Origin of the sequence: Collinsella sp. SGI.184 (assembly GCF_050313415.1) — a bacterium.
Classification (GTDB): Bacteria; Actinomycetota; Coriobacteriia; order Coriobacteriales; family Coriobacteriaceae; genus Collinsella.
Genome location: NZ_JBNPLJ010000015.1, coordinates 1 through 51,335, shown reverse-complemented (window position 1 = coordinate 51,335; position 51,335 = coordinate 1). Strand labels below are relative to the sequence as shown.

50 protein-coding genes and 1 tRNA gene are annotated in these 51,335 nt (G+C 59.8%); 28 read left to right on the top strand and 23 right to left on the bottom strand.

What is annotated here, in order from left to right; all coding sequences use genetic code 11:
* Positions 1-26 precede the first annotated feature (26 nt).
* The 25 genes from ACQRAJ_RS06340 to ACQRAJ_RS06220 all read left to right on the top strand — a co-directional run bounded on the left by ACQRAJ_RS06340 (position 27) and on the right by ACQRAJ_RS06220 (position 22,400).
* On the top strand, positions 27-2,057 hold the full coding sequence (locus ACQRAJ_RS06340) for an ABC-F family ATP-binding cassette domain-containing protein (protein ID WP_427748059.1): 2,031 nt from the start codon (positions 27-29) through the stop codon (positions 2,055-2,057).
* Complete coding sequence (locus ACQRAJ_RS06335; protein WP_370450603.1) at positions 2,044-2,340, top strand: hypothetical protein; 297 nt, start codon at positions 2,044-2,046, stop codon at positions 2,338-2,340. The genes ACQRAJ_RS06340 and ACQRAJ_RS06335 overlap by 14 nt, the downstream gene beginning before the upstream one ends.
* A 9-nt stretch (positions 2,341-2,349) precedes the next feature.
* The gene (locus ACQRAJ_RS06330) at positions 2,350-3,033 is read left to right on the top strand and encodes a site-2 protease family protein (RefSeq protein WP_427748057.1); all 684 of its coding nucleotides are present in this window, start codon (positions 2,350-2,352) and stop codon (positions 3,031-3,033) included.
* 84 nt (positions 3,034-3,117) lie between these two features.
* The gene (locus tag ACQRAJ_RS06325) at positions 3,118-3,927 is read left to right on the top strand and encodes a segregation and condensation protein A (protein ID WP_427748056.1); all 810 of its coding nucleotides are present in this window, start codon (positions 3,118-3,120) and stop codon (positions 3,925-3,927) included.
* Positions 3,928-3,938: 11 nt separating this feature from the next.
* Positions 3,939-4,667: an SMC-Scp complex subunit ScpB gene (gene scpB, locus ACQRAJ_RS06320; protein WP_427748055.1), complete on the top strand. Its 729-nt coding sequence runs from the start codon at positions 3,939-3,941 to the stop codon at positions 4,665-4,667.
* The gene (locus tag ACQRAJ_RS06315; protein ID WP_427726738.1) at positions 4,654-5,607 is read left to right on the top strand and encodes a pseudouridine synthase; all 954 of its coding nucleotides are present in this window, start codon (positions 4,654-4,656) and stop codon (positions 5,605-5,607) included. The genes scpB and ACQRAJ_RS06315 overlap by 14 nt, the downstream gene beginning before the upstream one ends.
* A gap of 66 nt (positions 5,608-5,673) precedes the next feature.
* On the top strand, positions 5,674-6,360 hold the full coding sequence (cmk, locus tag ACQRAJ_RS06310; RefSeq protein ID WP_427748054.1) for a (d)CMP kinase: 687 nt from the start codon (positions 5,674-5,676) through the stop codon (positions 6,358-6,360).
* 3 nt (positions 6,361-6,363) lie between these two features.
* Positions 6,364-7,092 carry a lysophospholipid acyltransferase family protein gene (locus ACQRAJ_RS06305; RefSeq protein WP_427748053.1) on the top strand — a complete coding sequence of 243 codons (729 nt, stop codon included), beginning with the start codon at positions 6,364-6,366 and terminating at the stop codon, positions 7,090-7,092.
* A 2-nt stretch (positions 7,093-7,094) separates the two neighbouring features.
* Positions 7,095-7,991 (top strand): 4-hydroxy-3-methylbut-2-enyl diphosphate reductase, encoded by an 897-nt coding sequence (gene ispH / locus ACQRAJ_RS06300; protein ID WP_427748052.1) that lies wholly within the window; start codon positions 7,095-7,097, stop codon positions 7,989-7,991.
* 2 nt (positions 7,992-7,993) lie between these two features.
* Positions 7,994-9,436: a DUF512 domain-containing protein gene (locus ACQRAJ_RS06295; protein ID WP_427748051.1), complete on the top strand. Its 1,443-nt coding sequence runs from the start codon at positions 7,994-7,996 to the stop codon at positions 9,434-9,436.
* A 10-nt stretch (positions 9,437-9,446) separates the two neighbouring features.
* Positions 9,447-10,781: a ribosome biogenesis GTPase Der gene (gene der / locus ACQRAJ_RS06290; protein WP_427748050.1), complete on the top strand. Its 1,335-nt coding sequence runs from the start codon at positions 9,447-9,449 to the stop codon at positions 10,779-10,781.
* Entirely contained in the window at positions 10,774-11,457 is a 684-nt protein-coding gene (gene plsY, locus ACQRAJ_RS06285) for a glycerol-3-phosphate 1-O-acyltransferase PlsY (RefSeq protein ID WP_427748049.1), read from the top strand. The genes der and plsY overlap by 8 nt, the downstream gene beginning before the upstream one ends.
* 9 nt (positions 11,458-11,466) lie before the next feature.
* The gene (locus ACQRAJ_RS06280) at positions 11,467-12,474 is read left to right on the top strand and encodes an NAD(P)H-dependent glycerol-3-phosphate dehydrogenase (protein ID WP_427748048.1); all 1,008 of its coding nucleotides are present in this window, start codon (positions 11,467-11,469) and stop codon (positions 12,472-12,474) included.
* Between the two features lie 18 nt (positions 12,475-12,492).
* The gene (gene rpe / locus ACQRAJ_RS06275; protein WP_427748047.1) at positions 12,493-13,164 is read left to right on the top strand and encodes a ribulose-phosphate 3-epimerase; all 672 of its coding nucleotides are present in this window, start codon (positions 12,493-12,495) and stop codon (positions 13,162-13,164) included.
* Positions 13,165-13,170: 6 nt separating this feature from the next.
* Positions 13,171-14,349 (top strand): cysteine desulfurase family protein, encoded by a 1,179-nt coding sequence (locus tag ACQRAJ_RS06270; protein ID WP_427748046.1) that lies wholly within the window; start codon positions 13,171-13,173, stop codon positions 14,347-14,349.
* Complete coding sequence (locus tag ACQRAJ_RS06265; protein ID WP_427748045.1) at positions 14,346-15,155, top strand: Nif3-like dinuclear metal center hexameric protein; 810 nt, start codon at positions 14,346-14,348, stop codon at positions 15,153-15,155. Before ACQRAJ_RS06270 ends, ACQRAJ_RS06265 begins: the two co-directional genes overlap by 4 nt.
* The gene (locus tag ACQRAJ_RS06260) at positions 15,152-15,871 is read left to right on the top strand and encodes a zinc ribbon domain-containing protein (RefSeq protein WP_427748044.1); all 720 of its coding nucleotides are present in this window, start codon (positions 15,152-15,154) and stop codon (positions 15,869-15,871) included. The genes ACQRAJ_RS06265 and ACQRAJ_RS06260 overlap by 4 nt, the downstream gene beginning before the upstream one ends.
* A 2-nt stretch (positions 15,872-15,873) precedes the next feature.
* A complete protein-coding gene (gene coaBC / locus ACQRAJ_RS06255) occupies positions 15,874-17,088 on the top strand; it encodes a bifunctional phosphopantothenoylcysteine decarboxylase/phosphopantothenate--cysteine ligase CoaBC (protein ID WP_427748043.1) in 1,215 nt (404 codons plus the stop codon).
* An 80-nt stretch (positions 17,089-17,168) separates the two neighbouring features.
* Positions 17,169-17,245, top strand: a tRNA-Pro gene (locus tag ACQRAJ_RS06250).
* 294 nt (positions 17,246-17,539) lie between these two features.
* Positions 17,540-18,244: a CDP-alcohol phosphatidyltransferase family protein gene (locus ACQRAJ_RS06245; RefSeq protein ID WP_427748042.1), complete on the top strand. Its 705-nt coding sequence runs from the start codon at positions 17,540-17,542 to the stop codon at positions 18,242-18,244.
* A 66-nt stretch (positions 18,245-18,310) separates the two neighbouring features.
* Positions 18,311-18,745 carry an FHA domain-containing protein gene (locus tag ACQRAJ_RS06240; RefSeq protein WP_195838557.1) on the top strand — a complete coding sequence of 145 codons (435 nt, stop codon included), beginning with the start codon at positions 18,311-18,313 and terminating at the stop codon, positions 18,743-18,745.
* A 3-nt stretch (positions 18,746-18,748) separates the two neighbouring features.
* The gene (locus ACQRAJ_RS06235; protein WP_154516382.1) at positions 18,749-19,633 is read left to right on the top strand and encodes a MerR family transcriptional regulator; all 885 of its coding nucleotides are present in this window, start codon (positions 18,749-18,751) and stop codon (positions 19,631-19,633) included.
* A 38-nt stretch (positions 19,634-19,671) separates the two neighbouring features.
* Positions 19,672-20,202, top strand: a complete 531-nt coding sequence (locus ACQRAJ_RS06230) for an adenine phosphoribosyltransferase (RefSeq protein ID WP_427748040.1) — start codon at positions 19,672-19,674, stop codon at positions 20,200-20,202.
* 32 nt (positions 20,203-20,234) lie between these two features.
* Positions 20,235-21,356 (top strand): coiled-coil domain-containing protein, encoded by a 1,122-nt coding sequence (locus tag ACQRAJ_RS06225; protein WP_154516376.1) that lies wholly within the window; start codon positions 20,235-20,237, stop codon positions 21,354-21,356.
* 177 nt (positions 21,357-21,533) lie between these two features.
* A complete protein-coding gene (locus tag ACQRAJ_RS06220) occupies positions 21,534-22,400 on the top strand; it encodes a DegV family protein (protein WP_427748039.1) in 867 nt (288 codons plus the stop codon).
* A gap of 73 nt (positions 22,401-22,473) precedes the next feature.
* Here ACQRAJ_RS06220 and ACQRAJ_RS06215 read toward each other — a convergent pair whose 3' ends face one another.
* Both ACQRAJ_RS06215 and ACQRAJ_RS06210 read right to left on the bottom strand, forming a co-directional pair.
* Positions 22,474-23,085, bottom strand: a complete 612-nt coding sequence (locus ACQRAJ_RS06215) for a DUF1836 domain-containing protein (protein ID WP_427748038.1) — start codon at positions 23,083-23,085, stop codon at positions 22,474-22,476.
* 154 nt (positions 23,086-23,239) lie between these two features.
* Entirely contained in the window at positions 23,240-24,178 is a 939-nt protein-coding gene (locus tag ACQRAJ_RS06210) for an NAD(P)/FAD-dependent oxidoreductase (RefSeq protein WP_427748037.1), read from the bottom strand.
* A 186-nt stretch (positions 24,179-24,364) separates the two neighbouring features.
* On the opposite strand from ACQRAJ_RS06210, the gene ACQRAJ_RS06205 reads away from it, so the two are divergent.
* Positions 24,365-25,597, top strand: coding sequence for an MGDG synthase family glycosyltransferase (locus ACQRAJ_RS06205; RefSeq protein WP_427748036.1), 1,233 nt, complete (start codon positions 24,365-24,367; stop codon positions 25,595-25,597).
* 510 nt (positions 25,598-26,107) lie between these two features.
* Here the strand turns inward: ACQRAJ_RS06205 and dut are convergent.
* Genes dut through ACQRAJ_RS06190 form a run of 3 tightly spaced genes read right to left on the bottom strand, consistent with a single transcriptional unit; the run spans position 26,108 to position 27,500 of the window.
* Positions 26,108-26,551, bottom strand: coding sequence for a dUTP diphosphatase (gene dut / locus ACQRAJ_RS06200; RefSeq protein WP_427748035.1), 444 nt, complete (start codon positions 26,549-26,551; stop codon positions 26,108-26,110).
* Between the two features lie 4 nt (positions 26,552-26,555).
* Positions 26,556-26,999: a transcriptional regulator NrdR gene (gene nrdR / locus ACQRAJ_RS06195; RefSeq protein WP_427717459.1), complete on the bottom strand. Its 444-nt coding sequence runs from the start codon at positions 26,997-26,999 to the stop codon at positions 26,556-26,558.
* 51 nt (positions 27,000-27,050) lie between these two features.
* Positions 27,051-27,500, bottom strand: coding sequence for a LysM peptidoglycan-binding domain-containing protein (locus tag ACQRAJ_RS06190; protein WP_427717462.1), 450 nt, complete (start codon positions 27,498-27,500; stop codon positions 27,051-27,053).
* A gap of 162 nt (positions 27,501-27,662) precedes the next feature.
* Here ACQRAJ_RS06190 and lexA point away from each other — a divergent pair, with 162 nt between their 5' ends.
* Both lexA and ACQRAJ_RS06180 read left to right on the top strand, forming a co-directional pair.
* Entirely contained in the window at positions 27,663-28,307 is a 645-nt protein-coding gene (gene lexA / locus ACQRAJ_RS06185; protein WP_427717464.1) for a transcriptional repressor LexA, read from the top strand.
* A complete protein-coding gene (locus ACQRAJ_RS06180) occupies positions 28,307-29,011 on the top strand; it encodes a heparan-alpha-glucosaminide N-acetyltransferase (protein ID WP_427748033.1) in 705 nt (234 codons plus the stop codon). The genes lexA and ACQRAJ_RS06180 overlap by 1 nt, the downstream gene beginning before the upstream one ends.
* Here the strand turns inward: ACQRAJ_RS06180 and hflX are convergent.
* From hflX to recO, 18 genes are all read right to left on the bottom strand, one after another.
* A complete protein-coding gene (gene hflX, locus ACQRAJ_RS06175; RefSeq protein ID WP_427748031.1) occupies positions 28,996-30,285 on the bottom strand; it encodes a GTPase HflX in 1,290 nt (429 codons plus the stop codon). The genes ACQRAJ_RS06180 and hflX overlap by 16 nt on opposite strands.
* A complete protein-coding gene (gene miaA, locus ACQRAJ_RS06170) occupies positions 30,285-31,223 on the bottom strand; it encodes a tRNA (adenosine(37)-N6)-dimethylallyltransferase MiaA (RefSeq protein WP_427748030.1) in 939 nt (312 codons plus the stop codon). The genes hflX and miaA overlap by 1 nt, the downstream gene beginning before the upstream one ends.
* Positions 31,223-32,593, bottom strand: coding sequence for a tRNA (N6-isopentenyl adenosine(37)-C2)-methylthiotransferase MiaB (gene miaB / locus ACQRAJ_RS06165; protein ID WP_427748029.1), 1,371 nt, complete (start codon positions 32,591-32,593; stop codon positions 31,223-31,225). The genes miaA and miaB overlap by 1 nt, the downstream gene beginning before the upstream one ends.
* A gap of 64 nt (positions 32,594-32,657) precedes the next feature.
* Positions 32,658-32,975 (bottom strand): stage V sporulation protein S, encoded by a 318-nt coding sequence (locus ACQRAJ_RS06160; RefSeq protein ID WP_118079896.1) that lies wholly within the window; start codon positions 32,973-32,975, stop codon positions 32,658-32,660.
* Positions 32,976-33,049: 74 nt separating this feature from the next.
* Complete coding sequence (locus tag ACQRAJ_RS06155) at positions 33,050-34,135, bottom strand: ATP-binding protein (protein WP_427748028.1); 1,086 nt, start codon at positions 34,133-34,135, stop codon at positions 33,050-33,052.
* A 1-nt stretch (position 34,136) separates the two neighbouring features.
* On the bottom strand, positions 34,137-35,690 hold the full coding sequence (rny, locus tag ACQRAJ_RS06150; RefSeq protein ID WP_427726813.1) for a ribonuclease Y: 1,554 nt from the start codon (positions 35,688-35,690) through the stop codon (positions 34,137-34,139).
* Positions 35,691-35,947: 257 nt separating this feature from the next.
* On the bottom strand, positions 35,948-36,640 hold the full coding sequence (locus ACQRAJ_RS06145; RefSeq protein WP_427748027.1) for a regulatory protein RecX: 693 nt from the start codon (positions 36,638-36,640) through the stop codon (positions 35,948-35,950).
* 11 nt (positions 36,641-36,651) lie between these two features.
* Positions 36,652-37,800: a recombinase RecA gene (recA, locus tag ACQRAJ_RS06140; protein ID WP_154516331.1), complete on the bottom strand. Its 1,149-nt coding sequence runs from the start codon at positions 37,798-37,800 to the stop codon at positions 36,652-36,654.
* Positions 37,801-38,057: 257 nt separating this feature from the next.
* On the bottom strand, positions 38,058-38,573 hold the full coding sequence (locus ACQRAJ_RS06135; RefSeq protein WP_427748026.1) for a CinA family protein: 516 nt from the start codon (positions 38,571-38,573) through the stop codon (positions 38,058-38,060).
* 27 nt (positions 38,574-38,600) lie between these two features.
* Positions 38,601-39,149 (bottom strand): CDP-diacylglycerol--glycerol-3-phosphate 3-phosphatidyltransferase, encoded by a 549-nt coding sequence (pgsA, locus tag ACQRAJ_RS06130; RefSeq protein ID WP_229770672.1) that lies wholly within the window; start codon positions 39,147-39,149, stop codon positions 38,601-38,603.
* Between the two features lie 99 nt (positions 39,150-39,248).
* Positions 39,249-40,598, bottom strand: coding sequence for a 30S ribosomal protein S12 methylthiotransferase RimO (gene rimO, locus ACQRAJ_RS06125; protein WP_427748025.1), 1,350 nt, complete (start codon positions 40,596-40,598; stop codon positions 39,249-39,251).
* Positions 40,599-40,624: 26 nt separating this feature from the next.
* Positions 40,625-41,122 carry a YajQ family cyclic di-GMP-binding protein gene (locus tag ACQRAJ_RS06120; protein ID WP_118079877.1) on the bottom strand — a complete coding sequence of 166 codons (498 nt, stop codon included), beginning with the start codon at positions 41,120-41,122 and terminating at the stop codon, positions 40,625-40,627.
* Positions 41,123-41,148: 26 nt separating this feature from the next.
* Complete coding sequence (locus tag ACQRAJ_RS06115; RefSeq protein WP_427748024.1) at positions 41,149-42,639, bottom strand: RodZ domain-containing protein; 1,491 nt, start codon at positions 42,637-42,639, stop codon at positions 41,149-41,151.
* Positions 42,639-45,419, bottom strand: coding sequence for a DNA translocase FtsK 4TM domain-containing protein (locus ACQRAJ_RS06110; RefSeq protein ID WP_427748023.1), 2,781 nt, complete (start codon positions 45,417-45,419; stop codon positions 42,639-42,641). Before ACQRAJ_RS06110 ends, ACQRAJ_RS06115 begins: the two co-directional genes overlap by 1 nt.
* Position 45,420: 1 nt before the next feature.
* Positions 45,421-47,091 (bottom strand): ribonuclease J, encoded by a 1,671-nt coding sequence (locus tag ACQRAJ_RS06105; protein WP_117654800.1) that lies wholly within the window; start codon positions 47,089-47,091, stop codon positions 45,421-45,423.
* Between the two features lie 652 nt (positions 47,092-47,743).
* On the bottom strand, positions 47,744-49,990 hold the full coding sequence (locus ACQRAJ_RS06100; RefSeq protein WP_427748021.1) for a polyribonucleotide nucleotidyltransferase: 2,247 nt from the start codon (positions 49,988-49,990) through the stop codon (positions 47,744-47,746).
* 150 nt (positions 49,991-50,140) lie between these two features.
* Positions 50,141-50,419, bottom strand: coding sequence for a 30S ribosomal protein S15 (gene rpsO, locus ACQRAJ_RS06095; protein ID WP_154516313.1), 279 nt, complete (start codon positions 50,417-50,419; stop codon positions 50,141-50,143).
* A 138-nt stretch (positions 50,420-50,557) separates the two neighbouring features.
* A complete protein-coding gene (gene recO, locus ACQRAJ_RS06090; protein WP_427748019.1) occupies positions 50,558-51,307 on the bottom strand; it encodes a DNA repair protein RecO in 750 nt (249 codons plus the stop codon).
* Between the last annotated feature and the right edge of the window lie 28 nt (positions 51,308-51,335).

The following is a 51,335-nucleotide window of genomic DNA, read 5'->3' as shown; positions in this document are numbered from 1 at the left end:
AGGCACACAAGGTCAAAGGCGGCACCATGATCCTCCTGGTCGACAAGATCGAAAAAAGTTTCGGCGCGCGCGTCCTCTTTAGCGGCGCGTCCTTTCAGATCAACCCCGGCGAACGCTTTGCGCTCGTGGGACCCAACGGCGCCGGCAAAACCACCATGCTCAAAATCATCATGGGTATCGACAGCCCCGACGCCGGCCAGGTCCAGTACTCCAAGGACTGTCAGGTGGGCTACCTCGAGCAGGAAACCAACCTGGAGCACAAGGACACGACCATCCTCGCCGAGGTCATGGCCGCCGCCAAGGAAATCCGCCGCATGGGCGAGCGCGCCAACGAGCTGCAGGCCCAGATCACCGAGCTCTCTGAGCAGGGCAAGGACGTCGACGCGCTCCTTAACGAGTACGGCCAGGTCCAGGACCGCTTTGAGCACTTGGGCGGCTACGAGCTCGAAAGCAACGCCCGCAAGATCCTGTCCGGTCTGGGCTTTAAGGTCACCGACTTTGAGCGCCCGTGTTCCGAGTTCTCGGGCGGCTGGCAGATGCGCATCGCGCTGGCCAAGCTCTTCCTGCGTCATCCCGACCTGCTACTTCTGGACGAGCCCACCAACCACCTGGACCTCGAAAGCGTCCAGTGGTTGCGCGGCTTTATCGCCAACTACGACGGCGCCGTGCTCATCGTCAGCCACGACCGCGCCTTTATGGACGCCTGCGTCGACCACGTCGCCGCGCTCGAGAACCGCCGCGTGACCACCTACACCGGCAACTACAGCAGCTACCTCAAGCAGCGCGAGGACAACCTGGAGCAGATGCGCGCCAAGCGTGCCGCCCAGGAGCGCGACATCGCCCACATGCAGGTCTTCGTCGACAAGTTCCGCTACAAGCCCACCAAAGCCGCCCAGGCGCAGGAGCGCATCCGCAAGATCGAGCAGATTAAAAAGGAGCTCGTCATCCTGCCCGAAGGCCATAAGCACATCGACTTTAAGTTCCCCGACCCGCCGCGCTCGGGCGACATGGTCGTGGGCCTGGAGGGCGTGTCCAAGTCCTACGGCAACAAGCACATCTATAGCGATATCGACCTCAAACTCTACCGCGGCGAGCACGTGGCGCTCGTCGGCCCCAACGGCGCCGGCAAGTCCACGCTCATGAAGATCATCGCCGGCCTGGAGCCGCCCACTGCCGGCACGCGCGAACTGGGTACCAACGTGGGCGTGGCCTATTACGCCCAGCACGCGCTCGAGGGCATGACCGAGTCCAACACCGTCCTGCAAGAAATCGACACCGTCACGCCCAAGTGGACCGTGCCGCAGCAGCGCAGCCTACTGGGCGCCTTCCTGTTTAGCGACAACGATTCTATCGAAAAGCAGGTTCGCGTTCTTTCCGGCGGCGAAAAGGCGCGTCTGGCTCTGGCTAAGATGCTCGTGGCCCCCGAGGCACTTCTGTGCCTGGACGAGCCCACTAACCACCTGGACATCGACTCGGTGGACATGCTCGAGAACGCCCTACAAAACTTCCCCGGCACCATTGTTCTGATCAGTCACGACGAGCACCTGGTGCGAGCCGTGGCCAACCGCGTGATCGACATCCGCGATGGCAAGGTCACGGTCTATGACGGCGACTACGACTACTACCTCTACAAGCGCGAGGACCTCGCAGCCCGCGCCGCCGAGGCGGCAGGGGAAAGCACACCGGCCACGACCAAGCCCACCAAAGCCAGCGCCGCCCAGGCCGATACCCCCGCTGCGGCCCCCAAGCCGGCCGAGGGCAAAAAGACCAAGGAGCAAAAGCGTGCCGAGGCCCAGGCCCGCGCTGCGCTCAACAAAAAGCTCAAGGGCGTGCGCAACCAGCTCAAGAAGATCGAGGCCGAGCTGGACAAGAAGCGCGCCCGCTATGACGAGCTTATGGAATTGATGGCAAGCGAAGAGCTTTATGCCGATCAGGATAAGTTCAACGCCGCCCTGGGGGAATATAACGGGCTTAAGCAAGAGCTGCCCAAGCTCGAGGACGAATGGCTCGAGCTTTCCACCCAGATCGAAGAGGAGACCGCACGTGAACTCTCGTAAGGCCGCTGCCGTGGCGATGAGCATCATAGCCATCGCGTGCCGCATCTGCGGCATCTTTATGAGCGCGATGACCGTGCTGCTGTGCTTTAGCGGCCTTACCGCCAAGCTGCAGATCGTGGGCTTTGTCGTTGAGCTTTCGCGCGCGCTGCCGACCGCCATCGCCGGCTATGGCGTCATCACATCGCCCTTTGGCGGCGTGTTCCGCCTGGATTACGCCATCGTGGCCGTCATCCTGTTTGTGGCCGACTACCTGCTCACGCGCGCCTCGCGCCGCGTCCGCTAGGGGAGCGCCATGTCCAGCAGCTACTTCATGAACCTGCTCGCGAGCGCCGTCGCCGTCATCGTGGGCATCGTGATCCACGAGAGCGCACACGCCGCCGCGGCCTGGGCGCTCGGCGACAAAACGGCCCGTTCGCGCGGCCGCGTCTCGCTCAACCCGCTCAACCATATTGACCCGTTTGGCACCATCATCCTACCGCTGCTCATGCTCGCCGCCGGCGGCCCGGTGTTCGCCTTCGCCAAGCCCGTGCCGGTCTACCTCAACAACCTCAAGCACCCCAAGCGCGACGAGGTCTTGGTGAGCGCGGCAGGCCCCGCATCGAACATCGCACTGGCGTGCCTTGCGGCCGCCATCATGCACGCAGCATACGGCAACCTCTACACCAGCATGTCCTTTGCCGTAGCGTCCCAAATCATGAACTTCGGCGCCACCTTTATCGTGGTCAACCTGTCGCTTGCGTTCTTTAACCTCATCCCGATTCCGCCGCTTGACGGCTCGTCTATCATCGTGCCGTTTCTCAAAGGCAAGGCACTCGCCAACTACTACCAACTGCAGCAATACGCCATGCCCATACTTATCATCGTGCTGTATCTGCTGCCCATGTGGACCGGCATCGACGTGATCGGCCGGTATTTCGACGTTACCGTGTATCCGCTCGCTGGGCAGCTGCTTAACTTCGCAATCACCGGCATCTAAGGTAAACTTACAGGTCGGCCGTGCAAAACGGTCGCAACATGCACCCAAACCGCGCCGCGAAGGCGCCGTCAAAGGAGGTCGAAGATGTCGTATCGCGTGTCGACGCAGGTCTACAGCGGACCGTTCGACCTGCTGCTGCAGCTGGTAACCCGCCAAAAAGTTGATATCGGCGCCATCTCTATCAGCGAGGTGGCCGAGCAGTACCTGGCCGAGGTCGAGCGTATTGAGGCGCTGGACCTGGACGTGGCGAGCGACTTTTTACTGGTCGCGGCAACCCTTTTGGACATCAAGGCCGCCTCGCTGGTGCCCCAGGAGGCCCCGCGCAAAGCCGACGACGATGACGAGATTGACGAAGACCTCGAAGAGCTCAGCGCACTCGACGGCGACGCCCTGCGCGAGGTCCTGATCCAGCGCCTGATCGCCTACAAGCAGTTTAAGGGCGCGGCGGCGGCCCTTGGCGCGCGCATGCAGGCCGAAAGCCGCATGCATCCGCGCGTGGCCGGCCCCGACCCCGAGTTTTTGGGCCTTATGCCCGACTACCTGGCCGGTATCACGCTGCGCGGCCTCGCCGTCATCTGCGCCGACCTGGACGGCAAGCGCCAGACCTTCCTGCTGGAGGCCGAGCACGTGGCGCCGCATCGCGTACCGCTCGACCTGACGGTGGCCTCGGTCGACCGCTTTACCATGGCGCACCAAACCTGCACCTTCCGCGAGCTGCTGGACGGCGACGCCACCACCGAGCAGCTCGTCGTCACCTTCCTGGCCATGCTGGAACTCGCCAAGCGCGGCTCGCTCACCCTGAGCCAGGACGAGATCTTTGGAACCATCCGCATCAACCGCGTCGAGGGCGCCGAGGCCTACGTGCCCGGCGAGGGCCCCGAGCTCACCGAATAGGAGCGGCAACCATGTCAACCCTTTCCACGCTAGAGGCAAACAGCCTCAAAGGCGCCCTCGAGGCGCTCCTGCTGGTTTCGAGCGATCCGGTGAGCGCGCCCGCGCTGGCAGATGCGCTGGATATCGCCCCGGGCGAGTGTGCGTCGCTTTTGGCCGAGCTCAAAGTTGAGTACGAGGAGGCCAATCGCGGCTTTCAGCTGCGCGAGGTTGCCGGCGGCTGGCGCCTGTTTACGCATCCCGCCTACCATGACGTGGTCGAAGCTTATGTGCTGAGCTGGGATACGCAAAAACTGTCGCAGGCGGCACTCGAGACTCTTGCTGTGATCGCCTACCACCAGCCCGTCACGCGCGAGGTGGTCAAGGGCATCCGCGGCGTCAACTCCGACGGCGTCATCGCGTCGCTCGTTGACAAGGGTCTAGTGCGCGAGCTCGGTCGCGACCCCCAGCGCGGTCAGGCCATCATTTACGGCACGACCAACGCCTTTTTGGAGAAGTTCGGTCTGCGCTCCACCCGCGACCTGCCCGATCTGGAGCAGTTTGCCCCCGACGAGCAGTCGCGCCAGTTTATCCGCGAGCGCCTGAGCGGCCGCAGCATTCAGTCTACGCTCGAGGAGCAGGTCGAGGACCTGGACGAAGAGCGCGAGCTGCTGGATACCGATGTTGAGGATGTCGAGGCAGTCGGTGGCGAGGAAACACTTGCCACCGACGACGCTGCGGAGGATACGCATGACGAGGACTAACGAGGCAGGGGAGACGCGCGTCGCCGGTGCCACGGGCGCACCCGCGACCGATGCCCAGCCCGTCTACCCGCACACCATGCGCCTGCAGCGCTTTTTGGCGCGCGCGGGCGTGGCGAGCCGCCGCGGCTCGGAGGACCTGATGACCGCCGGCCGCGTGACCGTCAACGGCCAGGTCGCGACCGAACTGGGCACCAAGGTCGATGTGGACCGCGACCATATCGAGGTTGACGGCATGCCCGTCAAGCTCAACCAGGGCGCCGTGTACCTGATGCTCTACAAGCCGACCGGCTATCTCACCACCATGAGCGATCCGCAGGAGCGCCCCTGCGTGGCCGACCTGGTCCCGCGCGACCGCTTTCCGGGCCTGTTCCCGGTGGGTCGCCTGGACCGCGACACCACGGGCCTTTTGCTCTTTACCACCGACGGCGACCTGTCGCAGGACCTGCTGCACCCCAGCAAGCACGTCTACAAGACCTATCAGGCGCTGGTGGACGGCCACCTGACCGATCGCGACTTGGAACCGCTGCGCCGCGGCATCGAGCTCGACGACGGCCTGTGCCAGCCGGCGATCTGCCGCGTCATTACCGCGCGCGAGGCCGAGGCGGTGGCCCCGCAGGGTGTGAAGCCCGGTACAACCGCCGTGGAGGTCATCATCCGCGAGGGGCGCAAGAACCAGGTCAAGCGCATGCTGAGCAAGATCCACCACCCGGTGATCCGCCTGCACCGCTGCAACTTTGCCGGCCTGGAGCTCAAGGACGTGGCCAAGGGCTCGTGGCGCGAGCTCACCGACCGCGAGGTGCAGATCCTCAAGGCCGGCGGCATCCCGCCCAAGCAGGCCGGCGCCAAGCGCGGCGCTGCGCCGGCGACCCGCACGCGCCACCACGGCAGCCACGGCTCCGCGCCCAAGCGCAACACCTACCGCGAGCGCTACACGGGCTAGCCAGTCCGCCAGCAAGCAGCGCCCGCGTCCCATACCAGCACGTCAACCACCGAAAGGAAGCATTGCATGATCGTCGCCATCGACGGCCCCGCCGGTTCCGGCAAGTCCACCATCGCCAAGGAGATCGCCCGCCAGCTGGGCTTTAACAAGCTCGACACGGGCGCCATGTATCGCGCCGTCACCTTCGCCGCGCTCGACCGCGGCATCGATCTGGACGACGAGGCTGCCATCGACGCCCTCGCCGAGCAGATCGAGATCCGCTTTACCAACGGCACCGGCGAGGACACGCGCCTGACCATCGACGGCGCGGATGCCTCGGCTGCCATTCGCACCCCGCAGGTCGACGCTAACGTGTCCAAGGTCTCGGCCTACCCGGGCGTACGCGCGGCCATGCTCATCCATCAGCGTCGCGCCGCCGAGGACCGCGACATCGTGGCCGAGGGTCGCGACATCGGCACCGTCGTGTTCCCCAACGCGCAGGTCAAGGTCTTTCTGACCGCCGACCCGCGCGAGCGCGCCCGTCGCCGCGTGCTGCAGCGCCACCAAAACGATGCCCAGCCGCCCACCGAAGATCAGCTCGAGGCCGAGGTCGACGAGACCCTCGACGCCCTCAAGCAGCGCGACAAGCTCGACAGCAGCCGCGAGGTCGCGCCGCTCGTGCCCGCCGAGGACGCCGTGCACGTCGACTCCACCGCACATACCATCGACGAGGTCGTCTCGATAATCGAGGACCTCATCAACCAAAGGAGGTAGCTCATGCGCCTGTTTAAGCAGACGCCCGAGGATTACTACAACGCGCCTTATGCCGAGTTCCCCGTGCTCATCCGTGGCACCGTCTTTGTGGTCATGGGCATCCTGTGGGTCTTCTCCAAGCTCATGTGGCGCTGGAAGGTAGAGGACAGCGACCTGCTGTTTGAGCGCCAGGAAGGCCGCGGCAGCGTGGTCATCTGCAACCACACCTCGATGGCCGAGCTCCTGGCCGTGGAGACGGCGCTGTTTTTTGGCGGCCGCCGCGTTCGCCCCATCTTTAAGTCCGAGTTTGCCAAGAGCAAGATTGTGCGCTGGGCCTTTAGCCGCGTGGGCGGTATTCCCGTCGAGCGCGGTACTGCCGATATGAAGTGCCTGCGCGCCGCCCAGCATGCACTGCAGCGCGGCGAGGACGTCCTGATCTTCCCCGAGGGCACGCGCATCCGCTCGCGCGAGATCAAGCCCGAGGTCCACGGCGGCTTTGCGCTCATTGCCCAGATGGGCAAGGCACCCGTCAACCCGCTCGCCATCTGCGGCTGGTCCGATATCACGCCTGCGGGCAAAAAGCTCATGCGCCCCAAAAAGTGCTGGATCCGTGCCGGCAAGGCCATCTCGCTTTCCGACGCACCGGCCGAGCTCAAGCGCAAGGAGCGCCTGGCATGGTTTGAGTCCGAGGCCATGAGCCGCGTCTACGCCATGCGCGACGACCTGTGCGCCGAGCACCCCGGCAGGTTCTAGCCATGGGCGAGAACGTCATGAATACCGCCGCGACCGCCGCTGAGGAGGTCCTCCCCACCATCGAAATCGCAGCGCATGCCGGTACCTGCTACGGCGTACAGCGCGCGCTCGACATGGCGCTGGCCGCCGCGCCGCAGGCAGGGGAGAGCGCTCAGGTCCACACGCTGGGTCCGCTCATCCATAACCCCATCGTGGTGCGCGAGCTCGCCGAGGCAGGCGTCGGTCTGGCAGACACCTTGGACGACGCCGCATCGGGCACTGTGGTCATTCGCGCGCACGGCGTGGTGCCGAAGGTAATCGACGCCGCTTGCGAGCGCGGCCTTACCGTGGTCGATGCCACCTGCCCCTACGTGAAGAAGGTCCATGTGGCGGCCGAGCGCCTGGTGCGCGAGGGCTACCGTGTGATCGTCGTGGGCGAGCCGGGCCACCCCGAGGTCGAGGGCATCCTGGGCCACGCCGGCGATGACGCGCAGGTCGTGAGTTGCGCCGCCGATGCGGACGCGCTGCCGCTCAAGGGCAAGGTGGGCCTGGTTGTGCAGACCACCCAAACCGCGCAGAACCTGGCCGAGGTAGTGGCCTCCATCACCCCGCGCGTGCAGGAGCTGCGTGTGATCAACACCATCTGCGCTGCCACGAGCGAGCGCCAGCAGGCGGCCGCTGCACTTGCCAACCGCTGCGACTGCATGGTCGTCGTGGGCGGCAAAAATTCGGGCAATACGCGCCGCCTGGCACAGATTTGTGCCGATGTCTGCGAGCACACCCATCACATCGAGGAAGCATCCGAGCTTGAGGCCGCATGGTTTGCCAACGCGCGCCGCATCGGCATCACCGCCGGAGCCTCAACTCCGCAAGAACACATCGAACGCGCCGTTGCGCGCATCAAGGAGCTTTGTCGCTAATCATGGACCAGACCGTACCCGCATACGCCGCCGAGGTGGCCGATTACGGGCGCAGCCGCGACCCCGAGCCGGGTGAGGGCGCGCTCGTAAAGAACGTGCGTCCCGAATCGCCCGCATGGGATGTGGGTATCGAGCCGGGCATGCGCGTGCTCACGGTCAACGGCGAGCAGCTGACCGATATGATCGTGTGGCTCTGGGAGGCCGACGAGGACACCGTCGACCTAGAGGTTCTCGACCCGCGCGACGGCACCGTCACCCCCGTGGAGCTCGACCGTTTTCCCGGCGAGGACTGGGGCCTTGAGTTCGACGGCCCCATCTTCGACGGCATGCGTACCTGTGTGAACGCCTGCGTGTTCTGCTTTATGACCATGCTGCCCAAGGGCGGCCGCTCAACGCTCTACATTCGTGACGACGACTACCGCCTGAGCTTTTTACAGGGCAACTTTGTCACGCTCACGAACCTTTCCGACGAGGACGTGCAAAACGTTATCGACCGCAATATGAGTCCCATGAACGTGTCGGTCCATGCCGTAAGCCCCGACGTCCGCCGCCGCATGATGGGCCGTAACGCCCAGCGCGGCATGGACGTGCTCGAGACCATCATGGCCGCCGGCATCGAGATTCACGCGCAGATTGTGCTGTGTCCCGGCATGAACGACGGCGAGGAGCTGCAAAAGACCCTACGCTTTTGCGAGGAGCACGAACAGATCACGAGCCTGGGCATTGTGCCACTGGGCTTCACCAAGCATCAAAACCGCTTTACGTGGTCCTACAGCGACAAACCTGAGCTCGCGCGCGAGACCATTGCCATGATCCGTCCCTTCCAGGATCGTGCCTACAAGCGCTTTGGCCGCCACACCTTCCAGATGAGCGACGAGTTCTATCTGGACGCCGGCATCGAGCCACCCCAGGCCGATTTTTACGACGGCTACCCGCAGTATTACGACGGCATCGGTATGATTCGCTCGTATCTGGACGAGACCGACGACGTGCTTGCCGCCGACGCCGAGCGTCTGGCCCGCGTCCGCGCTGGCATCGCCGGGCGCAACCAGCGCCTCCTGTGCCTCTCCGGCGCCAGCGCGCGCGATACGGTGGCCCGCTTTGTGGAGTCGCCACGGGGCCTTGCCGGCACCGTCACCGCTATCGAAAACCGTTACTTTGGCGGCAACGTGGACGTGACCGGCCTCATCGTCGCCTGCGACATTCTGGAGCAGCTGCCGCAGGACCTCTCGGGGGTTATGCTCTTTGTGCCTAAACTCATGTTCAACGCTGACGGCATGACCCTTGACGAGTATCATCGTGACGATTTACTCGCAAGCCTTGAAGCTCGCGGCGCCGAGGTTCATGTGGTGTCGACCATGCCGCATGAGCTGCTCGATACCCTGGAGCACATCCTTGGCATTGTGCCTGCCGACTCAACTAATTCCACTGACCCTACCCATTAAAGGAGTGCAGATGAAACCTATCGTCGCCGTCGTCGGACGCCCCAACGTGGGCAAGTCCACGCTCGTTAACCGCCTGGCCCAGACCTCGGACGCCATCGTCCATGAGTCCCGCGGCGTAACGCGCGACCGCTCCTACCACACGGCCGATTGGAACGGCCGCGAGTTCACCATCGTCGACACGGGTGGCATCGAGCCGCTCAAGAGCGATGACGTCTTTGCCACGTCCATCCGCGACCAGGCCCTCGCCGCCGCCGAGGAAGCCGCCGTCATCCTATTTGTGGTCGACGGCCGCACCGGCGTCACCGAGGAGGACGAGTCGGTCGCCCGCATGCTCAAGCGCTGCGACAAGCCGGTCTTTCTGCTGGTGAACAAGCTCGACAACCCCGATCGCGAAAACGACAGCATCTGGGAGTTTTATTCGCTCGGCATCGGCGAGCCAACGCCGCTCTCGGCCCTACACGGCCACGGCACGGGCGACCTGCTCGACGACATCGTGGCCCTGCTCCCCGAGGAAGAGGACGAGGTCGCCGACGAGTTCCCCGACGCGCTGAACGTCGCCATCATCGGCCGCCCCAATGCCGGTAAGTCCTCGCTGTTCAACCGTATCCTGGGCGCCGACCGCTCTATCGTGTCAAACATTGCCGGCACGACGCGCGACGCCATCGACACCGTCGTGGAGCGCAACGGCAAGCACTACCGCATGGTCGACACCGCGGGTATTCGCAAGAAGAGCACCGTGTACGAGAACATCGAGTACTACTCCATGGTCCGCGGCCTGCGCGCCATCGACCGTGCTGACGTGGCACTGCTCGTCGTCGACGCCTCCGTGGGCGTTACCGAGCAGGACCAGAAGGTCATGGGCTTGGCCATCGAACGCGGCTGCGCCATCGTCGTTCTACTCAACAAGTGGGATCTGCTCGACGACGACCGCAAGCGCGAGGCCTGCATGGAGACCGTCGACCGCCGTCTGGGCGTCATGGCTCCCTGGGCCCAGTACCTGCGCATCTCTGCCCTGACCGGCCGCAGCGTCGAGAAGATCTGGGCGATGGTCGACGCCGCCGAGAAGACGCGCTCGCAAAAGATCACCACCTCGCGCCTCAACACCTTCCTCACCGACCTGCGCGAGTTTGGCCACACCGTGGTGGACGGCAAGCGTCGCCTGCGCATGCACTACGTGACCCAAACGGGCGTCAACCCGCCGACGTTTACGTTCTTCGTCAACCACAGCGACCTGGTCAACGACACCTACCAGCGCTATGTGGAGAACCGTATGCGCTCTACCTTCGATTTTTCCGGCACGCCCATTCGACTCTTCTTTAGGAAGAAGGAGCAAAAGGATGCATAATCCGATTCTGCTGACCGCCATCTGCGCCGTGGTCTCGTTCTTTATCGGAGCGATTCCGTTTGGCCTGATCCTGGGCCGCGTGTTCAACCACACGGATATTCGCAAGGCGGGCTCCGGCAACATCGGCACCACCAACGCCCTGCGCGTAGCCGGTCCCAAGGTCGCCGCGCTCACGCTGCTGCTCGACTGCTTGAAGGGCGCCATCTGCGTCCTTATCGCGCGTCCGCTCATCGCGAGCGTGGGCTATGGCTTCCCGGTGAGCATCATGGCTCCCGGTGCCGCCGGCGACTGGATGCTCGGCGTCATTTGCCTGGCTGCCGTGTGGGGCCACATATTCTCGCCCTACCTCAACTTCCGTGGCGGCAAGGGCATTGCCGTGGGGCTGGGCGTCATACTCGCCTGGTACTGGCCCATCGGACTTTCGCTGCTGGGCATGTTTATCGTGGCCGTCGCCATCACCAAGTATGTGTCGGTGGGCTCGCTTGCCGCGGCCATCGGTCTTCCCATTGCCGCCTGCGCGGTCTTTCCGTACAGCAGCCTGGGCCTCAAGTTTTGTATGGCAATGATCGGCATCACCGTGGTGTGGGCCCATCGCGCGAACATCAAAAAGCTCATGACGGGTAAGGAATCCAAGCTCTCGTTTACCAAGCGCGTCACCGAGCCCGACGATAAGTAGGAGAGAGTCATGAATGTTGCGCTGATTGGCTCCGGCTCCTGGGGAACCGCCGTCGCCGGCCTTGTCGCCGCGCGAGCCGAGCGCGTGACCATGTGGGCCCACAGCGAGCAGACGGCCGCCGGCATTAACGGCGAGCACCGCAACCCGCGCTATCTGGTGGACTACGTGCTGCCGGAAAACGTTGTCGCCACGACGGACCTGGCCCAGGCGCTCGACGGTGCCGATGCGATCATCTTTGCCGTGCCCTCCATGCACCTGCGCGACGTGTGCCATCGGGCAGCGCCGTTTATCGATACCGACACCCCCGTCCTGTGCCTTACCAAGGGCATCGAGCCCGAGTCCGGCATGCTCATGAGCGAGGTCATCGCCAGCGAGATCGGCAACGAGGCGCGTGTGGCGGCGCTCTCGGGCCCCAACCATGCCGAGGAGATATGCCGCGGCGGACTTTCCGCCGCCGTCATCGCCAGCAAAGACTCGCAGGTAGGGGAGACCTTTAAGGACCTGCTCCTATCCACGGCCTTCCGCATCTACCTGTCGCAGGACATGACCGGCGTTGAGGTTTGCGGCGCCATGAAAAACGTCATCGCCATCGTGTGCGGCATCTCCGCCGGTACCGGCGCGGGCGACAACACGCTCGCCCTTATCATGACGCGCGGCCTGGCCGAGATCAGCCGACTGGTACACGCCCGCGGCGGCCAGGCCATGACCTGTATGGGTCTTGCCGGCATGGGCGACCTTATTGCCACCTGCACCTCCGAGCATTCGCGCAACCGCACCTTCGGCTACGAGTTTGCCCACGGCGTATCGCTCGACGAGTACCAGGCGCGCACGCATATGGTGGTCGAGGGCGCCGTCGCCGCCCGCAGCGTGAGCGAGCTCGCCCGTTCGCTGGGCGTAGACATTCCGCTCACCTTTGCCGTGGAGCAAACGCTCTACAACGGTGTTACTTTGGATAGGGCGCTCGAGATCCTTACCGACCGCGTCCCCTCTCAAGAGTTCTACGGACTCACCGACTAGCGCAGAAAGGCTACTACCATGGGTTCCATCAAAATCGCTCCGTCCGTCCTCTCAGCCGACATGGCCAACCTCAAGGGCGAGCTCGACAAGATCGCCGGCGCCGACTATGTGCACTTCGACGTCATGGACGGTCACTTTACCGGCAACCTCACCTTTGGCGTCGAAATCCTCAAGGCCGTCAAGCGCTCCACCAAGGTGCCGGTCGACGCGCACCTGATGGTGTCGAACCCCGACGAGACCGTCGATTGGTATGCCGACGCCGGCGCCGATATGATCACCGTTCACTACGAGGCCTCCACGCACCTGCACCGCACGCTCACGCACCTACAGCAGCGCGGTGTCAAGGCAGGCGTGGTGCTCAACCCCGCCACTCCCGTCTGCGTGCTCGAGAGCATCATCGAGGTCGTCGACATCGTGCTGCTCATGAGCGTGAACCCCGGCTTTGGCGGCCAGAGCTTTATCCCGGGCACGCTGCATAAGCTCCACGAGCTCAAGGCCATGTGCGAGCGCCACGGTGTGTCGCCCATGATCGAGGTCGACGGCGGCATCTCTTCCAAAAACATTGCCGAGGTCGTCAAGGCCGGTGCCGATGTCCTGGTGGCCGGCTCCGCCGTATTTAAGTCCGAAGATCCCGCCGCCGAGGTTGCGCTGCTGCAGAAGCTGGGCAACGAGGCCGCACAGGAGGCATAAACCCTTATGACCGCAGGTCAAAACCGCATACCCGTGAATCTTGACTATGCCGCCTCGACGCCCATGCGCGCCGAGGCGCTCCTTGCGCAGCGCGAATATGACGACAGCGAGCTCGCCGGCGTCAACCCCAACTCGCTGCACTCGCTCGGCCGCAAGGCTGCCGCACGTCTGGAGGTTGCACGCCGCGAGATCGCCCGCAGCTTTGGCGCGCGCGTTCGCCCGTCCGAGATTGTCCTAACCAACGGCGGTACCGAGGCCAACCAGCTGGCGCTCCTCGGGCTTGCCGAGGGTGCTCGTCAGCGCGATCGTAAGCGCGATCGTGTAATCGTTTCGGCCATCGAGCACGATTCGATTCTGGACAACCTGCCGCTACTGCGTGCCGCCGGCTTTACCGTCGACCTGGTGCAGCCCTGCCGTGCGGGTTACATCGAGCCTGCCGCGCTGAGCGACTTGTTGGGCGACGACGTCGCGCTCGTGAGCATCATGGCCGCCAACAACGAGACCGGTGTGGTACAGCCTATCCGCGAACTTGCCGCGGCTGCGCACACCGCGGGCGCCCTGTTCCACACCGATGCCATCCAGGGCTATCTGCATATTCCGCTCGATGTGACCGAACTGGGCGTCGATGCTATGACCGTTGCAGCACACAAGATTGGCGGCCCCGTAGCCTCCGGCGCGTTATACCTAAAAAGCCGCACGCCGCTGCGCCCCCGCATCTTTGGCGGAGGACAGGAAGCCGGACGTCGTGCCGGCACTCAGGACCTGCGCACGCAGCTGGCCTTTGCCGCTGCCGCCTCGTCTCTGGCGCCCCATGTGGCTCAGGAGCGCGAGAAGCTGCAAGCCCTTTCCGACAAGCTCTACGCCACGCTCACGGCCCATCCGCGCATTCACGCCACCATGGGCGACTACACGCAGGCCGACCGTCTGCCCGGCATGGTTTCGATCTATATTGACGGCATGGACTCCGAGGAACTCATCATCAAGCTTGACGCCGCTGGTTTTGAGGTTTCGGCCGGATCGGCTTGCTCGAGCGGCAGCATGGACCCGAGCCACGTGCTCAGCGCCATGGGCATTGGTCGCGAGCAGGCGCTGGGCGCACTGCGCATCTCCTTCGATGACCGCGTGAATCCGACCGATCTGGACGACTTTGCCCAGACGCTGCTCTCGATCGTAGGTGCCGCATGATCGTCGCCGAGCTCGAGCGTGCCCTGCTGGCACGCTATCCCAAGACGGACGCCGAGCCCTGGGACCACGTAGGCTTATCCGTTGGCGACCCCGACGACGAGATCCGCGGCGTTGCCTGCGCGCTTGACGCTACCAGGGACAACGTGCAGCGCGCCTTGAAAGCCGGAGCCAACGTGTTGCTCACGCATCATCCCGTCTACATCAAGGCGCCCGAGTCGTTTTGCCCGCCCAGCGCAACGCGCCCCCAATGCAGCGCGGCGCTCTACGAGGCGGCCCGCTGCGGGGTGAGCATTATCTCGCTCCACACCAACCTGGACCGCTCGCACGAGGCACGCATCTGCCTAAGTAAGCTGTTGGACGCGGCGCCTGCAAGCTCGTTGGAGCACGTGGACGACCCCGAGGCCTGCGGCCTGGGAGTTTTTGCGACACTCAACGACCCGTGCACGCTGCGCGATCTTGCCGCCCGTGCTGCCACGGCCTTTGGCAGCGATCCACGCGTATGGGGCGATGCCGAGCGCCCGTGCCGCACCGTCGCCATTCTGGGCGGCTCCCTCGGCGACTTTGGCGAGCTTGCCATCGCTGCCGGTGCGGATGTCATCGTGACGGGCGAGGCGGGCTATCACGTGGCACAAGACCTTGCCTTGCGCGGGCTGAGCGTGATCTTGCTCGGCCACGACCGCTCCGAGGAGCCGTTCGTGGATATCTTGATGAACTCTGCGGTTGACGCCGGGGTCGACCCCCGTCATGCGATTAAAATACTGAACCCTTGCCAATGGTGGACTGTGACAAAAGGAGAGAACTTATGAGCGCCGGCGCTACGCTACTCAAGCTGCAACAGATCGATTTGGAGCTCGCCCGCAACAAGAGCGAACTTGCCAATATGCCGGAGCTCAAGGAGCTCGCCTCAAAGCGCAAAACCTATGTAAAGCTTAAGTCCGAAATGACCAAGCTCTATGCTCAGCGCAAGGACCTCGACATTGAGCTGGACGATCTCAACACCACCGAGATCCAGACCAACAACGCCATCGAGGCCGCCAAGAAACGCCACGTCGACGGCTCTGACTACCGCGAGGTCCAGGATCTGGAAAACGAGCTCGCCACCCTGGCCAAGCGACTGGACAAGATTGAGCACACCCGCAAGGATGTCGTTGTCGCCCACAAGGAGGCGCTCGACCGTGAGGCTCGCGCGCAGGCCATCATCGCCAAATTCGAGGAGGGCGTAAAGGCCGACACCAAGGCTGCCCGTGCCAAGGCCGCCGACCTCCAGGCCCAGATTGATGCCGCCACCAAGGAGCGCACCGCGCTTGCCGCCACGCTGCCGACAGACGTGCTCACCGACTACGAGCGTCTACTCAAGCAGTTCCGTGGCCTGGCCGTCGAGACCATCAAGGGCAACATCCCCACGGTCTGCCACACCGCGCTGCAGGCGTCGTCCATGAGCGACCTCAACCACGACGGTAGTGAGATCACGCACTGCCCGTACTGCCACCGCCTGCTCGTGCTCCCCAACAAGGAAGCCTAACAATGACGACGGCACCCGACAATTCAATGCAACTTGAGGGAAAAACGATCCTGCTGGGCATTACCGGCGGGATCGCCGCCTATAAGTCGTGCAATATCGTGCGCCTGCTGCAAAAACGCGGCGCACGCGTCAAGGTCGTTATGAGCGAGCATGCCACGGAGTTTGTGGGTCCGCTCACCTTTCGCGCGCTCACGGGCGAGCCGGTCGCCGTGGGTCTGTTCGACGACCCCTCCGACCCCATCCACCATATCTCGCTGGCGCAGGAGCCCGACTTGGTGGTCGTGGCGCCCGCGACGGCCAATATCATCGCCAAGATGGCCAACGGCATCGCCGATGACCTCATCTCCACTACGCTGCTTGCCACGCCGCGTCCTATCGTGGTCGCGCCGGCCATGAACAATGGCATGTGGAAGGCGCCGGCCACGCAGGCCAACATGACCACGCTGCGCGAGCGCGGTGTCCACGTTGTGGGTCCGGGTAGCGGCTACCTTGCCTGCGGCGATGTGGACACGGGACGCATGAGCGAGCCCGAGGACATCGTCGAGGCCGTCTGCAAGCTGCTCGACCTCGCTCCTCAGGACCTTGTGGGCAAGCGCATCGTGATCACCGCCGGCCCCACGCACGAACCGATCGACCCCGTGCGCTTCATTGGCAACCGTTCATCGGGCAAGATGGGCATCGCCCTGGCGGGGGAGGCCGCGCGCCGCGGTGCCGCCGTCACGCTCGTGCTGGGACCGACATCGCTCGACGTTCCCCGCGGTGTAGCGTGCGTGCGCGTACAAACCGCCGCGGAAATGCTCCAGGCTGCGCTGAGCGCCTTCCAGACGGCCGACGCGGCCATTTGTGCCGCCGCCGTCGCCGACTACACGCCTGCGGCCCCGGCGGACCATAAACTCAAAAAGGCCAACGAGCGCCTGGATCGAATTGAGCTCGTCGAGACCGTTGACATCCTGGCCGAGCTCTCACGCCAAAAGGGCGATCGCCGTGTGATCGGCTTTGCGGCCGAGACCGATAACGTCGTGGAGTACGCGCAGCGCAAACTCGTGCGCAAGGGTTGCGATGCCATTATCGCCAACGATGTCTCGCGCGCCGATTCGGGCTTTGGGACCGATACCAACAAGGCCTGGATAGTAAGTACAGCGGGCACGCAAGAACTTCCCGTACTAACAAAACACCAGCTCGCAGATACAATTTTAGACTTGCTTCAAAATTTGTAAAAAAGTTCTTGCACAAGGACAAAGTTTCGGGTTATTATACTCCCTGTTGCGAGCGAGAGCAGAGCAACAAACAAAAGCTTCGGGACGTGGCGCAGCTTGGTAGCGCACTTGACTGGGGGTCAAGGGGTCGCTGGTTCGAATCCAGTCGTCCCGACCAGAAGTTTACAGGTCAGGCACCTAGTGCCTGACCTTTTTTGTTTTAAGCAATTGCTTATAGCAACGAAGAGTCAACGACTTTCCCGTTCAATACGTCTGCGCAACAAAAACCTGTACATCAGCCTCCAAAAACAACATTTTTCGACATATCTGGAGGCTGATGTACACAAAAGCGATAAACATCCCGGCCGATACCGTCCTCCACATGTCTGGACTCTCTATGCTCGCGCTGGATAGACATCGCCAGAACGGGTATAGTATCGAGAGTTTTGTCGTTTACCAGCGGGGGAGTCCTGTGGGCATCAAAAAGAAGATCAAAAAGGAGCTTATCGGCACCTCCGATTACCCGTCGAATAAGATTTTCACGATCTCCAATTTCATTACCTTCACGCGCCTGGTCCTCACGCTGGTCTTCCTGTACCTGTTTGTGACGGACAACAACCGTGTCGTCGCCATTGTCATCTATGCCATCGCGGCTTCCACCGACTGGATGGACGGTCAGATTGCCCGCATGACTAAAACGGTCTCGTGGCTCGGCAAGGTTATGGATCCCATCTGCGACCGTGCGCTGCTATTTACAGGAGTTTTAGGTCTCGTGGTTCGCGGCGAGCTTCCCATCTGGGTCTGCGTGCTCATCATTGGGCGCGATATCTACCTGGGCATCGGCACGCTCATCGTGCGCCACTACCACCGCCGCCCCATCGACGTAGTGTTTCCCGGCAAGATTGCCACGGCGCTGCTCATGACCGGCTTCTCGCTCATGCTGCTTGGCTTTCCCGTCGTGGACGGCTGGCATCTGCTGCCCGCCACGTTCACGGCCTTCCCGGGCCTCAACGGCAGCTCGGTACCGCTCGGCATCTTCTTTGTGTATGGCGGCGTCATCTTCTCCATGGTCACCGCTGTCATCTATTCCATTAAGGGTGGAGCGGCCATTAAACAGGCTGTTGCGCATCCAGAGGACGAAGACGTCGACTTTCTTAACCCCGAAATCGAAGACTAAGCCATTGGGGTATTATTACGTACAGTTCATTCTTTGCGGCATGTCCGCGTTAAGTTAGGGGTTGTCATGGACAACATGGTTAACAATATGCCTCAAAACGATAAGACTGCCGACGCAACCTGCGTCTTCCGTGTGCCTTCGAGCGACGTTACCGTTCCCGATCTTATGGCGAACGTTCGCATCACTGCCCCCGTTCTGTCTATTGTCAAGGGGCCGCAGACCGGTGCTGCCTTTGAACTCGAGGATGATGTGACCACCATTGGCCGCGATCCGGCAAACGGCATTTTCCTCAATGACATGACCGTATCGCGTAGCCACGCACGCATTATTCGCGAGGGTCTGGCTGCTCGCATCGAGGACTTAGGCTCGCTCAACGGCACGTGGGTTGATGGCGCCATCGTCAATGCCGCCCCGCTGCACGACGGATCTTCCGTCCAGATCGGTACGTTTACGCTCATCTACCACGAGAGCACGCCGGAGCGCATCGAAACCGGTGAGTAGGGCATGGCCGAACGCAACTATCTGAGTATCGGCCAGGTCGTCAATTTACTTCGAGGCGCATACCCCGATCTTTCGAACTCAAAAATTAGATTTCTAGAAGATGAGGGGCTCATCACCCCTCATCGTACGCCTAAGGGGTATCGCCAATACTCCAAGGAGGACGTTGACCGTCTAGAGGTCATTCTGCACCTGCAGAAGACGCGCTACATGCCGCTCAACGTGATCAAGCAACGCCTGGAAAACGCTACAGATCTCTCCACGCTTGCCTACGAGGTGGGCCTGCTGTCCGATGTTCCGCTCAAGACGGAGCCCAAGGAAACCAAGCAAAAGCTGCACCCCATCGAGACCATTCCGGATATGTTGGGCGTCGAGATCTCGTTTATTCGCTCCTTGGCCGAAAACGACCTTATTCGCATTATCAAGAGTCCGCAGAACCGCGAGCTCGTCGACGGGCGCGATTTTCCGATTATCCGCTACTGTTCCGAGCTGTCACGCTTTCATATCGAGCCGCGAAACCTTCGTCAGTACGTATCATCCGCCAACCGCGAGTCTTCGATGTTCGAGCAAGTGCTCGTGAGTATGCTTGGCATGGACACCTCCGATGACGAACGCGATGCCAAGCTCGAACGCGCGTTTAAGAAGTTGCATGACCTCACCGAGGGCGTGCATACTGCGCTGCTCAAGAACCGCGTATTTGAGTCACTCAACGCCGTAGTCGAGGACGCCGATATCGATGCCCTCGATGAGGAGATCGCACGCTCCGAATCAACCAAGGCCAAAAGCGAAGAGGCATCTGCCTCCGCGGTCCCCGTGCGCGAGGAATCCCTCGTGCAGCCGCTTAAGGTTGTCGCCCCCTCGCACACCGGCACCGCCAGCGCGGACAAATAAACGCTTCTACAAACCAGCCTCCCATGAAAGGTCACACCATGTACGACTTCGAATCTCACATCGTCGACATCCCCGACTATCCCGAGCCCGGAGTCGTCTTTAAGGACATCACGCCGCTCTTTAGCAATCCCGAAGCGCTTAAAGCCATGGTCGACGCGCTAACGGAGCATTTCTCCGGTATGGGCATCACTAAGGTTGTAGGACCCGAGGCTCGCGGTTTTATGGTAGGCGTGCCTGTTGCCGTGGCACTCGGCGCGGGCTTTGTTCCTGCACGTAAACCGGGAAAACTGCCACGTAAGACCGTTAGCCAGGAATACGAGCTCGAGTATGGAACCGATTCGATTGAGATTCACGTCGATGCCATCAGCTCTAAAGATACCGTGTTGATTCTGGACGACTTGGTCGCGACAGGCGGAACCGTTGAGGCAACAGGTAAACTAGTGCGAGATATGGGCGCAAAGCTCGTAGGTTATGGTTGTATCCTTGAGCTTGCGTTTCTTAATCCGCGCAAGAAGCTCACGCCTTCTAACGAGGACGTTGAGCTCTTTAGCCTGGTAACGGTGGACTAGCCGCTACCCTTAGATACTGGAAAGGAAGCTCCATGCGCACAGCAAACACGCACAAAAACATGGCACGCTGCGCAGCTACGGCAACCCTCGCTTGTGTTTTGGGCTTGGGCCTCGCGGCTCCTGCCTATGCCGATACCGCGTCCGATCTTGCCGCCGCTCGTACCAAACTCGAGCAGATCGGTACGCAAACCCAGCAAATTCATGAAGAACTCTCCGCTCAGACGCAGGAGCTTGATCAGACTGCAGGCGAGATCACGCAAAAGCAGCAAGAGATTGCCGAGGGCCAGGCAAAGCTTTCGAGCTACGTTGCCGGTGAGTACAAGACCGGCGGTCTGAGTCTCCTTCAGGTTCTGACGGGCGTCGACGATCTGGGCGATATGCTCAACCGTTTGTTCTACTACGGCAAGGTTTCCGACAAGCAGGCCCAGACCATTCAGGAGGTCAAGGACCTTAAGCAGCAGCTCACCGATAAGCAGGCCGAGCAGGAGAAGAACGTCGCCGCGACGCAGAAGAAGGTCGACGAACTCAACGCCCAGCAGGCTGAGGCCCAGAGTGTCGTGAACTCCCTGGATTCACAGCTGCAGGCCGAGCTTGCTGCCGAGGCCGAGGCGAACGCCGCGCTGCAGGCTGGCATAAATGCCAGCACCGCCGAAAAGGCCACGGTGAGCAACGACACCGCCGGTACGACCGAGAACACCAACAATGGTGGCGGTACGACCAACAATGGCGGCGGTAACACGCCTGCGCCCGCGCCCGCTCCTGCTCCCACGCCGCAGCCCTCGACGCCCGCCCCGGCACCGGCCCCTTCCGCGCCGAGCCAGTCCGTTGACGGCGGCAGCGTTGTCTCTCGCGCTTATAGCAAGCTTGGTTGCGCTTATTCCTGGGGCGGTATTGGCCCGAACAGCTTTGACTGCTCCGGCTTTGTAAGCTACTGCCTCACCGGTCGCTACTGTCGCCTGGGCACTACCGGCACCTTCATGGGTTGGCCCCGTGTTTCTGATCCTCAGCCGGGCGACGTCGTTGTTAACTCTTACCACACCGGCATCTACATTGGTAACGGCCAGATGATCCATGCTTCCGACTACAGCACGGGCGTTATCATCAGCTCCGTTGCCGCTGGCATGAACAACAATTATATTTTCGTTCGCTATTAAGTGTTTTAACTCAGCTAACGAAAGTGGACCTCGTATCCTTTGGGAGCGAGGTCCATTGTTTTATCTCGACCGCCCATTTTGTGTGTAAACTACAATCTAGTTTTGAATACTAGATATGCGCAGCATCTGTCCAAAAGATAGCTATAATTGTTGAGGAACAACTAGAAAGGACCCTCAATGAGCTGGGCACTCATCTCAGATTCGAGCTGCAATCTTCGCGATTGGCAACCAACCGCACCTCATACCACCTTTGCATTTGCACCCCTTAAGATCCGAGTGGGGGAGCGTGAATTTGTCGACGATCTCTCGCTCGATGTTCACGAGCTTAATGTTGCCATTCAATCGGAATCCAGCGCATCATCGAGCTCCTGCCCAAGCGTAGGGGAGTGGGCTGAGCTCTTTAAGCTCGCCGACAAGACGATCTGCATGCCCATCTCCGAGGGCGTCTCGGGAAGCTACAATGCCGCGGCCACTGCGCGTGACATGGTGCTTGCCGAAGAGCCCAATCGTAAGATTCACCTGGTTAATTCGCGCGCAGCAGGCGGCAAGATGGACCTGATCTTCTTACTGTTTGATCGCTATCTTGCAAGTAAACCGGATGCCTCCTTTGAGGAAGCCTGCGCCTACTTCGATAGCTTGGAGCAGAACAGCAAAATCCTCTTTAGTTTATGCAATTACGAAAACCTTGCGAAGGCCGGACGTATCCCCAAGGCGGCCGGTGTTATTGCCAACAAGCTCAACATCCGCATTTTGGGCACGGCGAGCGAAGCGGGCGAAATTGAACTCGTTGGGCATACGCGAGGCGAAAAGAAGATGCTCACCAAGATTGTCGACACCATGGCGGCCGAGGGTTTCACGGGCGGCGAGGTCATCATCGATCACGTTGAGAACGAAGCTGGAGCCCAGGCGCTTGCCGACCGCATTGTGGAGCACTGGCCAGGCTCCAAGACTATCATCATGCCCTGCAACGGCCTAGATTCCTATTACGCCGAGATGCATGGTCTCATCATCGGCTACGGCATGGGCATGGCTTCGGGCCAATAAAGCTCAACCAAGCAAAAACGCGGACGGGACAAAGTGACTGATGGCTCTTTATCCCGCCCGCGTTATACGTCGCCTAGCTATTAAACCCATTGAACTTGAGGTAGCTCATCAGGTACGCCTTCGATACAAAAGACGATACCGCACTGCGTACGAGCAGCGATTCGCGCGTAACCTGATGTGCGGTATCGGGCACGGGAGTCTGCTCAAGAGAAAAAGCCGCACGAATCGATGCCTCAAGTTGATCGACTACATAATCGAAAGCCGTCGGAGCGTCGTAGCTCAAGCGCTGAATATTAAAGAGCGCCTGAACCGCAGCGATGGGTAGCACCTGCTTAAAGATACAAATGGCGATGAGACGCGCAATCTGCTCACGGCCATACTGCTTTTTAACCGGAGCAGGAACGAGGCCGACCTTTACGTAGTTATTGATCATCGAAGGCGTGATAACGGGCTGCTCTACGCAAATCGAAAGCGGCTCCATCCACAGCGCAACATATTCAATGACCTGATCGCGATAGAGCGTTACGTTGGGCAGCTGGTCATAGCGTGGCAGGCTCAACGCATTGAGTTTATCCACCATATCGGACTGAATAAATGCATCCGGCAGCACCGTCGGCTGAATATCCTCCGGCTTAATGCTGACCGATGTATCGGACATCGGGATAACATGTTTGACGTGGTTCATAAGAGACCTCCGTTCGTTTTCTATATTCTATTCTAGATTATCTAGTTTTGCATACCACATAGCCGCTAAGTAAAAGTGGTTGGACAGCACATTGTCGCACCGTCCAACCACTTTGTATAAAGATAGCAACCTTACATAAGATATATTATCGTACTTATCCTCGTAAGAAGGCGTATGCGCTGGTAGCCGCTATGGCTCCGTCCGAAACGGCGGTCACAACCTGGCGTAAACGCTTGGAACGGATATCGCCGGCAGCAAACAAACCCGGCGTGCACGTGGCCATCGAGTCGTCGGTAACGATACCGCCGTCAGGCGCCAGATCCACCAGATGCTGTACAAGCTCAGTATGGGGCTGTGTTCCGGCAAAGACAAAGATGCCAAACGAGCCAGGATCAAAGGACTCGGAATAGGTATCACCGGTGGCGTTGTCCTTAAACGTGATAGTTGTAGGCATGACCTCGCCCGATAGCTCCACAATACTAGTTTGGTACCTAACAGAAATATTATCTTTAGCGAGCACCTTTTGAACCACGCCATCGGGAGCACGGAACTGATCGCGGCGCAAGACGATGGTCACGCTGCTGGCAATTTCTGATAAGAACAGGGCTTCCTCGCAGGCAGCATTACCGCCGCCAATGACAAAGACCTGTTTGCCACGAAAGAACATGCCGTCGCACGTCGCACAATACGAAACGCCGCGACCGCGATACGTATCCTCGCCGATAAAGCCAGCAGAGCGCGGCGTGGCGCCCATGCAAGCGATAACACTCGAGGCCAGCGTATCGCCCGTATCGTGATGCACCGTAAACAGCGACGCATCCGCATCGTAATCGATACCCGTAACCATGCTCCATACGACCTGCGCACCCAGGCCCTCTGCATGTTGCTGAAAACGCTCGCCGAGTTCGGCGCCGCTCAAGAGCGGAATGCCCGGATAGTTTTCGACCTCATTGGTTGTGGCGATCTGTCCTCCCGACATGCCTTGCTCAATCACAGTCGTCGTTAGATTGGATCGCGACGCATAAATGGCTGCAGCATAGCCCGCTGGGCCGCCGCCGATAATCGCAACATCGATCGGCTGATTGGTAGTCATGGAGTGTCCTCTCATCGAAACATTGGCGTTCTTTGCGCTCATACCCAAATTTGGGAGAACATGACAGTCATGCACTACAATGATTCTTTGCGAAACAACGATGAAGGGGAGTTATCGATGGATCAAACGCAGATGGGCAATGACGCTCCCCTACCCACGCAAAGCGCCCCTCAATCGGAGCAATTGATGCCGTCACCTGGACAAAAGCCCTTAGTGACCATTGTCCACGCATCGGTTGGTTCGGGACACAAAGCGGCAGCCAACGCTATCGCACAAGCATTCGAGCTTATACGCGGTACCAAGGGCATACCGCAGGATGTCGAGATTGAGGTCTTGGATATCCTCGATTTTGGACGCATAAAATTCGACGGCAACAAAACGGCCGCATCGTTTACCGGCGCCACACGCCCAATTTATGACTTGACCTGGCGATATACCCTTACCGGACACCTGCTTTGGGGCGGCGGCACGGCATGGTCACGCATTATGTTCCCCGCATTTAACGAATACGTTCGCACTCGTAGGCCTATTGCCGTGGTCGCCACACATATCACGGCAGCCAACGTTGCGGTTGGTGCGCGCGTCATTACGGGCATCGACTATCCCGTCATTTGCGTGCCGACCGATTACGAGGTCGAGGGCTGGTGGCCCCATAAGGACACCGACTTATTCTGCGTGGCAAACGAGTTTATGGCCGAGACGCTCCGCCCACGCAAGGTTCCTGAGGCAAAGATACGCATTACGGGCATCCCTATTCGCGCTGGATTTGACACGGATTACAATCGTGAGGAAGAACTCGAGAAGTTCAATCTCCCTATCGACAAGACCATTGTGCTGGTAATGGCCGGCGCTAGTTTGCCTCAACCGTACGTTCGCTTTCGCGCGGCGATGGACCACACCCTCCCCTTCCTCCGTAGCTTCGAGGATATGCACTTTGTCTTTTTGCCGGGCAAGGACACGGAATACGCCACGCGCCTGAAAACGCTCTTCGAAGCCATGAAACTCGAAAACGTCACGGTTCTTGACTATGTCGATGACATGGCAGCGCTCATGCACGGCTGCGATCTGGCAATTCTCAAATCGGGCGGACTCACTGTTACCGAATGCCTGTGTGCACACCTGCCGATGATTCTGCTGGGCAAGTCCTATGGCCAGGAAAAGGCCAACACCACCATGCTCACCGACTTGGGCGCCAGTATGCATGTCACCACCGCACGCGAGCTCATTGTGACGCTGCGCCATCTCCACGATCATCCCGAGTCGCTCAAGGCACTGCTCATCAATGGCGAAGTGCTACGCCGTCCACACGCGGCCGAGGACATCGCCATCGCAACCATGGAACTTACAGGCAAGCCCCAAAAGCGCAAACGAGCCTTCTGCCGCTTCTACTGGGGCGGAAAACCCGCGCATATCCGCTAGGCGAAAGTCCGCTGCTCGGCGGGAGCCGCCCATATATCATTCCATGCTCAAACATTCTCGCTGCGCGCTCGTATCCCTCCCGCCCGCTTCTCACACATATCATTCCATGCTCAAACATTCTCGCTTCGCAGGGCGCACTAATCCCACCCGTCCGGGACTCACCCATATCATTCCATGCTCAAACATTCTCGCTTCGCTGCGCTCGCTGCGAAACTGCGCGTGGAACGATATGGGTGAGTCCCGGACGAGAGGTTTCCTGCTTGAAAACAAATTGCAATCCGACTAGAAAGCCGGTGCGACAAAGGAGAAACTCCCTTGTCGCACCGGCTTACAAATTGATTAATGCTATCAGCTTCCAGCGAAGAGGCACGGTAGTTACAAGCATACAAACGTAGCTCACCCGTGGGAGGGCCCTATATATCGTCCCACGCGCAGTTTCGCAGCGCAGCGAGAATGTTTGAGCATGGGATGATATATAGGGCCCTCCCACGGGTGAGCGGACGGAAGCAACTAGGCGACGCCGCTGGAGCCGAAGCCTCCGTTGCCTCGGTCCGTTTCGTCTAGTTCGTCTACCTCCACGAGATTGACCGTGGGAACTTCTTGGATGACGAGTTGAGCGATTCGGTCACCCTTGTTGATCTGGATTTCATTGGATGGATCCAGGTTGATAAGGATGACTTTGAGTTCTCCTCGGTAGTGGGCGTCGATGAGGCCAGGCGTGTTGACTATAGACAGACCCTGCTTAATAGCCAGGCCACTGCGAGGCTGAACGAAGCCAGCGTATCCATCGGGCAGCGCGATCGCAAGGCCAGTAGAGACCAAGCGTCGCTCGAAGGGCTTAAGGGTACAGTCCTCATTGGCACGGAGGTCCAAACCGGCATCTGAGGGATGGGCGTATTTGGGAAGGTCGATCGTAGGGTCGAGACGCTTAATGTTGACCGTAATGTTGGACATAAAATCACCTTAGCTTGTCGAGCTCTTGCAAAAACTCATCGATGTCTTTGAAATCGCGATAGACCGAGGCAAAGCGAATGTAGGCCACCTTGTCGATCTTGGCCAGGCGCTTAAGCACCATGTCGCCCAGGTCGTGGGACGTAACAGCCGTCAGCGTACGTGAACGCAGCTCCACCTCGATGTCATCGATGAGCTCATTGAGCTTTTTCGTGTCGATGTCGCGCTTAATCGTAGCGCGCATTAAGCCGACCAGCAGCTTATTGCGATCGAACCGCTGCCTTGACCCATCAGATTTGATGACCTCGATGGGGTCTTCGCATCGCTCGAATGTTGTGAAGCGATAGTTGCACGAACAACATTCACGACGGCGTTTAATGGTGTTATTAGATTCCTGCATACGGGAATCGACAACACGGGTATGTGCATTGCCGCATCTGGGACAGCGCATGGTACCTCCTCCAAAACGATAACAAGGGTACCATGTGCCGGAGCTTAAATCTTACGAACGCGCAGGAACTTTAAGAACGTCACCCGCATCGAGTGACCCATGCTCCAGATGATTGACACTGCGAATTATGTCAGAAGTCTCCTGCGTAGAAAGACCGTCAACGGAATGCTCCTGAGCAAGCGACCACAAGGAATCTCCGGACTGAACACGGACGGTCTCATAGGTAACGTTAGATGCCGACTCGGCATATGCGGCGTGACGAGCGCTGAAGATCGAGGTAGCAAGTACAAAGAAGAGCGTGAGCGCAACGGCCAGGGCGACAATCGTCGAGGCCTTCAGAGCAACGGGGGCCGAAGTCGTGGCGACGCACTGGCTGCGGACGGGCTTGCCAGGCAGTGTTTGAAAACCAGATCGGCCGCCTTTGACAACCGTGAAAGCCGGCGCCGCAGGCGTCTCGAGCTTAAGGGCGAGGTTTCCCTGGACCATATCCGTTGCATTCATCATGTTCTCCTCTCGCGTTTTTGACGAGAACTGTTTTATCAAGCCGCGAGGACAAAAAAGTCTAGCGCGGGAACGAGTGTTCGGTTATTATTATCTTCGAACAGTTGTTCCTGTCAAGCAAACATAGAACATTTGTTTGGGTTAGGTAGAGAGGAATCCCTGATGGCTCGCAAAATTACCAAGCGACAGCAGCAGATTTACGACTTCATCAAGGAGTATCAGCAGGAAAAGGGCTATCCGCCCAGCGTGCGTGAGATGGCTTCGGCTGTGGGTCTTTCCTCCCCTAGCACCGTACATGCACATCTCTCCGCACTGGAAGCACGCGGCCTGCTCAAACGTGACGCCACCAAGCCTCGTGCCCTAGAGCTCTTTGACGAGGACGGAGCCTCCGTCTCCATCTCAAAGTCCGATGAGCCCACGGCACCCCGCGGAACCGTATCGCTACCCCTCGTGGGCCGTGTCGCCGCAGGGATCCCCATCCTTGCCGAGCAGAATATCGAGGACACCTTTACCATCCCGACCGAGATCGCAACGGACCAGGGGTCTTTTATCCTCGAGGTCCACGGCAATTCGATGATTAACGTCGGTATCCTTAACGGCGACTATATCATCGTTCGCGAACAGAAGAGTGCCATGAATGGCGAGATCGTTGTGGCCATGATCGATGGCTCCGCAACGGTCAAAACGTTCTACAAGGAGCAGGGACGAGTTCGCTTGCAGCCCGAAAACGACACCATGGAGCCCATCTATGCGACAAATCCGACGATCCTGGGCAAGGTTGTTGGATTGATGCGCCGGTTCTCGTAATGCAAAACCGCATCACGGTCTTTGATACCATTCGCGGATTTACCATGCTGTCGATGGCAGGATTTCATGCTTGCTACGATCTTGCCTATCTTTATGGTTGGGATATGCCCTGGTTTACTCAGACCATCTTCCAAGACATCTGGCGTGCCAGCATCAGTTGGGTATTTTTGTTTATTGCCGGCTGGATGTGCACCCTCTCGCGCAACAACATCAAGCGTGCCGTCAAATATGCCGCTGCCGCTTTTGTTGTATGGGTCGCGACGACGCTCGTCTCAGTCGATGACTCGGTGAACTTCGGCATCATGTTCTGCATGGCGGCCTGCACCGCCATTGTCGCGCTCGCGCGTCCGGTGATCGTTAAAGTGCCGTCGGTATGGGGTATAGCAATTTGCCTCACACTTTTTACCCTTACCTGGAGCATTCCTAAAACGGTTTATCCTATCCCCTATTTAGCTTGGCTGGGTTTCCCAAGCCCAGACTTTGTCTCTGGTGATTACTATCCAGTCATACCATTCTTATTTATGTACCTTGCAGGCTTCTTTGCCGCCCACACGACTCAGGAAGCAAACTATGAGGCGCCGGGATGGGCCTATGCGAATCCCATCCCGGCGCTCGCAAGTCTCGGGCGCCATGCGCTGCCGTTCTACCTGCTTCATCAACCGGTTATCTTGGGTGTACTGGAGCTGATTTACTCTGTTCGATAACGCTCGAGACGCGGTGCGATACGGGCTGGAAGCTTTGCCACAATACGAACGCCGTCCTCGAGGTATTCCTCGTGCAGAAGGGTTCCCTGTTCGTGCACGAGCGTGATTAACGCACCCTCTCGATACGGGATATCGGCCGAGAGCAACACGTCCGTAGCGGCCGCCTCACGAGCGATGCGGTCGACTAAGTCATCAAGGCCCTCACCCGTCTGAGCCGAGAACAATACCGCCTCGGGATAGCGCCGGCGAAAGCTCAAGCGGTCGACGCTATCGAGCAGATCGATTTTATTGAACACGGTAAGCGTCAGGCGCTCACCGGCACCAATCTCGTCAAGGACACGATCAACCGCCTCAAGCTGACGCTCGTAATCCTCATCGGAAGCATCCACAACTTTAAGAACCAAATCGGCACCGAGCACCTCGGAAAGCGTAGATTTAAACGCATCGACCAGGCCATGGGGCAGCTTTTGAATAAAGCCAACGGTATCAGTGATCGTCATGCCACGGCCACCGGGTAAACGATACGAACGCGTCGTAGGATCGAGCGTGGCAAACAGCTTATCCTGCGAAAGTACCGTGGATCCCGTCAATCGATTAAGCAACGTCGACTTACCGGCATTGGTGTAGCCAGCCAACGCTACGCGAAACGCCGGCGATTCAATACGGCTTTTCGATTGCACATCACGACGTTGTTCAACCTGTTTCAATTCGCGTCGAAGCGCAGCGATCTTATCGCGAATCAGGCGACGGTCGACCTCGAGCTGGCTTTCGCCCTGGCCAAAACGCGATCCAATGCCGCCACGCGTCTGTTCCTTAGCAAGGTGGCTCCACATACCTCGCAGACGGGGCAGCAGATACTGCAACTGAGCCAGCTGCACCTGTAAGCGACCCTCACGCGTCTGAGCATGCAGGCCAAAGATATCCAAAATCAACGCCGTACGGTCAATAATCTTGACCGGTTCGCCCACGGCTTTCTCAAGATAGGACTGCTGTGAAGGAGTCAAGTCGTCGTCGAAGATTACAACATCCGCATCCATACGATGCACCAAACCGCATAGCTCCTCGACCTTACCGGAGCCGATAAACGATTTGGGATAGGGTTTGACCAGACGCTGAGACAAGCGTGCCACGCATTGGGCTCCAGCAGTGTGAGCCAAGCGCTCGAGCTCGTCGAGCGAACGGTCGAGCGGCCAGGCGTTATCGCGCCACTCAACACCAACCAAGACGGCACGCTCAGGTTCAGGCGCCGTGGGAACCAAGGGAAAACGTGCCATTAGGCAGCCTCGATACGACGGTAGATATCATCGACGACCTCATCGATTGTAAACTCATCCATATCGAACCACACGATGCGATCGTCACGCTTAAACCAGGAAAGTTGGCGCTTGGCATAGCGACGTGAGCGCATCTTAATAAGCTCGCGGGCCTCGTCCATGGTAATAACGCCTCGCAAGGCATCAATAATCTCTTTGTAACCGATTGCCTGCATCGACGTGAGTGCATCACCCAGGCCCTGGTCCATAAGGCCACGGACCTCATCAACCAGCCCCTGCTCAAACATAAGGTCGACACGCAGGTTAATGCGCTCATACAGCACTTCACGGCTACGCGTCAGACCAAACCACAAGGCATGATAGCGCTCATGCGGAACGCTGAATTTCGACTTCTGCTGGGCATACGACACACCGTCATCGTGCATCTCGAGCGCACGGATCACGCGGCGCACGTTATGAGGATGAATCACGGCAGCCGATTCCGGATCACGCTCGGCAAGCAGGGCATGCAAAGCTTTCTCGCCAATACGCTCGGCAAGCTCCTGATAACCCGTGCGACGTTCGTCCTCGAGCTCTCCCGAAGGAAAATCCATTTCATCGAGTGCAGCCTTAAGATACAAGCCCGTGCCGCCGCAAAAGACCGGAAGCCGTTGCTCACCAAGCAAGCGCTCGATATGCGCCCGGGCGTCAGACTGATAGAGTGCAGCAGAATACGCGACGCCCGGGTCCACGATATCGACAAGGCGCAGGGGCACCGAGCACTCCTCGGGCATCATCTTGGCCGTACCGATATCCATACCGCGATAGATTTGCATCGCGTCACACGATAACACTTCAGACGACAGACGAGAGGCCAGGCGGTCGGCAACATCACTCTTGCCGACCGCCGTCGGACCGACGATCGCTACGGCAGAAAGGTTTGTGCCGGGGGAAACCATTAGCGAGGCTCACCCACAACGGAGCCAGACAGATACCACGTCTTGGCGACATCCACATCGACGTCGACGATTTTGCCGATAAGCTGATCGATGTTATAGCCAGCGGGAATCGGCGCATGCACTGTCTGGTTCTTAGGACTTTTACCAAGAAGGACAGCGTCGTTTTTCTTGCTCGTGCCCTCAATAAGCGCAGGCACCACGGTGTGAAGCTCGCCCTGGTTATACTCGTATGCCGTCGTCTCGATAACCTTGACCAGACGGTTAAAGCGCTCAAGGATAACCTCATGCGGGGTGGGATCATAAATCTCAGCTGCCGGGGTACCGGCGCGCTTGGAGTAAATAAACGTGTAGGCCTGGGCATAGCGAACCGTCTCGGCAAGCGAGAGCGTCTGCTCAAAGTCTTCCTCGGTCTCGCCCGGGAAGCCCACGATGATGTCGGTCGAAAGCGCAATTTCGGGCATACGGTTACGAATGCGATCGACCAGGCCCAGATAATCCTCGCGCGTGTACCGACGATTCATCTCTTTAAGGATACGCGTGGAACCCGACTGAACGGCTAGGTGAAGCTGCGGCATAACGGCAGGTGTCTCGGCCATAGCATCGATGGTCTCGGGAAGCAAATCCTTGGGGTGCGAAGAAGTAAAGAAGATACGCTCGACGCCCGTATCACCCACGGCGCGCAGCAGGTCGGCAAAGCGCGGCTTGCCAAAGAGATCGCGACCGTAGGAGTTAACGTTTTGTCCCAGCAGCGTAATCTCGCGCACACCCTGACGCACCAGACCCGTCACCTCGTCGACAATCTCCTCGAAGGGGCGGCTCTTCTCGCGACCACGGACGTACGGCACGATGCAGTACGTGCAGAAGTTGTTGCAGCCCGTCATGATGGGCACCCATGCATGATACTGCGTCTCGCGATGCCACGGCATACTCATGGCGTCCGTATCTTCATGCTCATTCGTGCGGATATGGCGCTTGCCATCCATAAACGCCTCGGCGATAAGCTCCGCCACGTGCGCAATCGAATGCGTACCAAAAATAACGTTGACGTTATCGACGTTGGTGAGCAAGCCCTCGCCATCGCGCTGAGCGATGCAACCACCCACGGCGACCACACGCTTGCCCGAAGGAGAAGGAGGAAGACTCTTGCAGGAATTGCACTGACCGTACAGGCGCGTATCGGCAGCCTCGCGCACACAGCACGTCATGAATACGACAATATCGGCATGTTCCGGATCGAGCGCCATAAGACAACCATAGGAATCGAGCAAACCGCTCACGCGCTCGGAGTCGTGCTGATTCATCTGGCAGCCGAACGTGCGAATAAAATAGGTTTTACCGGCAAGAATATCGCGTACGAAACGCTGGTCCATGAGCTTACATCCTAACGATGATATCGACGGGGCACAAAGGTGCTACAAACGTGCGAAAACTCGCTTACGCAACAGGCTTAACGTCGTCCATGACGACATTGTCCATAGCAGCCCGATTAATCTGGTGAACGTAGATAGAGAGACGGATTGCCGTGCGAGACTCCCCGTTAATGAGGATGTCAGAGAACACCGGCGCACAAGAGACATCAAAGCCAGTCGGAATCAAAAAACCTCGCGCAATGGCAACGGCCTTTATGGCCTGGTTGACGGCGCCGGCACCGACGCACTGAATGTTGACGGGAACGCCATCTTTGACCATACCGGCAATGGCGCCGGCAACGGACGCGGGCGATGATTTGCTTGATACCTTCAGGCAATCCATGAAGAAACTCCTGCGTTTAAAAGTACGTTTTAACTGCAATAACTGTATCGTACCGAGCGGACTCGGTAAAGATGCTACTCCTCTTTGGCAAGGTCGAACGTCACGGTGATGCGATCACGTGAAACGCGAATCTTAGGGTCGCCGCACAGATTGAGGTAATACCGGGCGGCGAGGTCATTGAAGTCGCGCTCGACAGCACGCGAAAACTGCGCCATGTCATCCTTGGCAATGCGGAGGCCTCGACGGTCCTTGGCAAGATCGACTGGAGCCGGCAATTGCGTGGTGGAATCGCGCTCGCGCAGCAGACGCGCACACACGCCGCGAACGGGCTTAATCTGTCCCGAAAGAATACGGTGGGCAGTACGCTCGGACATCTCGAGACCCAGCCCGGAGCAAATCCGGATAAAGTCCTCGGCATCCGAAGCGAGACCTAAACGATCGATAACCGGAAGCTCACACTCGTCATCGATAAAGAGCAGGCGTGACGTATCGAGACGACTGGAAGCCTGGGCGTACAGGGTCGCCGCGATCTCGGACGGAGAGCCCAGATACACGTCGCAGTCGCGCAGCTCCTCAAGGGCAAACTCGCAGGCTGCGCGAATGATATTGTGAGGACCGCGAGCGCATACATAGCGGCCGTCTTCGCCTTTAACCGCCTGAGGCCAGCTCGACTGGTCGGTGCGCTCGCCTAAGCGATCGGTATCAACGCACACCTTAAACGCTGAGCCCAAATCGACGCCCGATGTAACAACGCGTGCCTCATCGGTGTTTTGCTTGATAGAGAACAGCGCCATACCACGACCGTGAACACCCCAACGGTCCATTTTCATGCTCTCGAGCTTGGATGTGACACGGGCATCGAAGATACGCTCCTGCATATCCTGCGGCACACCCGAACCGTTATCCAGGAAGAGGAGGGTACGAACACCCTCCTCCTTGGTCGTGGCTAGATAGACCTTATCGGCTCCGGCATCGCGAGCATTACGCAGCATCTCGATGACAATGTCCTCTACATGCTGAATGTCATGCTTGGCCTGACGGCGCTCGGCCTCCGAAACGCGGAGGCGGACATACCCCTCGCCAAGGTTTTCCTCGACGCGAAGGTTGCCCTCCCCCGACATCGACGCGATAAATGAGATGAGCTCGTTCGCGTCGTTCATGTTATTTAGCGATATCGACGGCACGGCTCTCGCGAATCACGACAACGCGCACCTGACCGGGATACTCCATCTCTTCCTCGATCTGATGGGCAATATCGTGCGCAAGCACCGTGGACTGGGCATCGGAAATCTTGTCCGGCTGAACCATGACATGGACCTCGCGACCGGCCTGCATAGCATAGGTACGCTCGACGCCGTCATGAGAGTTGGCAATCTCCTCGAGCTTCTCAAGGCGCTTGATGTAGCTCTCGGCCGACTCGCGACGGGCGCCGGGACGAGAAGCGGAAACAGCATCAGCAGCCTGGACCAGAACGTCGAGCACCGTGTTGGGGTCGACATCGGCATGATGGGCCTCGATTGCGTGGACGATAACGGGCTTCTCGCCATAACGGCGGGCAAGCTCGGCACCAATCACAGCATGCGGACCCTCAACGTCGTGATCGATGGCCTTGCCCAGGTCATGCAGAAGACCCGCGCGCTTGGCGGTCACAACATCCAGACCAAGCTCGGAGGCCATGATGCCGCACAGGTCGGAGACCTCAAGCGAGTGCTGTAGCACGTTCTGACCAAACGAGGTGCGGTAGCGCAGAGCGCCCAGGGTTTTGACGATCTCGGGATGCAGGTCGTGGATTCCGGTATCGAAGGCGGCCTGCTCGCCGGCTTCGAGCACACGCTGCTGAACCAAGTCAGCGGCCTTGTGGTACATCTCCTCGATGCGGGCGGGGTGAATACGACCGTCGGCAATAAGGTTCTCGAGCGCCACGCGGGCGGTCTCACGACGGACCGGATCAAAGCTCGAAAGCACGACAGTCTCGGGGGTGTCGTCGATCACAAGGTTGACGCCGGAAACCTGCTCGAAAGTACGGATGTTACGACCCTCGCGACCGATGATGCGGCCCTTAAGGTCATCGGAGGGAATATGAACGGACGTGACGGTGACCTCGGCGGTATGGTCGGCAGCACAGCGCTGGATCGCCAGGGAGAGAATCTCCTGAGCGGTCTTATGACACTCGGCGCGGACCTGTTGCTCGGACTCACGGATGATGGTGGCCGCCTCATGGGTAACCTCACCGCGGACCTTGTCGAGCAGCTCCTTGTGAGCATCCTCGCGCGTAAGGTCGGCAATACGCTCGAGCTCGGAGGTCTGCTTGGCGCAAAGCTCCTCAAGTTCGCGAGAGCGCTTCTCGACCTGACCGGCCTGGCTGGACAGCTGATGCTCGCGCTTATCGAGCGCATCGTTGCGTCGGTCGAGCGATTCCTCGCGCTGCATCACGCGATTTTCGAGCGCGCGAATCTCGCTCTTACGCTGCTTGTCCTCGGCCTCGGCGGCCTGTTTGTTCTTGATGATCTCTTCCTTAGCCTCGAGCAGAGCCTCTTTTTTGAGGGTCTCGGCCTGACGCTTAGCATCACCGATCAGGGACTCTGCCTGCGCGTGTGCCGACTGAATCTTTTCTTCGGCCTCGTGAAGACTACCCTGCTTGGCGGTGCGCATGTAGGCAATGGCGACGATGGCACCCAAAACAATGCCAACGAGCGCTGCAATGATAAGCGGCATGCTCACTCCTTTTTATGGATTCGTTACATAACAAAGCGAACCGTCCATACGAACGGCTCGCGACATTTGAGTAATATGGGCGCAGCTTATGCGGGTCGGATACAGATAAACATATAAACAAACTCATCGCAGATGAGCACATATCACAATGCAAATGACAGTAATTATCCTACGTTGAACCGCAACAACTGTCAAATCAACGCACCCAGCACGGCGCCTATCGAGCGGTGAACGGCAGGGGCGTAACGTGCGCATGCTTAAACGTCGCATTTCTCGCTTAAGGCATCAAGGCGCGCCTTAACGGCATCCGCGGCAATGTGATAGGAAAAGCCCTTGCCCATCAAAAATCTGACGAGCTTTTCGAATGCATGTGCCTCGGGAACGCGACGCTTAGCGAGCAAAGCCGATGCGCGAGCCAAGTCGTCATCCTCGGCAAAATAAGCCTCGGGATACCCTGGAATGTCATCAAGTGCAACATGGCGACGCTTGAGTTCAGTCTCGATTTTGCGCTGTCCCCAACCACGACGCTTACGCTCCTCGATAAAGTACGAGCAAAAGCGGTTCTCATCTAAAAAACGGTACTCGATGGCACGATTGACGGCAAAGTCAATCGCGGGCTGTCGAAAGCCATAGCGCGCCAACTTATCGCGCACCTCGCCTGTAGCATGATCGCGACGTGAAAGCATCTCGGTCACCATGGTAAGCGCACATTTGCATTCGATAAGCTGCACCGCCTCGCGAAAGTCATCCCAGTCGCAGGGAAGATCGAGACGGTTCTGAACGTACACACGTGCCACACGCACGGGAATCCAAATGGACCGTTCAAAACCGCCCTCCAGATCGCAATCGATATGTGCACAGGGCTTTTTAGACGCATAACCGCTCGAGAACGAGGAGGCCGTCTTCTTATCCGGAAAAACGACCCTAGCCTCGGTCACCGTATACGACATGTCGCCATCCGTTACTCGTCGTCATCGTCGAGCATCGCGGAGCCATCGATGGCATACAGCTCGTCAAACTCCTCGGGGGCAGGCTGATCGGTCAACTCAACCTCGGAGGGGGCATCATCGTCATACTCAAGACCGCAGGCAAGGCGAACCTTGTGCTCGATCTCGTCGGCGCAATCGGGATGCTCGCGCAGGAACGTCTTAGCGGCCTCGCGACCGTTGCCGAGTTTGTCCTCACCATAGGCAAACCAAGACCCCATCTTTTTGCATATGCCGCACTCGACAGCCATATCCAGAATCGAGCCCTCTTTAGAAATGCCGGTGCCATACATGATGTCAAATTCGGCCGAGCGGAACGGAGCAGCCACCTTGTTCTTAACGACCTTGGCACGTACGCGATTGCCGATAACCTCGTCCTTGAGCTTGATGGTATCGATTTTGCGAATATCGATACGCACGGAAGAGAAGAACTTGAGTGCGCGGCCGCCTGTGGTGGTCTCGGGGTTGCCGAACATGACGCCGATCTTCTCGCGCAATTGGTTAATGAATATGCAGGTTGTGTTGGACTTGGCAAGCGAGCCGGCGAGCTTGCGGAGCGCCTGACTCATCAAGCGAGCCTGCAGACCCACCGTCGTGTCACCGATCTCGCCCTCGATTTCTGCACGCGGAGTCAAAGCGGCAACAGAGTCGACGACGATGGCGTCGATGGCACCGGAACGCACAAGCATGTCAACGATCTCGAGCGCCTGTTCACCCGTATCGGGCTGGGAAATCAGCACCTCGTCGATATCGACGCCGATGCGCGCGGCGTAGGTGGGATCAAGCGCATGCTCAGCGTCGATAAAAGCCACGACACCGCCCATGGCCTGCGCCTCTGCAAGAATCTCGAGCGAAAGCGTTGTCTTACCGGAGGACTCGGGGCCATAAATCTCAACGATACGGCCGCGCGGCACGCCGCCGATACCCAAAGCGGCATCGAGCGCCAGAGAGCCCGTCGGAATAGCCTCGACCTCGAGCTCGGGACCGCCGTCGCCATACCTCATAATAGAACCCTGGCCGAACTTCTTCTCGATCTCGGCCTTGGTAGTGGCGATCATCTCGTCGCGCTCTTTACCCGTCGTGCGCGTATGAACGGTACGTACGGGACCTGAATTCTTGGCCATGAATAGCCCTCCTCTTAACAACCTGAATCGATGATAAACGAACGGCTGTTCGTGGTCAACCGTTCAGGTTCATCATATGCACCCGTCCATTCCAAAACCCGACCAAACGCCGACCAAACGCCGACCAAACGCTTGACCATGCCAATCGCAAATACGAGTGCTCGTACAAATTAAAGACATGTGCCAGCGCAAGCGCATTCCTTGCCTAAGGTCCCTATCTCCACAATTAAGGGGCCCTAAGGCCCCTTAAAACACGTCTATTCCATGGAAGTGAGCACGCGGACAATGCGTTCCAAAGCCTCAGCGACCGCATAGGCACGGACGCACGACCGATCACCCTCGTAGTGACAGCGCGCAGACTCAACGACCGTCGCTCCCCCATCGGCCGCGCGATACGCCCAGCCGATATAGAACGTGCCGGCGGGGTCTTGCCCGGTACCGCCGCCGGGCCCAGCGTAGCCCGTTGCGCTCACGGCGACATCGCTCTGATAGAGGTCCAGCGAGCCCGCGGCCATCTCACGCGCCGTCTGATGCGACACGGCGCTAAACCGATCGAGCGTTTCCTGCTCGACGCCGAGCACGCGATGTTTGATCTCATCGCAGTAGGTCACCGCACCGCCACGAAGCACCGCCGAGGCACCCGGGATATCGGCAATCGTCGAGGCGATCATGCCCGCCGTCAGCGACTCCGCCGTCGACACCGTCACGCCACGGGCACTCGCGCGCTCGACAATATCGCGCGCCAGCTCCTCGTTGTTTGCGGCGATCTGCAAATAAGACTCCGTCATACCCACCAGGACCTAGACCGAAAAGACGATCTTACGGCAGTTCCAGAAGTACTGGGCACCCGAGATAATGGTCAAAATGACGGCGATGACGTACAGGAAGCGCGACACCGAATAGACACCGAGCAGCAGCGACGCCGGCCCCAGCTGAAGACCGGCCATCGCAAAGACGCACAGATAGCCACAGATGGAGACCATCGTGGTCGCCGTCTTGTACTTGCCGAGCTTATCGGCGGCAACGACCACACCGGCAGCACTCGCGACCATGCGAAGTGCGCTCACCAACAGCTCGCGGAACAGGATAATGAACACGGACCACACGGTCACCGCGCCAAAATCCAAGAACAGCAGCAAGGCCGAGAACACCAGCAACTTGTCGGCGATGGGGTCCAAGAACTTGCCGAAATCGGTGATCTCGTTGCGTGAGCGCGCCAGATAGCCGTCGACCTTATCGGTGCACGACAGGATCACATACAGAATGAAGGCAGCGGCGGCGAGCGGGCCGTCGAAGGTGCTCCAGTCCGTACCGGCAACGCTCGCGTGAGACAGGGCCGAGACGATCATGAACACCGGAATAAAGACGATGCGCACGCACGTCACGATGTTGGCGGGCGTCCAAACGCTCGTCAGTTCCTTATTGCTCTCGTTTGCCACGACGCTCTCCTACTCCACAACATGGCCGATAAGCTCATAGCAGAAGCTATCGGTAAACTCGACGGTCAAAATATCGCCCACGGACGCCTCGCTGGCGTCCAGATGCACCGCGCCATCGGAATCGGGCGCCTGGAACCAGGCATGACCGATCAGCTCGGCGCCGTCCTCGGTCTCCTCGATACCGTCGACGATTACCTGGGCGCGCTCGCCCACATGGGCTGCCGTGGCGGCAAAACCCAGCGACTCGGCCAGATCCATGGCCTCCTGGGCGCGCTCGAGCTTGACCTCCTCATCGACCTGGCCCTCCATATTGGCGGCCAGGCTGCCCTCCTCCCGCGAGTAGGCAAAGACGCTCGTATAGTCAAAGCCGACGGTGTCCATAAAGTCGATAAGATCACGGAACTCGTCGTCGGTCTCGGTCGGAAAGCCGACCATGGCCGTGGAGCGAATCACGATGCCGGGGATACGATCACGAAGATCGCGGAACAGTTCCTCGAGCTCCTGACGCGAACCGGAGCGACGCATGGCCTTGAGGATGCGCGCGTCGCAGTGCTGCACGGGGATATCGATATAGGGCAATACCTCGGGCGTATCGCGAATCGTCTCGATAAGCTCGTCGGTCATGCCCTCGGGCTGCAGATAGAGCACGCGAACCCAGACGTTGTGCGGGCGTACAGCCTCGGCGACGGCGCGCAGCAGCTGCGCCAGATTGCGCGGTGAGGCCTCAGCGGCGTCCTCATCGGCAAAGTCGGTGCCCCAAATGCCCGTGTCCTGGCCGATCAGCACGATCTCGCGCACACCGCCGGCAACCAGGTCGCGCACCTCGGAGATAATGCTTTCGGCATTGCGCGAATGATAGCGACCGCGAATGTAGGGAATCATGCAGAAGCTGCAAAAACGATTGCAGCCATCGGAGATCTTGACGTAGGCGACAGCGCCCTCGACGGTACGCTTGACCTGCGGGATATAGGCAGCGATTTCACGCTCCACACCAAGAACGCCATCGATGACAGAGACGATACCGTCTTCCTCATCGGCCTTCACAAATGCCGCGACCTCGGGCAGCTCGTCGGGCAGGTCGTCGCCGTAACGAGACGGCACGCAACCGCACATGACAATGGGGCAGGAGCGAACGCCGTCCTGCACCTCGTTAGCGAGCTCGAGCGTGGTCTCGATGCTCTCAGACGTCGCCGAGGTAAGAAACGAGCACGTATTGACAATGGCGATATCGGCATCCTGAGGATCGAATGCCTCCTCGTAGCCCGCAGCGGCCAGCAGCGAACGCATGCGGTCGGTATCGACCTCGTTCTTGGCGCAGCCAAGCGTGATATAGAGTACGGAACCCAACGGAGTATCCATGTTGGAGAGCGGTCCTTTCGAGTAAATTAGCGGTAGTTGGTAAACTGCAGCGGCTGGCCGTAGTCCTGGTCGCGCAGGAACTGAATCACCGTCTGTAAAGCGTCCTTAGAAGCCGAGGAAACGCGCAGCTTATCGGCCTCGATGGTCACCTTGACCTTAAGCTTTTGATCCTTGATGTCTTTATTGATCTTCTTTGCGGTCGCCTGGTCGATGCCCTCGACGATATGACCGAGCACGCGCACGGTACCGCCCGAAGCCGCCTGCGGGGCGTCCCAAGAGACAGCCTTGAGGTCGATACCGCGCTTGATGAGCTTGGAGCTCAAAACATCGATGATCTGCTTGGAGACAAAATCGGCCGGAGCGTTAATCGTAAAGAGCTTGTCGCCCTTCGAAAGCTCGATGGTGGCGCCGGAGTCTTTAAGGTCATAGCGCTGGGAAATCTCGCGGGCGGTCTGCTGGAAGGCGTTATCGACCTCCTGCATGTTAACCTCGGACACAACGTCAAAGCTGGAATCTTTAGCCATGGTTCTTCCTTTCGGTACGGGGAGCCTTAGTAGCTGTCGTACGAATAGTCATCTGAATCGTTCACTGTCTGGCCGTCGGATGCCGTGTCGGTGCCGACGGTAGACTGGACATCGGTGCCGTCGGCATTATCGGTACCGCCGGCATTATCGCCGTTCGCGGAGTCGGCGGTCTCCTTCTTGGGAACGGTAATGGTCACGCGCGCCACACCCGATGTCTTGGTGTCATAGCGAACCTTTTCACCATTCTTGGTGACCGTGACATCGGAGGGCTTGGACGTGGTGATCTCAATCGAGGACTCGGGCGTGTACTCCTGCTCAAAAGGACCGGTCGCTTGAGCGCCATAGACCGATTTACCGTCGACCTTGACCTCGATCCAGGCGGTCTTGCCCTTGGCAACAGAGACCTTGACCTTGGTGACCTCGTCCTCTTCCGTTTTGACCGTCGCCTTGGCGGCATCGGAACTGGCCGCATCCGTCGCCTCGTCGGCGTCTTCATCCTCGTCAGTGGGTTCGGTCTTCTTGGAAGATTTCTTAGTCGTCGTCTTGGTAGCCACGGGTGTCTCGGGCGTCGACTCGGGTGCAGCAGAGCCGCAACCACGCAGGAGTACCACGATGAGCAAAATCAACAGTAGCACCACGGCACCGATGCCGACGTAAATAATGCGCGGATCGATCGTGTTGTATTGAGAGGCGCGCCCAACGCCGCGTCCGCGATTGGAGCTACCACGACCATTACCCTGCGGTATGCGGCCGCGACCGCTATCGGGACGACCACGATAGCTACTCTGGCGCTGCGAACCCCGCCGGCCCGGACGCGGCGCAAGCTCGCCACGGCCCTGATAGCCGCGCTGGCCAGAGCGAGGCACCGAAGAGCGCTGCCCATAGGGCTGGGATTGCGAACGGAGGCGCGGCGTCACCTGCGTGGTATCGGCGTCGGAATAGCCATCGCGGGAACGCCCGGCGGGTACTCCGCGATAGCTACGACCGGAGTATCCACCGTCGCCGTAACCGACGCGAGGATCGCGACTCAACCCGCGAGCGGCGGGAAGCGCACGGTCATCTGGCAGGGGCGTACTGCGAAAACGATCTCGCTGAGAACGAATTTCCTCGCTGGAGCCCGTCTCGGTGATATAGCCCGCCTGCGGAGGGCGCTGGCCGTACCGTGTCGTACGACCACCCTGAACCATCAAAAAACGACCGTTATCGACCGAAGAACGCGAGTTAACGTAGCCGGCAGCATCCTGAAAACGACCGCCCTGCTGCGAGGTATCGCGTTCATATGCCATGAGGTCGTCAAAATAAGCGTTGACGACCTCGCGCGGGTTAAGCCCCAAAAAGCGAGCGTAGCTCGAAATCATGCCCTGCGCATAGCCACGCGGGGGCATCGATGCAAAGTTACCAGTCTCGAAAAACTCGATGATCTGCGGCCTGATTTTGATGGTGTTGGCGACCTGCTGGATGGAAAGGCCCATCCGGCGACGCTGCTCGAGCAGCATGTCACCAAAGCGTGCAGCCATCAGAATCCTCCAAACTCACGATCTTCACGTACCATCTCGGCGTCGACAGACTCCAGCGCGGCAAGCCCTTCGTCATCCAGCAGGACCTCGCGCGGCTTGGAACCGTCGGGCGGGCCGACGACGCCCTTTTCTTCCAGCATGTCCATAATACGCCCGGCGCGCGCATAGCCAACCTTGAGGCGGCGTTGCAGGCCAGATGTGGAGCCCAGCTGCGATTCCACCACAATATGGGCGGCCTCCCAGATAAGCGGGTCGTCATCCTGCGGCTCGGCAACGCCCGTGCGAACAATGCCGCCACCAGCCATGGACATGGAAGCAGGCGCCACGGCAGACAGAATCTCCTCGTGATAGTCGGGCTCGCTTTGCGACTTAACGAACTCAACGATCTCGTTGATCTCATCATCCGAGACAAAACAGCCCTGGATACGGCGGGGCTTGCCCCAGTCGACCTTGGAGAACAGCATGTCGCCCAAACCGGTGAGCTTTTCGGCGCCCATCTGGTCGATAATGACGCGGGAATCGATGCCCGTGGCCACGTTAAAGGCGATACGATTGGTGATGTTGGCCTTAATGAGGCCCGTCACCACGTTGGAGCTGGGGCGCTGCGTAGCCACGATAAGGTGAATACCGGCGGCACGGCCCAGCTGGGCGATACGAACGATCGAGGCCTCGACATCCTTGCCGGCAACCATCATCAGGTCCGATAGCTCGTCGATGATAATGACCAGATAGGGCATCTTTTGCGGCGGGTTATCGTAGTGTTCGAACTCGCCGGCGGCCTGCTTTTCGTTATACGTCGAGATCTTGCGAACGTTGAGGCGCTCGAAGACCTTCAGGCGACGCTCCATCTCGGAAACAGCCCATTGCAAGGCACTCGCAGCCTGCTTGGGTTCGGTCACCACGGGCACATAGAGATGGGGCAGGCCGTTATAGCCGGCAAGCTCAACGCGCTTGGGGTCGACCATGATCAAGCGAACGTCCTCGGGAAGCGCGCGCATGAGCAGGGTCGTGATGATGGAGTTGATCATGACCGACTTACCCGAACCGGTGGTACCGGCAATAAGCAGGTGGGGCATCTTGGCGAGGTCGGCGACGACGGGCGTACCCTCGGCATCGCGGCCGATAGCCAGCTCGAGCGGACCGCCCTTCACATAGGGAAGCACGTCGCCCAGGTTAACGTTCTGGCGCTTGCGATTGGGAATCTCGATACCCACAAGCGAGGTGCCGGGAATCGGCGCAAAGATACGCACCGACTGGGCGGCAAGCGAAAGCGCGATATCGTCCTCGAGGCTCGAAATCTTGCTCACGCGCTCGCCCTCGCCGGGCTGCAGCTTAAAGGTCGTCACCGTGGGACCGGCAATCCAGCCGACGACGCGAGCGCTACGGCCAAACTCCAACAACGTGGACTGCAGTGACTCGGCAGTCTGCTCCAACTCCTTGTCAGAAGACGCGGCGGACGCCGACTGCGGATTGGCGTGCAGGATTTCGAGCGGCGGGAGTTTGAGGCCATCCTCTTGCTCGCCCTCGGCATCGGCAGCAGTGCCGTCAGCTCCCCCATCGCCGGCTGCAACAGGAGCAGCGGAAGCCGTAGGGGTGGAGGCATCGGCAACCTTAGGGTGCTTCAGGAAATCGGGGATCTGCGGGGCAGCAGACACGGGGTTCACGGCAAACGGCGGCTCGGACTCGTCGACCTTGTCCGGGTCGTCTTCCATCGAAAGCTGTCCGGTGACCTGTCCGCGCCTGTCTTGGCGACGCGGCAGCAAAGTTGTCTTGGCGGTCTCGAGCGGACACTCGTCATCCTCGTCATCGCCCGCGGTGAGTTCGATTTCGCTATCGGACCAAGACGGGTCGGGCTCACTCGTGTTGAGCTTGGGCGCGGACTTGCCATGCTTGACATGGCGACGCGGCAGCAGCGTAGTCTTGGCGCGCTCGGCCTCCACAGCCTCGGACACGTCGACAAACGGATCATCGTCCTCGTCGTCATCGTCCAAAACCGGGGCCGCATCATTGCCCATGACCGTGGTCACGGCCATATCGGAGCCCTTCTGACGAAGAATGCTCAGGTGCGGACGGGCGACGCCGGGAACCGACAGGGCCTCTTCGTCGCCCCACGGGCTCGCATTGACATCGGCACGACGACGCTCGGCGAAATTGGCAGCGCGATCGCGCGCAGAGCGCAAAACGCCACCCACCGAAAAGCCGATGATGACAAAGCCAACGACGGCCAAACCCACCAGGACCACCATCGCGATAGGCTTACCCAGGGCATTCTGCAGCGCACTCGCAATAAACGCACCGATGTAGCCACCCGAAGCGGATAGGTTTTGCGGCACAAACATGAGGTCGCACGAATCGCTCGTGCCCGGCACCATCAACGAAAGAATGGAGACGACGGCGATAAAGACAACGGCGCCACCCGCGACCGAGCGAATGTTGAGCGGCGAGTCCTCACCCAAAAAGAGCGTAGCGGCAAAAAGAAGGATGACGATTGGCAACACGTAGGCGCCCAGGCCAAAGCCAAGATGGTAGAAACCGGCAACCACTGCCGTCACGGGTGCCGTTGCCGGAGAAATCACGGCAATGAAAGACGCAATCGCCAAAACGGCAATAACCACGCCGGCGATATCGCGGTTGGCCGAAGGCTCGACCAGGGGCCCAACATCGTCGAACTCGGCCTCGTGGCCCTTATTGGCACGAAGATGGGAACCGGCACCCTTAGCAGATGCCGGTTGGTTGTTGGCTTTATTGCCTTTGGCGTTTTGTGCAGATCCGCGCGCCAAACTAAACCTCCATGACGACCGGAATGATCATCGGACGGGTGCGCGTACGGCTCCAAATGAAGTTGGAGAGCGAATCGCGCACGGCCTTGCGAATGGCATCGGAGCCGCTGCTCGTAAAGCTAAACTTGCCCTTCTCAATCGTCTTCATGATGGATGCGGAGGCATCCTCGGAGAACTGATCGTCGATGGCAAAGGAAACGCCACGGCCCGAGAACTCAATAGCCTCGATCTTCTTATGCTTGAGCGAAACGATGGCGACGGCTGTGACCATACCGTCATTGGCGAGCTTCTGACGATCGCGCAGGACGATGGGGTCGGTATCACCGATGCGCAGGCCGTCGACGTAGACGACGCCGGACTCGACGGGCGTGCCGCGCTTGACAATACCACCGCGCATCTCGAGCGTGTCGCCGTTATCGAGGATAAAGATGTGATCATCCTTAATACCCATCTTACGGGCAAGCTGGGCATGGGCACGCAGGTGCACGGCCTCGCCGTGAACCGGCATAAAATAGGTGGGCTTGGCCATGGCCATCAGAAGCTTGAGCTCCTCCTGGCTGCCGTGACCCGAGACATGGACGAGGGCACGGTTCTTGTCCCACACGTCGCAGCCAAGCTTGGCCAGGCTGTTGACGACCTGCTGGACGGCCTTCTCGTTGCCGGGAACAGGGGTCGCCGAGAGGATGACGGTATCGCCCTCGTGGATGGAGAGCGTCTTGTGCTCGCCGTTGGCCATGCGGGACAGCGCCGACAGCGGCTCGCCCTGAGAGCCGGTGCACATGACGACAATCTTGTCGTCAGGCAGGTTATCGATATCGAAGGCATCGATGATATCGGCATCGTCGATGTTGAGGTAGCCCAGCTCGCGCGCCACGCGGGTGTTGGTGAGCATGGAACGTCCGGTCACGACGACCTTGCGGCCGCACTTGCGGGCGGCGTCGCAAATCTGCTGCAGGCGATGGATATGGCTCGAGAACGACGCGACGAACACGCGGCCCGGGGCATTCTTGATGGCGTGCAGCAAGTTGGGGCCGACTTCGGCCTCGGACTTGGTAAAGCCCGGAACCGTGGCGTTGGTGGAGTCGGAAAGCAACAGGTCGATGCCCTGCTTGGCAAAGCGACTGATAGCGGCATAATCGGGCGTGACGCCATCGATGGGCGTCTGGTCGAGCTTAAAGTCGCCCGTGTGCATAACGGTACCCTGGTTGGTGCGAATGAATACGCCCAAAGCGCCCGGAATTGAGTGCGTCATAGAGAAGAAGTCGAGCGAAATGCCACCAAGATTGACATGGCTACCGCCCTTGACCTCGCGGAACTTGGGCGCGCGGATGCGGAACTCGGAAAGCTTGCCCTCGATGAAACCAAGCGTCAGCTTGCTCGAGAAGATGGGCACCTTGTTGTTGAGGTCCTGCAGCAGGTACGGAAGCGAACCGGTATGGTCCTCGTGGCCGTGGGTGACGATGATGCCGCGGAGCTTCTCCTCGTTCTCGAGAACATAGGTGTAGTCGGGAAGCACCAAATCGATACCGGGCTGGGAGTCGTCGGGGAACATAAGGCCGGCGTCGACGAGCACCATGTCGTCGCCGCACTCGAAGACCGTCATATTCTTGCCGATGCCGTCAAGGCCTCCGAGCGGAATGATCTTCAAGGGAGATGATTTTTTAGCTGCCATAGGTTCGTGCGGTTTCCTTTCTTCGAAACGGGTCTGGAACAACCGACGGGGCGCTTCTGGCAAACCGACCGCCGGGAACGTACAAACATGCATCACGGAGTCGATGCAGTAACCGCATTATGATACCCATTTGCCCACCAACAGACCACCCATGCATCAAAGCCCCATCCAAACCGGTCTATCCCGCCGGTCTGGGGCCACCGGGGGCCGGGGCGGGTTAAGTTTGCTGCTCTACAGTCCTGCGCAAGACGGAAAGCACATTAAGTGCTTTCCTTTGCGTGCGGAACTCGCGACAAACTTAACCCGCCCCGGCCCCCGATGGCCCCAGACCTGCCAAAAAGGGACAGGTTTATTTTGGTCGGTTTTATCTGGGGTAATGCCGCACATGCGATTATCTAAAGATCTGAATTCAGATAACTGAATAGACTATCTGACAAAATCGAAGCCCGCACCCACCAGCCCTTTTGCTATTCCCGGCGGGGGCCGCGGGTAAAGTTTATCGCGAGTTCCGCACGAGCCGGAGAGCACTTAATGTGCTCTCCGTGCGAGCAGGACTGTAGAGCAGGAAACTTTACCCGCGGACCCCGCCGGGAATAGTAAAAGGGCGACCCCTGTCCGGAGTCGCCCTTGTTGAGCTGCTTATGTACGGCTGTTACTCGGCGTCGTGGTGACGGCGGGGCTTGCGGCCTCCGTTGTCGCCGGGACGGCGCGGACGGTCGCTGCGCTCGGAGCGCTCGCGACGCGGACGCTCACGGCGCTGGAAGTGCTCACCGTCGTCCTCGGAGGCACCCTCGGCACGAGCCGGAGCCTCGGGCTTATCCAGACGATCGAGCGAGATCTTGCCGCGATCGTCGACCTCGATGACGACGACCTTAACCTCGTCGCCCACGTTGAGGACGTCCTCGACCTTCTCCACGCGGCCCTTGGCGACGCGGGAGATGTGCAGCAGGCCGTCCTTACCGGGCAGCAGGTTGACAAAGGCGCCGAAGGGCTGGATGGAGACCACGCGACCGGTGTACTCCTCGCCCGGCTCGGGAACCTTGATGATGAGCTTGATGCGCTCGACAGCCTGGTCGACGGACTCGCCGGTGCCGCCGACAAAGACAGTGCCGTCCTCCTGGATGTCGACCAAAGCACCGGTCTCGTCTTGGATGCCGCGGATGACCTTGCCGCCGGAACCGATGACGTCGCGGATCTTGTCGGTCGGAACCTGGATGGAGACGATGCGCGGAGCGGTGCTGCGCGTGGTGTGGCGCGGCTCGGGGATCACATCGAGCATCTTCTGCAGGATGAAGGCGCGACCCTCCTTGGCCTGCTGCAGGGCGCGGGCCAGGATGTCAAAGGTAAGGCCGGTGGCCTTGTTGTCCATCTGCAGAGCGGTAATGCCCTCGGTGGTGCCGGTGACCTTAAAGTCCATATCGCCCAGGAAGTCCTCGAGACCCTGGATATCGGACAGGACCACGGTCTTGCCCTCCTCCTGGATCAGGCCCATGGCGATACCGGAGACCGGGCGCTTAATGGGCACGCCGCCGTCCATAAGGGCGAGCGTGGAGCCGCAGGTCGAAGCCATCGAAGAGGAGCCGTTGGACTCCATGACCTCGGAGACCACGCGGATGGCGTAGGGGAACTCGTTCTCGTCGGGGAGCACCGGAAGCAGGGCGCGCTCGGCCAGGTTGCCGTGGCCGATCTCGCGGCGCTTGGGGCTACCCATGCGGCCGGTCTCGCCGGTGCAGAACGGCGGGAAGTTGTAGTGGTGCATGTAGCGCTTGCCCTCGGTGGGCTCGATGGTATCCAGACGCTGGCCCTCGTTGAGCATGCCGAGCGACAGGACGGAGAGCACCTGGGTCTGGCCGCGCTGGAACAGGCCGGAGCCATGAACGAGCGGCAGGTAGTTGTCCTTCACCATAATGGGGCGAATCTCATCGGCGGCACGGCCGTCGACGCGCTCACCGGTCTCGACGACCATGGTGCGCATGGCCTTCTTCTCGAGCTTCTTGAGTGCCACGGGGATCTCGCGCTCCCAAGCGGCCTGCTCCTCCTCGGTGAACTCGGCACGGATGGACTCCTTCAGAGCCTCGACCTTGCCGATACGGGACAGCTTGTCGGCGTCGCGAAGGGCGGCTGCCATCTCGTCGTAGTGGGCGAAGATGCGCTCCTGGACCTCCTCGACGGGCTGGTCGAGCGGGTACTCCTTCTTGACGATAGCGCCGTTGACCTGCTCCCACTCGGCAACGAACTCGTCCTGAGCCTGGCAGAAGGCAGCGAGGGCCTCCTGGCCAAACTTCATGGCGGCGAGCATATCGTCCTCGGAGATCTCATCGGCGCCGGCCTCGACCATCGAGATGAAGTCGGCAGAGCCGCCCAGCTCCAGGTCCAGATCGGAGTTCTCGCGCTCCTCATAGGTGGGGTTGACGATAAACTCGCCGGTCTCCACGTTGCGGCCGATGCGCACGCACGCAAGAGGACCCTCGAAGGGCACGCCGCCGAGCGTCATGGCCAGGGAGGCACCCATGACGTTGATGACGTCGAAGGGGTTGACCTGGTCGGCGACGAGCGAGGTGGCGACGATGTGCACCTCGTTGCGGAAGCCGTCCGGGAAGCTCGGGCGAATAGGACGGTCGATCATGCGGGCCGTGAGCGTGGCCTTCTCGCTGGGACGGCCCTCGCGCTTGAGGTAGCCACCCGGAATACGGCCGGCAGCGTACATCTTCTCGTTGAAGTCGACGGTCAGCGGAAAGAAGTCGTAGTTCTTGCGCTCCTTGGAGACGACCACGGTGTCGAGCATCGTGGTGTCGCCCTGCTTGACCAGACAGGCGCCGGTGGCCTGCTTGGCAAGCTCGCCCGACTCAAAGGTGTAGGTCTTGCCGTACAGCTCAAAGGTCTTGGATACGAGTGTCATTGTTCTCCTTTACCCCGCAGGCCCCTTGCCTGCGGGCTTCTCATGTGACGCGGGCCCCCTGCCCCCGCCACGCTTCAGAGCGTGATTGTTCACGCCCTTACACAAAAAGAGCGCCCCGCTGCGCAGGACGCTCTTAGCATGTACAAATCCTTACTGGATGTTGTCGCGGATGCCCAGAGCCTTGATGAGCTCACGATACTCGACGACGTCGTTCTTCTTGATGTAGGAGAGAAGACGACGACGGCGACCGACGAGCATGAGCAGACCACGACGGGTGTGGAAGTCCTTCTGGTGGGACTTCATGTGCTCGGTCAGCTCCTTGATGCGCTCGGTCAGGATGGCGACCTGAACCTTGGGGTTGCCGGTGTCGACCGGGGTGTTACCGAACTGGGCAGTCAGCTCCGCCTTGCGCTCTTTGGAAACAGTCATTGTTTCACCTTTCGTTTCGCGTCGCCCGCGGGCGACTCTATTCGCCTCGGACTGGGAAGCCGCCGGTGGAGCGAGCATCCAAGGTCGAGGTACCAACAGGTCGGTATGTTACCACAAGCGGACCGCGTATGCCCATCATCACCGACCCAACATGAATTCCATCGCGCGAAGACGCTGATCGGTGTGCGTCGCAGCCCAAACATGCGAAAGCCCCAGCAAAAAGGCGGCAGTATGGGGATCGACCCTCTCGGCCATGAGCGCATCGAAGGTCATGGACATGAGGGCGCGCAGCCATGCGACCTCGCCGGTCGACACCAGCTCGGCACCCGGAACGCTCGACGCGCACGACCCGCACATGAGCCCGCCCGCCTGGGGCGAAAAATACGACAGCATGGGGTCTCCGCACAGTACGCAGGCCGAAAAATCGGGTCGATAGCCAACGTGCGACAGCAGCTTAAATACATATGCCGCCACAAGCAGGTCCATATGTGCCGTGTCGAGCCTGCTGCCCACCAGGGCAAGTGCTCGCTGCGTAATGGCAAAGGTAAACGGGTCCTCGGCGTCCTCGAACGAGCACACGCGCGCGACCTCGGCGATCGCGCTTGCGGAGCAGGTCGTCTCGTAATCGGGCGCGGCGCCGAGCGGCGCCTCCATAAGCTCGGCCTGGGAAACCACGTCGAGCGACCGTCCGTGCGCGAGCAGCATATCGACGGTACAGAACAGCTCGCAGCGCGCCGCCAGGCGCCCGCCGGGTTTGCGCGCGCCCTTTGCCACGGCACGGACCTGCCGGCCACGCTCATCAAGCATCGTCAAGATCAGATCGGTCTCCTTGAGCTTGGTCTTATCGAGGACGAGTACCTTTGTGCGATATGTCCGTGAGCCTGCCATGAGCGCCGCGCGCCCTTAGTCCTCGGCG

Coding starts and splice junctions, on each gene's coding strand:
- nrdR (WP_427717459.1), bottom strand. CDS start 26,999: ATGCGCTGTCCCAGATGCGGCAATGCACATACCCGTGTTGTCGATTCC.
- ACQRAJ_RS06220 (WP_427748039.1), top strand. CDS start 21,534: ATGAGCTGGGCACTCATCTCAGATTCGAGCTGCAATCTTCGCGATTGG.
- scpB (WP_427748055.1), top strand. CDS start 3,939: ATGTCAACCCTTTCCACGCTAGAGGCAAACAGCCTCAAAGGCGCCCTC.
- recO (WP_427748019.1), bottom strand. CDS start 51,307: ATGGCAGGCTCACGGACATATCGCACAAAGGTACTCGTCCTCGATAAG.
- plsY (WP_427748049.1), top strand. CDS start 10,774: ATGCATAATCCGATTCTGCTGACCGCCATCTGCGCCGTGGTCTCGTTC.
- ACQRAJ_RS06120 (WP_118079877.1), bottom strand. CDS start 41,122: ATGGCTAAAGATTCCAGCTTTGACGTTGTGTCCGAGGTTAACATGCAG.
- ACQRAJ_RS06260 (WP_427748044.1), top strand. CDS start 15,152: ATGAGCGCCGGCGCTACGCTACTCAAGCTGCAACAGATCGATTTGGAG.
- ACQRAJ_RS06280 (WP_427748048.1), top strand. CDS start 11,467: ATGAATGTTGCGCTGATTGGCTCCGGCTCCTGGGGAACCGCCGTCGCC.
- ACQRAJ_RS06325 (WP_427748056.1), top strand. CDS start 3,118: ATGTCGTATCGCGTGTCGACGCAGGTCTACAGCGGACCGTTCGACCTG.
- ACQRAJ_RS06160 (WP_118079896.1), bottom strand. CDS start 32,975: ATGGATTGCCTGAAGGTATCAAGCAAATCATCGCCCGCGTCCGTTGCC.
- ACQRAJ_RS06340 (WP_427748059.1), top strand. CDS start 27: ATGATCCTCCTGGTCGACAAGATCGAAAAAAGTTTCGGCGCGCGCGTC.
- ACQRAJ_RS06145 (WP_427748027.1), bottom strand. CDS start 36,640: ATGTCGTATACGGTGACCGAGGCTAGGGTCGTTTTTCCGGATAAGAAG.
- rny (WP_427726813.1), bottom strand. CDS start 35,690: ATGCCGCTTATCATTGCAGCGCTCGTTGGCATTGTTTTGGGTGCCATC.
- lexA (WP_427717464.1), top strand. CDS start 27,663: ATGGCTCGCAAAATTACCAAGCGACAGCAGCAGATTTACGACTTCATC.
- cmk (WP_427748054.1), top strand. CDS start 5,674: ATGATCGTCGCCATCGACGGCCCCGCCGGTTCCGGCAAGTCCACCATC.
- pgsA (WP_229770672.1), bottom strand. CDS start 39,149: ATGATCGTCTCGGCCCTGTCTCACGCGAGCGTTGCCGGTACGGACTGG.
- ACQRAJ_RS06155 (WP_427748028.1), bottom strand. CDS start 34,135: ATGAACGACGCGAACGAGCTCATCTCATTTATCGCGTCGATGTCGGGG.
- ACQRAJ_RS06330 (WP_427748057.1), top strand. CDS start 2,350: ATGTCCAGCAGCTACTTCATGAACCTGCTCGCGAGCGCCGTCGCCGTC.
- der (WP_427748050.1), top strand. CDS start 9,447: ATGAAACCTATCGTCGCCGTCGTCGGACGCCCCAACGTGGGCAAGTCC.
- ACQRAJ_RS06180 (WP_427748033.1), top strand. CDS start 28,307: ATGCAAAACCGCATCACGGTCTTTGATACCATTCGCGGATTTACCATG.
- ACQRAJ_RS06100 (WP_427748021.1), bottom strand. CDS start 49,990: ATGACACTCGTATCCAAGACCTTTGAGCTGTACGGCAAGACCTACACC.
- ACQRAJ_RS06235 (WP_154516382.1), top strand. CDS start 18,749: ATGGCCGAACGCAACTATCTGAGTATCGGCCAGGTCGTCAATTTACTT.
- ACQRAJ_RS06240 (WP_195838557.1), top strand. CDS start 18,311: ATGGACAACATGGTTAACAATATGCCTCAAAACGATAAGACTGCCGAC.
- miaA (WP_427748030.1), bottom strand. CDS start 31,223: ATGGTTTCCCCCGGCACAAACCTTTCTGCCGTAGCGATCGTCGGTCCG.
- ACQRAJ_RS06265 (WP_427748045.1), top strand. CDS start 14,346: ATGATCGTCGCCGAGCTCGAGCGTGCCCTGCTGGCACGCTATCCCAAG.
- miaB (WP_427748029.1), bottom strand. CDS start 32,593: ATGGACCAGCGTTTCGTACGCGATATTCTTGCCGGTAAAACCTATTTT.
- ACQRAJ_RS06205 (WP_427748036.1), top strand. CDS start 24,365: ATGCCGTCACCTGGACAAAAGCCCTTAGTGACCATTGTCCACGCATCG.
- hflX (WP_427748031.1), bottom strand. CDS start 30,285: ATGGCACGTTTTCCCTTGGTTCCCACGGCGCCTGAACCTGAGCGTGCC.
- dut (WP_427748035.1), bottom strand. CDS start 26,551: ATGTCCAACATTACGGTCAACATTAAGCGTCTCGACCCTACGATCGAC.
- ACQRAJ_RS06315 (WP_427726738.1), top strand. CDS start 4,654: ATGACGAGGACTAACGAGGCAGGGGAGACGCGCGTCGCCGGTGCCACG.
- ispH (WP_427748052.1), top strand. CDS start 7,095: ATGGGCGAGAACGTCATGAATACCGCCGCGACCGCCGCTGAGGAGGTC.
- ACQRAJ_RS06210 (WP_427748037.1), bottom strand. CDS start 24,178: ATGACTACCAATCAGCCGATCGATGTTGCGATTATCGGCGGCGGCCCA.
- ACQRAJ_RS06225 (WP_154516376.1), top strand. CDS start 20,235: ATGCGCACAGCAAACACGCACAAAAACATGGCACGCTGCGCAGCTACG.
- ACQRAJ_RS06190 (WP_427717462.1), bottom strand. CDS start 27,500: ATGAATGCAACGGATATGGTCCAGGGAAACCTCGCCCTTAAGCTCGAG.
- recA (WP_154516331.1), bottom strand. CDS start 37,800: ATGGCCAAGAATTCAGGTCCCGTACGTACCGTTCATACGCGCACGACG.
- ACQRAJ_RS06305 (WP_427748053.1), top strand. CDS start 6,364: ATGCGCCTGTTTAAGCAGACGCCCGAGGATTACTACAACGCGCCTTAT.
- ACQRAJ_RS06270 (WP_427748046.1), top strand. CDS start 13,171: ATGACCGCAGGTCAAAACCGCATACCCGTGAATCTTGACTATGCCGCC.
- ACQRAJ_RS06105 (WP_117654800.1), bottom strand. CDS start 47,091: ATGGCAGCTAAAAAATCATCTCCCTTGAAGATCATTCCGCTCGGAGGC.
- ACQRAJ_RS06230 (WP_427748040.1), top strand. CDS start 19,672: ATGTACGACTTCGAATCTCACATCGTCGACATCCCCGACTATCCCGAG.
- rpe (WP_427748047.1), top strand. CDS start 12,493: ATGGGTTCCATCAAAATCGCTCCGTCCGTCCTCTCAGCCGACATGGCC.
- rpsO (WP_154516313.1), bottom strand. CDS start 50,419: ATGACTGTTTCCAAAGAGCGCAAGGCGGAGCTGACTGCCCAGTTCGGT.
- ACQRAJ_RS06295 (WP_427748051.1), top strand. CDS start 7,994: ATGGACCAGACCGTACCCGCATACGCCGCCGAGGTGGCCGATTACGGG.
- rimO (WP_427748025.1), bottom strand. CDS start 40,598: ATGGATACTCCGTTGGGTTCCGTACTCTATATCACGCTTGGCTGCGCC.
- coaBC (WP_427748043.1), top strand. CDS start 15,874: ATGACGACGGCACCCGACAATTCAATGCAACTTGAGGGAAAAACGATC.
- ACQRAJ_RS06215 (WP_427748038.1), bottom strand. CDS start 23,085: ATGAACCACGTCAAACATGTTATCCCGATGTCCGATACATCGGTCAGC.
- ACQRAJ_RS06115 (WP_427748024.1), bottom strand. CDS start 42,639: ATGGCTGCACGCTTTGGTGACATGCTGCTCGAGCAGCGTCGCCGGATG.